The sequence below is a fragment of the Rhizobium sp. CFBP 8752 genome (assembly GCF_014842035.1).
Taxonomy (GTDB): Bacteria; Pseudomonadota; Alphaproteobacteria; order Rhizobiales; family Rhizobiaceae; genus Neorhizobium; species Neorhizobium soli.
The window spans coordinates 283,546-341,216 of sequence record NZ_JACYUZ010000004.1; the positions used below are offsets into that span (position 1 = coordinate 283,546).

Annotated in this window: 47 protein-coding genes and 1 pseudogene (2 of these 48 only partly in view); 31 read left to right on the forward strand and 17 right to left on the reverse strand. The window is 59.9% G+C overall.

The annotated features are described in order from the left end of the window. The 5 genes from IFT59_RS19865 to IFT59_RS19885 form a co-directional block, all read left to right on the forward strand. Nucleotides 1-324, forward strand: the end of a protein-coding gene (locus IFT59_RS19865) for a hypothetical protein (RefSeq protein ID WP_249407662.1). Its footprint begins 591 nt before the window's first position; 324 of the gene's 915 nt are visible here — the last part of the coding sequence; its start codon lies beyond the left edge, outside the window; it ends in the stop codon at nt 322-324. A gap of 240 nt (nt 325-564) precedes the next feature. Beyond that, complete coding sequence (locus tag IFT59_RS19870; RefSeq protein ID WP_062576546.1) at nt 565-1,575, forward strand: HWE histidine kinase domain-containing protein; 1,011 nt, start codon at nt 565-567, stop codon at nt 1,573-1,575. A gap of 142 nt (nt 1,576-1,717) precedes the next feature. Continuing rightward, nucleotides 1,718-2,227 carry a recombination regulator RecX gene (recX, locus tag IFT59_RS19875; protein WP_062576544.1) on the forward strand — a complete coding sequence of 170 codons (510 nt, stop codon included), beginning with the start codon at nt 1,718-1,720 and terminating at the stop codon, nt 2,225-2,227. Between the two features lie 437 nt (nt 2,228-2,664). Beyond that, on the forward strand, nt 2,665-3,612 hold the full coding sequence (locus IFT59_RS19880; RefSeq protein ID WP_192087967.1) for a class I mannose-6-phosphate isomerase: 948 nt from the start codon (nt 2,665-2,667) through the stop codon (nt 3,610-3,612). Continuing rightward, the gene (locus IFT59_RS19885) at nt 3,609-5,897 is read left to right on the forward strand and encodes a glycosyltransferase family 4 protein (RefSeq protein ID WP_192087969.1); all 2,289 of its coding nucleotides are present in this window, start codon (nt 3,609-3,611) and stop codon (nt 5,895-5,897) included. The genes IFT59_RS19880 and IFT59_RS19885 overlap by 4 nt, the downstream gene beginning before the upstream one ends. A gap of 72 nt (nt 5,898-5,969) precedes the next feature. Here the strand turns inward: IFT59_RS19885 and IFT59_RS23450 are convergent, their stop codons facing one another. Next, entirely contained in the window at nt 5,970-6,386 is a 417-nt protein-coding gene (locus tag IFT59_RS23450; RefSeq protein ID WP_371816240.1) for a DUF559 domain-containing protein, read from the reverse strand. A gap of 48 nt (nt 6,387-6,434) precedes the next feature. Here IFT59_RS23450 and IFT59_RS23455 point away from each other — a divergent pair, with 48 nt between their 5' ends. After that, complete coding sequence (locus IFT59_RS23455) at nt 6,435-7,235, forward strand: glycoside hydrolase family 130 protein (RefSeq protein WP_446737852.1); 801 nt, start codon at nt 6,435-6,437, stop codon at nt 7,233-7,235. Nucleotides 7,236-7,284: 49 nt separating this feature from the next. Here IFT59_RS23455 and IFT59_RS19895 read toward each other — a convergent pair whose 3' ends face one another. Next, nucleotides 7,285-8,211, reverse strand: a complete 927-nt coding sequence (locus IFT59_RS19895; protein ID WP_113110092.1) for a manganese catalase family protein — start codon at nt 8,209-8,211, stop codon at nt 7,285-7,287. A 216-nt stretch (nt 8,212-8,427) separates the two neighbouring features. Here IFT59_RS19895 and IFT59_RS19900 point away from each other — a divergent pair, with 216 nt between their 5' ends. Then, nucleotides 8,428-9,339 carry a hypothetical protein gene (locus IFT59_RS19900; protein ID WP_062576535.1) on the forward strand — a complete coding sequence of 304 codons (912 nt, stop codon included), beginning with the start codon at nt 8,428-8,430 and terminating at the stop codon, nt 9,337-9,339. Between the two features lie 144 nt (nt 9,340-9,483). On the opposite strand, the gene IFT59_RS19905 is transcribed toward IFT59_RS19900, so the two are convergent. The 3 genes from IFT59_RS19905 to IFT59_RS19915 form a co-directional block, all read right to left on the reverse strand. Further along, nucleotides 9,484-10,275, reverse strand: coding sequence for a metallophosphoesterase family protein (locus tag IFT59_RS19905; protein WP_192087972.1), 792 nt, complete (start codon nt 10,273-10,275; stop codon nt 9,484-9,486). Between the two features lie 101 nt (nt 10,276-10,376). Beyond that, the gene (locus IFT59_RS19910) at nt 10,377-11,681 is read right to left on the reverse strand and encodes a UDP-glucose dehydrogenase family protein (protein ID WP_192087974.1); all 1,305 of its coding nucleotides are present in this window, start codon (nt 11,679-11,681) and stop codon (nt 10,377-10,379) included. Between the two features lie 232 nt (nt 11,682-11,913). Next, a complete protein-coding gene (locus tag IFT59_RS19915) occupies nt 11,914-12,933 on the reverse strand; it encodes an Ldh family oxidoreductase (RefSeq protein ID WP_192087976.1) in 1,020 nt (339 codons plus the stop codon). 214 nt (nt 12,934-13,147) lie between these two features. Here IFT59_RS19915 and IFT59_RS19920 point away from each other — a divergent pair, with 214 nt between their 5' ends. The 5 genes from IFT59_RS19920 to eutC all read left to right on the forward strand — a co-directional run bounded on the left by IFT59_RS19920 (nt 13,148) and on the right by eutC (nt 18,840). After that, on the forward strand, nt 13,148-15,442 hold the full coding sequence (locus IFT59_RS19920) for an FdhF/YdeP family oxidoreductase (protein ID WP_062458812.1): 2,295 nt from the start codon (nt 13,148-13,150) through the stop codon (nt 15,440-15,442). Further along, nucleotides 15,439-15,729, forward strand: a complete 291-nt coding sequence (locus IFT59_RS19925; protein WP_342366121.1) for a hypothetical protein — start codon at nt 15,439-15,441, stop codon at nt 15,727-15,729. The genes IFT59_RS19920 and IFT59_RS19925 overlap by 4 nt, the downstream gene beginning before the upstream one ends. Nucleotides 15,730-16,370: 641 nt before the next feature. After that, entirely contained in the window at nt 16,371-16,592 is a 222-nt protein-coding gene (locus IFT59_RS19930; protein WP_062460391.1) for a hypothetical protein, read from the forward strand. 74 nt (nt 16,593-16,666) lie between these two features. Continuing rightward, complete coding sequence (locus IFT59_RS19935; protein ID WP_192087977.1) at nt 16,667-18,064, forward strand: ethanolamine ammonia-lyase subunit EutB; 1,398 nt, start codon at nt 16,667-16,669, stop codon at nt 18,062-18,064. After that, nucleotides 18,061-18,840 (forward strand): ethanolamine ammonia-lyase subunit EutC, encoded by a 780-nt coding sequence (gene eutC / locus IFT59_RS19940; RefSeq protein ID WP_192087979.1) that lies wholly within the window; start codon nt 18,061-18,063, stop codon nt 18,838-18,840. The genes IFT59_RS19935 and eutC overlap by 4 nt, the downstream gene beginning before the upstream one ends. A gap of 63 nt (nt 18,841-18,903) precedes the next feature. Here eutC and IFT59_RS19945 read toward each other — a convergent pair whose 3' ends face one another. Continuing rightward, nucleotides 18,904-20,232: a dicarboxylate/amino acid:cation symporter gene (locus tag IFT59_RS19945; protein WP_062458822.1), complete on the reverse strand. Its 1,329-nt coding sequence runs from the start codon at nt 20,230-20,232 to the stop codon at nt 18,904-18,906. A gap of 187 nt (nt 20,233-20,419) precedes the next feature. On the opposite strand from IFT59_RS19945, the gene IFT59_RS19950 reads away from it, so the two are divergent. Together IFT59_RS19950 and IFT59_RS19955 are read left to right on the forward strand one after the other, a co-directional pair. Beyond that, nucleotides 20,420-22,336, forward strand: coding sequence for a sensor histidine kinase (locus tag IFT59_RS19950; protein ID WP_446737850.1), 1,917 nt, complete (start codon nt 20,420-20,422; stop codon nt 22,334-22,336). Further along, nucleotides 22,323-23,690 carry a sigma-54-dependent transcriptional regulator gene (locus IFT59_RS19955; RefSeq protein WP_274598296.1) on the forward strand — a complete coding sequence of 456 codons (1,368 nt, stop codon included), beginning with the start codon at nt 22,323-22,325 and terminating at the stop codon, nt 23,688-23,690. The genes IFT59_RS19950 and IFT59_RS19955 overlap by 14 nt, the downstream gene beginning before the upstream one ends. Nucleotides 23,691-23,726: 36 nt before the next feature. Here the strand turns inward: IFT59_RS19955 and IFT59_RS19960 are convergent, their stop codons facing one another. Both IFT59_RS19960 and alr read right to left on the reverse strand, forming a co-directional pair. After that, a complete protein-coding gene (locus IFT59_RS19960; protein WP_192087983.1) occupies nt 23,727-24,983 on the reverse strand; it encodes a D-amino acid dehydrogenase in 1,257 nt (418 codons plus the stop codon). Nucleotides 24,984-24,992: 9 nt separating this feature from the next. Continuing rightward, a complete protein-coding gene (gene alr / locus IFT59_RS19965) occupies nt 24,993-26,141 on the reverse strand; it encodes an alanine racemase (protein ID WP_446737853.1) in 1,149 nt (382 codons plus the stop codon). A 130-nt stretch (nt 26,142-26,271) separates the two neighbouring features. On the opposite strand from alr, the gene IFT59_RS19970 reads away from it, so the two are divergent. The 10 genes and pseudogenes from IFT59_RS19970 (at nt 26,272) to IFT59_RS20005 (ending at nt 39,311) form a co-directional block, all read left to right on the forward strand. Beyond that, nucleotides 26,272-26,736 carry an Lrp/AsnC family transcriptional regulator gene (locus tag IFT59_RS19970; protein WP_062458837.1) on the forward strand — a complete coding sequence of 155 codons (465 nt, stop codon included), beginning with the start codon at nt 26,272-26,274 and terminating at the stop codon, nt 26,734-26,736. 179 nt (nt 26,737-26,915) lie between these two features. Then, nucleotides 26,916-28,352, forward strand: a complete 1,437-nt coding sequence (locus tag IFT59_RS19975) for an NADH:flavin oxidoreductase (protein ID WP_192087985.1) — start codon at nt 26,916-26,918, stop codon at nt 28,350-28,352. Continuing rightward, nucleotides 28,349-29,401, forward strand: coding sequence for a c-type cytochrome (locus IFT59_RS19980; RefSeq protein WP_249407663.1), 1,053 nt, complete (start codon nt 28,349-28,351; stop codon nt 29,399-29,401). The genes IFT59_RS19975 and IFT59_RS19980 overlap by 4 nt, the downstream gene beginning before the upstream one ends. A gap of 48 nt (nt 29,402-29,449) precedes the next feature. Further along, nucleotides 29,450-29,665, forward strand: a pseudogene (locus IFT59_RS23390) (c-type cytochrome); the annotation flags it as partial. A 27-nt stretch (nt 29,666-29,692) separates the two neighbouring features. Beyond that, a complete protein-coding gene (locus tag IFT59_RS23170; RefSeq protein ID WP_249407664.1) occupies nt 29,693-29,872 on the forward strand; it encodes a hypothetical protein in 180 nt (59 codons plus the stop codon). Continuing rightward, nucleotides 29,869-30,300 carry a hypothetical protein gene (locus tag IFT59_RS19985; RefSeq protein ID WP_062458841.1) on the forward strand — a complete coding sequence of 144 codons (432 nt, stop codon included), beginning with the start codon at nt 29,869-29,871 and terminating at the stop codon, nt 30,298-30,300. Before IFT59_RS23170 ends, IFT59_RS19985 begins: the two co-directional genes overlap by 4 nt. Continuing rightward, a complete protein-coding gene (locus IFT59_RS19990) occupies nt 30,297-31,778 on the forward strand; it encodes a c-type cytochrome (protein WP_192087987.1) in 1,482 nt (493 codons plus the stop codon). Before IFT59_RS19985 ends, IFT59_RS19990 begins: the two co-directional genes overlap by 4 nt. Nucleotides 31,779-31,796: 18 nt before the next feature. Continuing rightward, a complete protein-coding gene (locus IFT59_RS19995; RefSeq protein ID WP_192087989.1) occupies nt 31,797-34,604 on the forward strand; it encodes a c-type cytochrome in 2,808 nt (935 codons plus the stop codon). 1 nt (nt 34,605) lies between these two features. Further along, the gene (locus IFT59_RS20000; protein WP_192087991.1) at nt 34,606-36,438 is read left to right on the forward strand and encodes a GMC family oxidoreductase; all 1,833 of its coding nucleotides are present in this window, start codon (nt 34,606-34,608) and stop codon (nt 36,436-36,438) included. Further along, nucleotides 36,438-39,311: a hypothetical protein gene (locus IFT59_RS20005; RefSeq protein ID WP_192087993.1), complete on the forward strand. Its 2,874-nt coding sequence runs from the start codon at nt 36,438-36,440 to the stop codon at nt 39,309-39,311. The genes IFT59_RS20000 and IFT59_RS20005 overlap by 1 nt, the downstream gene beginning before the upstream one ends. A gap of 15 nt (nt 39,312-39,326) precedes the next feature. Here the strand turns inward: IFT59_RS20005 and IFT59_RS20010 are convergent, their stop codons facing one another. After that, on the reverse strand, nt 39,327-39,794 hold the full coding sequence (locus IFT59_RS20010) for an Lrp/AsnC family transcriptional regulator (protein WP_062458856.1): 468 nt from the start codon (nt 39,792-39,794) through the stop codon (nt 39,327-39,329). Nucleotides 39,795-39,994: 200 nt separating this feature from the next. On the opposite strand from IFT59_RS20010, the gene putA reads away from it, so the two are divergent. Together putA and IFT59_RS20020 are read left to right on the forward strand one after the other, a co-directional pair. Continuing rightward, nucleotides 39,995-43,651, forward strand: a complete 3,657-nt coding sequence (gene putA / locus IFT59_RS20015; RefSeq protein WP_446737851.1) for a trifunctional transcriptional regulator/proline dehydrogenase/L-glutamate gamma-semialdehyde dehydrogenase — start codon at nt 39,995-39,997, stop codon at nt 43,649-43,651. Nucleotides 43,652-43,658: 7 nt separating this feature from the next. Further along, nucleotides 43,659-44,732 (forward strand): lactonase family protein, encoded by a 1,074-nt coding sequence (locus IFT59_RS20020; protein ID WP_192087995.1) that lies wholly within the window; start codon nt 43,659-43,661, stop codon nt 44,730-44,732. A gap of 3 nt (nt 44,733-44,735) precedes the next feature. Here IFT59_RS20020 and copD read toward each other — a convergent pair whose 3' ends face one another. The 8 genes from copD to IFT59_RS20060 all read right to left on the reverse strand — a co-directional run bounded on the left by copD (nt 44,736) and on the right by IFT59_RS20060 (nt 52,123). After that, nucleotides 44,736-45,620 carry a copper homeostasis membrane protein CopD gene (gene copD, locus IFT59_RS20025; protein WP_342366123.1) on the reverse strand — a complete coding sequence of 295 codons (885 nt, stop codon included), beginning with the start codon at nt 45,618-45,620 and terminating at the stop codon, nt 44,736-44,738. After that, entirely contained in the window at nt 45,617-45,979 is a 363-nt protein-coding gene (gene copC / locus IFT59_RS20030) for a copper homeostasis periplasmic binding protein CopC (protein WP_192087999.1), read from the reverse strand. The genes copD and copC overlap by 4 nt, the downstream gene beginning before the upstream one ends. Nucleotides 45,980-45,989: 10 nt before the next feature. Next, nucleotides 45,990-47,354, reverse strand: coding sequence for a PepSY-associated TM helix domain-containing protein (locus tag IFT59_RS20035; protein WP_192088001.1), 1,365 nt, complete (start codon nt 47,352-47,354; stop codon nt 45,990-45,992). Nucleotides 47,355-47,444: 90 nt separating this feature from the next. Continuing rightward, nucleotides 47,445-47,852, reverse strand: coding sequence for a DUF2946 family protein (locus IFT59_RS20040; protein ID WP_192088002.1), 408 nt, complete (start codon nt 47,850-47,852; stop codon nt 47,445-47,447). A 94-nt stretch (nt 47,853-47,946) separates the two neighbouring features. Then, nucleotides 47,947-49,848, reverse strand: a complete 1,902-nt coding sequence (locus tag IFT59_RS20045) for a potassium transporter Kup (protein ID WP_062458874.1) — start codon at nt 49,846-49,848, stop codon at nt 47,947-47,949. 235 nt (nt 49,849-50,083) lie between these two features. Next, nucleotides 50,084-50,800 carry a Bax inhibitor-1/YccA family protein gene (locus tag IFT59_RS20050; RefSeq protein ID WP_062458877.1) on the reverse strand — a complete coding sequence of 239 codons (717 nt, stop codon included), beginning with the start codon at nt 50,798-50,800 and terminating at the stop codon, nt 50,084-50,086. A gap of 17 nt (nt 50,801-50,817) precedes the next feature. Next, nucleotides 50,818-51,588, reverse strand: coding sequence for an anti-sigma factor family protein (locus IFT59_RS20055; RefSeq protein WP_062458880.1), 771 nt, complete (start codon nt 51,586-51,588; stop codon nt 50,818-50,820). After that, nucleotides 51,581-52,123, reverse strand: a complete 543-nt coding sequence (locus tag IFT59_RS20060; RefSeq protein ID WP_192088003.1) for a sigma-70 family RNA polymerase sigma factor — start codon at nt 52,121-52,123, stop codon at nt 51,581-51,583. The genes IFT59_RS20055 and IFT59_RS20060 overlap by 8 nt, the downstream gene beginning before the upstream one ends. Before the next feature lie 449 nt (nt 52,124-52,572). Between IFT59_RS20060 and IFT59_RS20065 the strand changes: the two genes are divergently transcribed. From IFT59_RS20065 to IFT59_RS20085, 5 genes are all read left to right on the forward strand, one after another. Beyond that, nucleotides 52,573-53,370, forward strand: coding sequence for a DeoR/GlpR family DNA-binding transcription regulator (locus IFT59_RS20065; RefSeq protein WP_062458885.1), 798 nt, complete (start codon nt 52,573-52,575; stop codon nt 53,368-53,370). Nucleotides 53,371-53,470: 100 nt separating this feature from the next. Further along, entirely contained in the window at nt 53,471-54,997 is a 1,527-nt protein-coding gene (glpD, locus tag IFT59_RS20070) for a glycerol-3-phosphate dehydrogenase (RefSeq protein ID WP_192088005.1), read from the forward strand. Nucleotides 54,998-55,037: 40 nt separating this feature from the next. Continuing rightward, on the forward strand, nt 55,038-56,111 hold the full coding sequence (locus tag IFT59_RS20075) for an ABC transporter ATP-binding protein (RefSeq protein ID WP_062458891.1): 1,074 nt from the start codon (nt 55,038-55,040) through the stop codon (nt 56,109-56,111). An 11-nt stretch (nt 56,112-56,122) separates the two neighbouring features. Continuing rightward, a complete protein-coding gene (locus tag IFT59_RS20080; RefSeq protein ID WP_192088007.1) occupies nt 56,123-57,193 on the forward strand; it encodes an ABC transporter ATP-binding protein in 1,071 nt (356 codons plus the stop codon). Nucleotides 57,194-57,198: 5 nt separating this feature from the next. Beyond that, nucleotides 57,199-57,671: the 5' portion of a carbohydrate ABC transporter permease gene (locus tag IFT59_RS20085; protein ID WP_192088009.1), read on the forward strand. It continues 394 nt past the right edge of the window; the window shows 473 of its 867 coding nt (coding positions 1-473); it begins with the start codon at nt 57,199-57,201; its stop codon lies beyond the right edge, outside the window.

Here is a 57,671-nt window from a genome sequence, read left to right on the forward strand (position 1 = left end):
GCACCGCCTGCTCCCGGCGTCGATCATACGGTTCCAGACGAGCGCCGGCACATTGCGGTGTTGGAGCTCGCATTCGCCAGCCCGCTTACTCGTCGGCAGTTCTACGCCGGCGATCTGTTCCAGAGCACGCTCTCCGACCAGAAAGCCCAGATCAGCCATGCGACTGCCTTCGCAGTGAGCGGCATCTATACCTATGTCCGCGACAAGCAGCTGACGACCGCGGGATTGAGAGGAAGCCGACAGGCGCAGCTGATCGAGACGCTGGGAGCCGCCAACCAGGTCTCCGACGATGTTCGCACCCTTCTTCATAAGGGCGAATTGTAAGACTGGCTGTCGGTGCTTTCCTCCGCTGTATGGCTCGGGCGGGAGACGCCGACGATGTGAACTGTCGTCTCGCCGCCAGCTTCGAGATCGGGTCGCCTATGGCGGCTCGACGGGAGGCCGATCTTGTGCCACACGATTTCCACGATCCTCTTTGAATAGGGATTGCAGATAGTGCTAAAATTCCCCAGTTGAGCTGGTTCGTGCCACCACGTTGGGACCGATATGGCGAAAGACCAGTTGATGAAGATCGAGATACCCACAGACAAGATTTCCTCAAGAGAGCGGTATCTCGAAGCCATCGTCCAGAGCGCGATCGATTACGCGATCATTTCGATGGATCTCGATGGTCTCGTGACCAGTTGGAACGAGGGTGCTCGGCGTGTTCTCGGCTGGGATGCAGACGAGATGGTGGGCAGGCCGGCCACAGCTTTCTTCACGCTCGAGGATCGCGAGCAGGGCATTCCGCAACGGGAGATGACTGCCGCCCTGAGCCAGGGGCGTGGTAGCGACGAGCGATGGCATCTGCGCGAGGACGGTTCAACCTTCTGGGCGTCCGGCGAGATGATGGCGTTGCGATCCGATGACGATACCGTCATAGGCTTCATCAAAATCCTTCGCGACAGAACGCAGGAAAGAGAACAGGCCGACCAGCAACGCCTGCTCATGCTCGAGCTCGGTCACCGGATGAAAAACACCATCTCGGTGGTGCAGTCGATTGCAACGCAGTCGATCCGCAATGCGGCCTCGCTCGAAGATGCCGGCGAGAAGCTCCAGTCGCGCATGTCGGCCTACGCCTCGGCACACGATATTTTGCTCCAGAAGAACTGGGTGAGCGCGACGCTTGGCCAGATCGTGAACGCCGCAACGATCAACATCGGTCTTGAGGGTTCCGACCGCGTCCGGATCGAGGGACCGGAGATCGAGCTTGATCCCCAGGCTGCCCTGTCGTTCTCGCTGGTGCTGCACGAGCTTTTCACGAATGCCTCCAAGTACGGCGCACTCTCCGAGAGCAATGGCCACATCGAGATTGCATGGACAATCGAAGCCCGGGAGGGAGAGGATTTTCTAATCTCGTCTTGGCGGGAAGTCGGCGGGCCACCCGTCGCTATCCCGACCAGAAAGGGATTTGGCTCTCGGCTCATCGCGTCCAGTCTGAACTCTTACGGAACCGCCACGACCGATTACGAGCCGGACGGTGTCGTCGTGACAACTGCGATGCCCTTGTCCAGGATCCAGTTCGAAAAAACCTGACCGCGGTTGATACAACAAGGTTCTCTGATTGTCAGTTATCGCGTGATACAACTGGAACAAGGACTTGATTTTGGAGCCTTTACCAGACGATAGCAGCAACGAGCTTGCTGAAAAACCCGTATCGGATATCCCGACGACGCGTATGCTGTCATGGGCGCGGAACTCCGCTATCTATCGTCTGTCCAAAAGGATGCACACGGAAAAGCAGCTCCGGCAAGCGATCACGCGCAAGGCGCGGGAAAAGTTCGAAGACATCGGCGATGCGCAGGTCGAGGCGCTTGCGGCGTTTGCCGTGAAGTTCGGATATGACAACAGCGCTCTCGATGATCAGGCTTACGCAGAAGTCGCGACCCGTTCTGCGCAACGAAGCGGCCGGTCGAAACGCGCGATTTCGCAGCGGCTCGTGATCAAGGGAATAGACCGGGAAACCGCCTCCGAGGCAGTCGCTGACGTGAACGATCTGCGTGCCGCGGTCGTGCTCGCGCGAAAGCGGGCATTTGGCCCGTTCAGGAGAGTGGAGCTCGATCAGAAACGCAAGGCCAAGGAGCTCGCATCGTTTGCACGCGCAGGCTTCAGCTCGGAAATCGGGAGGCAGGTTTTCGAGATGCATCGCGACGATGCTGAGGTAGTCCTGAGCGAAGACGTGGTGTGAAGGAGCGCCGAACAGCTCTCCGGTCATTGGGGCGATGCTGGCTAGATGTTGCAGCGTATTCCTAAGTCGTAGAAATGCGTGTCGATAGTACACTTTTGCATTTTTTGCGCTTTTAAAGCGTATCTCATCAGTACCAGCTAAGTAAATTACCAATATACTTATAATTTATAAAATCTCTGATGCGTGAAGAATTTGATTTTGTTGCGGTTGGTGGCTGATTTTATTTAAAAATTGAAATCCGTAGGACATAACCCTATATCAGGTATGCCTGCGCAAAGCCTGACAGGCTGCCGGCGCGAATGCCCCGGCGGGTTCCGATATCCCAGGGCGCGTTTCAAAACCTGACATCGTTGCGATAGCGACCGTTCCACCTGATTTGCTGGCGCAGCTACCGACCTCAGATCGAACTGATCTTAGCGGCATACCCACGAGGTATCATGACGGTAGAACATCTAGGCGTGCAGCCCGCAGCAAAGCCGTGGGGCCGTCGTGAACTGAAGCCGTGGAGCCAGTCGGACGGCACGACTGTCATTGGCGAGCTGCGCTATGCGCGCAACGGTCCAGACCGTGACGCTTCGGCACTGCTTCTCAAGTTGCTGTTCACGTCTCAGGCACTGTCGATCCAGGTCCATCCGGATGACGCGGCGGCGCAGGCCGTCGGCATGAGGAACGGCAAGACAGAGGCTTGGTACGTCCTGTCTGCTGAGGACGGCGCCGAAGTGGGGATCGGGTTGAAAACGCCCGTGTCCACGGAGGAGTTGCGCGACGCCATATCCGACGGTTCGATCGGTTGCCTGCTCAACTGGCAAAAAGCCTATGCGGGCGATGCGTTCTTCGTCCCTGCCGGAACCATCCACGCGATCGGTGCGGGGCTCGTCATTGCCGAAATCCAGCAGGCGAGTGACACGACATACCGTCTCTTCGACCATGGAAGCGCGCGTGAACTCCATATCGAACAGGCAGTTTCAGTGGCGCAGCTGGGACAGGCACCGCGCCAGGAACCGATGCGTCATCTGACGAAAGAGAGAACGCTACTCGTCTCCTGCGACTTCTTCGTGCTTGAGCGGGTGACACTTGCTGCAAACACGCTGTGGCAACTCAGGGCCGAAAGCGAATGCTGGCTCCTTCTCCTTGCGGGCGAAGCGTCGATAGGATCAATGCCGCTGAAGCTTGGTGATGCCGTTTTCCTGGAAGCGGAAGACGCATCGATACGAGCCGGTGCTGCTCCGATCACAGCTTTGCTCGCCTTTGCCGGCAAAGACGCCCGGGAAAACCTGCTGCGGGAGGTCGGTCCGCTCCGGGACATGCCGGATCCCAACACGACGACCATTGTTCAACCCTTAGCGGACGTTCCAGCGTTCCCTTCAACGGAGACGCTGTCATGACCCAGACCAGGAAAATCGCTTTCGTCGGCAACTCACTGCCGCGCCGCTGCGGTATCGCGACCTTCACGACGGATCTTGAGCAAGCGGTATCGAAAACGTCAGCAAACGTCGAAACGGCGATTGTTGCCATGACGGATCATGGCCAGGTGTATGACTATCCGCACAGCGTCCATCTGCAGATCGCGGACGACGACCTTGCGGAATATGTCGCAGCCGCGAAATACCTGAACGCTGAGAAATTCGATATCGTCTGCCTCCAGCACGAGTTCGGCATCTTCGGAGGCAATGACGGAAGTCATATCCTGGCGCTGTTGTCACGGCTGACGATGCCTGTCGTAACGACGTTGCATACGGTCCTTGCCGAACCGACACCATCTCAGCGCCGGGTCTTCAACAATATCGTCGATATCTCGTCGAAGGTGGTGGTGATGGCCGCGCGGGGGCGCGAGCTGCTGCAGGAAGTCTATGATGTGCCGGCGGAGAAAATCGAGTTCGTCCCGCACGGAATCCCGGAAATCGCCTTCAGCGAGCCGGACGAGGCGAAGACGAAACTCGGTTTTGAGGGGCGATCCGTTATCCTGACGTTCGGCCTGTTGTCACCCAACAAGGGCATCGAGGTCATGATCGACGCGATGCCGGTGATCCTGCAGAGCAGGCCGGACGCAGTCTACGTCGTGCTTGGCGCGACCCACCCGAATCTTGTGCGGACCGAGGGCGAGACGTATCGACAGTCGCTCGTAGCGCGTGCGGAGGATCTCGGCATCGAAGACCATGTGGTCTTCCTCGACCGTTTCGTCGACCTGCCGACCCTCCTCGACTTCATTTCGATGTGCGACGTCTACGCGACGCCTTATCTCAACGAAGCCCAGATGACCTCAGGCACGCTTGCTTACAGTTTCGGGCTCGGCAAAGCCGTTGTATCGACCCCGTACTGGCACGCGAGCGAGCTCCTTGCGGATGGCTCCGGCGTTCTCGTACCGTTCGGCGATTCCGAGGCGATCGGTCGGGAAATCGCAGCATTGCTGACCGACGATGACAGTCGCAACGCGATACGCCGTCGGGCCTATGCCGCCAGTCGCTCGATGACCTGGCAGCGCACGGGCCAGCGATACCTCTCGCTGTTTGAGGCGGTCATACAGCCAAAAATCCGGCCCGGTGCTGTCCCGCCCGTTGGCCGCAAGCCGTCGGCCCTCGGCTCGCCCGGTGTGCCCGAGCTCCAGTTCGCGTACCTCTTGTCGATGTGTGACGACACCGGACTATTCCAGCATGCCGTCCATTCTGTCCCGGACCGGTCGCATGGTTACTGCGTCGACGACAATGCCAGGGCGCTGCTGCTTTCAGTCACTCTCATGGCCTCCGGCGAAACCCAGTTGCCCGATATCCTGACCACGCGGTTTGCGTCCTTTGTCCAGCATGCGTGGAACCCGGATCAAAAGCACTTTCGCAATTTCATGGGTTTTGACCGGCGATGGCTGGAAGACAAGGGCTCGGAAGACAGCCATGGCCGCACGCTGTGGGCGCTTGGACAGTGCGCGCTCAACGACACCAGTTCGGCGAGACGCAACTGGGCTGCCAATCTGTTTGCCGAAGCCTTGCCGACAGCAGTCGATTTCACCTCTCCTCGCGCCTGGGCATTCACGTTGCTGGGATTGGACGGATATTGCGCGGCCCGGCGCCACGACATCAATGCGCGACGGATTCGGTCCACTTTTGCAGATCGGCTGATGGCGCTTTTTTCGCATGTGGCCACACCGGATCGGCCGTGGTTTGAAGAGGGGTTGTCCTATGACAACGCCCGTCTTCCGCAAGCTCTGATCCTTGCGGGTCTGGCCGCTGAGAAGCCAACCCATATCTCCGCTGGCCTGCAGAGCCTGCGCTGGCTGATGACGATGCAGACTGCACGGACAGGGCATTTCCGCCCGGTCGGTTCGGATGGTTTCGGTGATGTCGGCTTGCCGCCGCAGCATTTTGACCAGCAGCCGGTCGAGGCGGCCGCAACCATCTCTGCCTGCCTGACGGCCTGGCATGCCGAGAAACGCCCTGAATGGCAAAGCAATGCACGGATGGCGTTGGACTGGTTTACGGGTGCCAATGATCTTTCTGTCCCGCTCGTGGATATCGACACCGGAAGTTGTCGCGATGGGCTGCATCGCGCACGCCCCAACGAGAACAGGGGGGCCGAGTCCGTGCTCGCTTACCTCTTAGGCCTCGTCGAATACCGCAGGATCGTGCGGAGCGGCAGTCAATCGGCAACCTCCTCCCAATTGCACGCCCTGAGTGCCTGATCCCGAATTCCGTTCAAATGAAATGAGATCGCTTTGTCAAAAGCCGTTGTTGTCAACCGCCAATCGCTCTTCCTACGACCCGATTCCTCCCGCGTGGTCGTGCGTCCGTTCAAGCCCGCTACCGAACCCCGGGATCTGAATCCGACGGATAAAACCCGGGCGAACCTTATTGTCGATCGGGTGCTGGCGCTGGAACCGCAGGCCGCCGATCTTCTTCTTGCGGACGTGCTCGAGAATTTTGAGGGCCGCCACCGTAACCTCCTGGCGACGTTCGAAGCACGCGCGAAGGAGATGGAAGAAGCCTTTGCGCCGCACACGGTTTTCAGCCCGACGCAGCGACAGCTGATCGGGGCCTACTTCCTCAACGAATATTCGTTTGAAGCCTCGGCACTGTTCAACCCCAGTATCGTCGCTCATCCGGATCAATCGGGCGTGCCGGAGGGTAGCCGCCGGTTTGTCTTGAGCCTGCGAGCCGTCGGCGAGGGGCATGTCTCCTCGTTGACGTTCCGCACGGGACTGATCGCGCCCGATGGCGGCGTGGAGATAGAACCGACTGCACGGCTTGCATCCACCCCAACGATCCAAACGCCACTGTCAGGCTCACCGGATGAGAGCGTCGAACTCAGTTTCAGCGCCGACCAGCATATCAGCGAACGCGTCATCTTTCCGGTGACACCAGCTCAGTCGAACGGCATCGAAGATGCACGCTTCGTCGAATTCGAGACGGAGGAGAATGAGGAAAAGACGTTCTATGCGACCTATACCGCTTACAGCGGCAAGGCCATCCGGTCGGAATTGCTCCAGACCAGCGACTTCATCTCGTTCAAGATGACGCCGTTGACCGGCACCGCGGCGATGAACAAAGGGATGGCGCTGTTTCCGCGGAAGATTGATGGTCGCTACGCGATGATTGGTCGGCAGGACAACGAAAATCTCTACCTGATCTACTCCGACGACCTGCACGAATGGAACGGCGGCCAAGCGATCCTGCGTCCGAAATTTCCCTGGGAGTTCGTACAGATGGGAAATTGCGGATCCCCCATCGAGCTCGACGAAGGATGGTTGCTTCTCACACACGGTGTGGGCCCGGTCCGTCGGTATGCGATCGGGGCCGCACTTCTCGACAAGAAGGATCCCTCGAAGGTTCTCGCCCGGTCACGCGATCCGCTCGTTCGTCCGGAAAAGTCGGAACGTGAGGGGTACGTCCCGAACGTCGTCTACACATGCGGTGGAATGCGGCACGGCGAGTTGATCATATTGCCATACGCAGTCTGCGATACGGTTTCCAACTTCTCGACGATCAGGATTTCGGAGCTGCTGCAGACCCTGGACGGGTGACACGTCCAACGAAAAACGGCGGGGACCAAAGTCCCCGCCGCCGACTGAATTAACGCGACTTCTTGTAAAGCTTTTCTGCGATCTCGAACATTTCTTCCGGCGCGTAATCCGGCGTGAATGCCGAGGGAACGCCGGTCAACTGGTGGATCTTGCCACCGTCGGGCATGCCATCGATCACTTCGAGTTCGCCCGGAGGGTCGTTCGGAAGAGCGACTTCGCCATTGCCCCAGATGCCCGCCATTTCCTTGTAGTCGTTCGGGCTGAACGTGTAGAGCCGGCGATGCGAACCCTCATCCAGGTATTTCTGGCATTCCGGGATCTTGGAAAGCGGAATGTTCGGCGTCGGCAGGAACTTTTCGATTTCAACGCCGGTGATTTTCTTCAGCGCCAATGCGTAGGCATGGGCGTGAACCGAACCGCGCACGAGAAGATAGCCGCAGACTTCGCGACCCGTCGGGTCCGTCAGCGTTTCGTAGACGCGCAGCTTGTGCAGTCGGGCACCGCATTCCAGATGGAAATTGTGCAAGAGATCGACGACGACATTGCCCGTGCTGGTGATGAAATCGTTATTCCACGATACGCCGTTGCTGTTGATCGGAGCGGCTCCACCGCCACCGGACAGAAAAGCCGCGGCCAACCGCATATCCTTCATATCCTCGAAGGGTGCGCCCGAAATATCGCCGCCGTCGCCTTCGTCGCCCCCTGGAATGTCCGGGCCGTTGTTGAGCATTCCAACGCCATTGCTGACAAGCTCGACATGGCCAAGTTCTTCTGCAGTGATACTGGCAACAAGGCTGTAGAACGGCTTCAGTTTTTCCTTGGACCGAAAGTTGAAGCTCTGAAACATGTAGTTTCCGAGCGTCGACATTTCTCCATATTTCCCGCCAAGCAATTCCTGGAGTGCTGCGGCAGCATTGGGGTCAGCACGTTTCGGTGCCGGCAGATTTGCCTGCAGCTGATCAACTCGCATGAACATTGAGGTATTCCTTTGGTTGTAGGTCTCGTCCCAACCACCGGGCAAGATGCTTGTTCCCCGGAAATATTACTCATGCTCAGAATTAACCGTCGAAGGTGATTATGTTGCTTTTGTTCCAATATTTCGTGTTGTCCGACGATTTTGACGGAACTTGAATGAGGCGAAACTGTTAACGGCGCACTCACGCGTCTGTGAGGCGCTTTAAGGATCACCATCATGGTAACACCAGTCACAACCCATCTACCGCACGAAACCACTCATGGCGTCTCAGTCAATGCGACGTCGGCACTGAACAAAGTATCCTGGGGAGCAATCTTTGCAGGCGTCGTCATCGCGCTTGCAGTGCAGTTCCTGCTCAATCTTCTCGGCGTCGGTCTTGGTGCCGCGGTGCTTGATCCGGTCACCTCCGACAACCCGACTGCCAGCACCTTCTCAATCGCCGGCGGCATCTGGTTTGTCATCGCCGGGATCATTGCGGCCTTCGTCGGCGGCTACGTCTCGAGCCGCCTGTCCGGCCGCCCGAGCAACTCGACGGGCGGTTACCATGGTCTGACGACCTGGGCTGTTACAACGCTCGTGGTCCTCTACATGCTGACAACCTCGATCGGCGCACTCGTCGGCGGCGCATTCAGCGGCCTGTCGAGCGTCATCGGTGGCGTTGGCCAGACGGCAGCAACGGCTGCGTCGACCGCAGCGCCTGCAATTGCCAATTCCGCCAACCCGATGGCCGGTATCGAGCAGCAGATCCGCAGCACAACCGGTAACGATCCGCAGGCTCTCCAGAACGCTGCAGTTGCAGCCGTTCAGGCAGCCGTAACCGGCGACCAGGCAAAGGCAGAAGATGCCCGCAACCGTGCCGCTGAAGCAATCGCTCGCTCGCAGAACATCCCGGTCGAACAGGCTCGCCAGCAGGTTCAGCAGTATGAGGCAACATACCGCGAGAACGTCGAAGCTGCAAAGCAGCAGGCACTTGAAGCCGCAGAAGCCACGGCAACTGCCGTATCTGCTGGTGCAATCCTTGGCTTCATCGCCCTGGCACTCGGTGCAATCGCCGGCTGGGTCGGTGGCAGCTTCGGGACGAAGAAGAACGTGGTCGTAACGGAGACCGTCGGTCGCCGCACGGTCTGATCTGACAAGCAAAACAACGAGCCCGCGCCAACGGTAGATGCCGATGGCGCGGGTTTTTTCATGCGAACAATGTCTGCTTGAAGTCGTGGCGCAGATCGGCCTCGCCAGCGCATCTGATGGTAACGAGTGCAGAAGGCTTGGTCCTCACTGCAGAATCGAGATCTCCTCACCATCGATACGCAGAACTGTCAGTTTTCCGGAATAGACTGCTCCGGTATCGATCCCGATGCGACCGATCCCATAATCAGGATCTTCCTGCGGCGTATGCCCGTGGACGACGATGAGATGTGGAAGTTCAGGCCCTTGCTTGAGGAACGCCCCGCGGATCCACATCATATCCTCATCGCGCTGCTCTTCGATCGGTATGGCCGGTGCCACGCCCGCATGAACGAACAGGACTTGGCCGGCCTTGAGGCTGACAGGCAGATCCATAAGAAATGATCGGTGCGTTTCAGGTACCGCCTCCTGCAAGACGTGCATGAGAGACGCGCCGCTACCTTTGCGGCGGAGGCTCAGATGCTGCAGATCCACGCCGTAGGATGCGAGCGTCTTGTCGCCGCCCATTTCCAGCCAGTGCATATACGCTTCGGGACGCTCCAGAAAGCGCAGGAACAGATCGTCGTGGTTGCCGCAAAGCGTCACGCGTTTCAAACCGAGAGGGCTGGGGCTCGAGAGATGTTCGAGCACCTGCGCCGATGCGGGTCCCCGATCGACGTAATCGCCGAGGAGAACAACGAGCCCGGGGCGTCCCAATCGCCTCATGTCATCCGCGATGACGGCTTCAGCCCTTTTCAGCAGGTCAAGACAGCCGTGAACATCGCCGATCGCGTAAAGCGGGTAGGGTAACGGTTCGCTTCCAAGGTCGAGCCTTCGCCTGCGCTGCTCGCCAAGTTGCGGTGAGGCGCGCAAGGTCAACCAGCGGATCATCTTTCGCATGCGCCGTAATCCCCGTTCGAAATCCGCCAGGGATTACGGTCGCTTTGAAGGTTCTTGCTTGTCCCGCTCAAGGCAACACCGCCATGTGCCGGATCCCGGGTTCAGATGCTCTTGCCCACACCCGTATAGGCAAAGCCGTGTGCTTCAACTTCCTGAGCGCGATAGACATTGCGCAAGTCGACGAGAACCGGCGTTTTCATGATGGACTTCAGGCGGTCGAGGTCGAGGGCTCGGAACGCATTCCACTCGGTCACGAGCACGGCGACATCGGCACCTTCAGCTGCTTCATAGGGTCCCGCTGCGAAATCGATGTCCATCATCTGCCTGGCATTTGCCATGCCTTCGGGGTCATAGCCGGACACAATCGCGCCGGCATCCTGCAAAGCCTGAACGACGGCGATTGCCGGGCTGTCGCGCATGTCGTCGGTATTCGGTTTGAAGGTAAGGCCGAACAGAGCGACTTTCTTGCCGCGCACATCGCCACCGGCAGCGGCGATCACCTTGCGGCCCATGGCACGCTTGCGGCTGTCGTTGACAGCAATCGTGGTCTCGATCAGACGCACGGGTGCGTCAAAGTCCTGTGCCGTCTTGGCAAGCGCCAGCGTGTCCTTCGGGAAGCAGGATCCGCCATAGCCCGGACCCGCGTGCAGGAATTTAGATCCGATGCGACCGTCGAGGCCGATCCCGCGCGAGACGTCCTGAACGTCTGCACCGACTTTCTCACAAAGGTCCGCCATCTCGTTGATGAAGGTGATCTTCATGGCGAGAAAACCATTGGCGGCATATTTGATCAGTTCGGATGTGCGGCGTGATGTAAACAGCAGCGGCGACTGGTTGATGAACAGCGGCCGGTAGACCTCGGTCATCACAGCCTTGGCACGGTCATCCGAGAGGCCGACAACGATGCGGTCCGGACGTTTGAAGTCATCGATCGCTGCCCCTTCGCGCAGGAATTCCGGGTTGGAGACAACGGCGACATCCGCATCCGGATTTGCTTCCCGGATGATCCGCTCGACTTCGTCGCCGGTGCCGACAGGCACGGTGGACTTCGTCACGACGACGGTAAAGCCCTTGATCGAAGCTGCGATCTCTTTTGCGGCAGCATAGACGTAACCGAGGTCGGCATGACCATCGCCACGACGCGAGGGGGTGCCAACAGCGATGAAGATGACGTCGGCTTCGCTGACAGCCGGCGCAAGCTCGGTCGTGAAGGAAAGACGGCCGGACCTGGCATTGCTTTCGACCAAGGAATCAAGGCCGGGCTCGAAGATCGGGATGACGCCATTCTTCAGGGCATCGATCTTTTCCGCGGCCTTGTCGACGCAGATCACGTCATGGCCGAAATCTGCAAAACACGCTCCGGACACAAGCCCGACATAGCCCGATCCAACCATTACGATACGCATGAAATCTCCTGAGAATTGGGTCGCTTATATTTGCGCAAGTTAAAATGTAGTAGGTCAGGCTAAAGATTGTCGATGTAAATTGATTCCAAGCATTCCTTACATGCCTCCTTATGTTTTCTTGCAAGCAAAAGGCAAAGGGTTTGCTGCGTTATAGTTACCCCCGATGACAAGTTTTTTCTCTTCCGCGCGGTGAAGTTCATATTCGCGAAATTGCATCTGCAAATACGAGACATCAGGGTGTAGCGAGAGCCATCAGCATGTCATGGTTTTGGGGCGAGAGCGGTATGCCATGTGCGAGGGCAGCCTTTCGAGTGTTATGTCTCCGCTCCCCGGGAAGACGATCTTGACCGGCATCGAGGACAAGGTCGCAGATCTGCGCAACACGGTCGGCAAAGGCGTGATTGCCGCCCCGCTCGGGATCGATAACCACAAAAAACTGGCCAGTGAATGGCGTCTGCGCACCCTTGTGGCCACTCCAGTCGAACTCACCTGAAAAATAACCGCCGGTCAGGGCCGCACTGAGGATTTCGATCATCAACGCGATCGAATTGCCTTTATGCCCGCCGAATGGCAGCAGAGCACCGCCGTCAAGAATTGCCTTCGGGTCGGTTGTCGGTTCTCCGTTGCGGTCGACACCCATGCCGGGCTTCAGGTCATGCCCGGCGCGTGCCGCGATCTGCACGTCGCCGTGAGCGATCGCTGAAGACGCCTGATCGAAGACGAATGGAGCAGAGCCCGCGCGCGGCGAGGCGAAGGCAATCGGGTTGGTGCCAAACACCGCCTTGTGGCCACCTTGCGGTACAACACACGCCATGCTGTTGACGACGCTCAGGGCGACAAGCCCCTCATCCGCAAACGGTTCGACATCCGGCCAAAGCGCGCTGAAGTGATGCGAGCGACGGATAGCAAGGACCGCAACGCCGTTGGCTTTGACTTTTTCGATCAGGTGGGACCGCGCGGCGAAGAACGCCGGCTGGGTAAATCCGCCCTTGGCATCGACGCGGAGAAAGGCCGGGGCGACGTCCTCCACCTCCGGCACGGCTTTGCCATCGACCCAGCCGCTCTTCAGAGAGGATACATATCCCGGCATGCGGAAAATCCCGTGACTCAAAGAGCCATCCCGCTCACAGCCGGCACAGTTTTCGGCAAGGATCTGGGCATTTGGCTCAGATACGCCGTTGCGAACGAAAATCGTCTTCAGCAAAGCGACCAGATCGTCAAAGCCGATATGGATGGCGGCACTTTCTGTCATGTTCTCTCCTGCGTAGCCGTTCCGCTCGGTATCTAGATGTCGCTTCAGTCGGCGCGAGAATAGCCGCAGACGCCGCGCTTTCAATCCCGGTGATGAGAAGTTCCGCGACGGACCACCATAAATCGGAGCCCCTTATCACGACGATAGATATTTCCTATCAAGCCATGCTGTTCTGCCGCTTGATCAAATCGTCCCCGCGACAAATAGATGCAGCATGGATACAGGATTTATCGGTAAAAAATCGTCGGCCGCAGGCGGCTGGGGCGCATTGAAAAGCTGCGGCAAGCAGCTGCTGAACAGCGGCTCTCCGCTGTCCGGTGCGAGGGCAATGTTGAAGGCCAATCAACCTGACGGTTTCGACTGTCCCGGCTGCGCCTGGGGCGATCCGGAGCATGGCTCCTCGTTCGAATTTTGCGAGAATGGCGTGAAGGCCGTCTCGTGGGAGGCGACCGAAAAGCGCGCCACACCGGCATTTTTCGCAGCACACACCGTTTCCGAGCTGCGCCGTCAGTCCGACTATGAGCTTGAGCTCAACGGTCGTCTCACCCATCCGATGCGTTACGACGCGGCAAGCGATCGCTACCTCCCGGTCACATGGCAGGACGCGTTCGCCGAGATCGGCGACATTCTCAAGGGATTCGACAGCCCAGACCGCGCTGAATTCTACACGTCCGGCCGCGCCAGCAACGAAGCGGCATTCCTCTACCAGCTGTTCGTGCGCGCCTACGGCACCAATAATTTCCCCGACTGTTCCAACATGTGCCATGAGGCGAGCGGCGTGGCTCTTCGCCAGTCGATCGGCGTCGGCAAGGGAACGGTCCTGCTCGAGGATTTCGAGAAGGCCGACGCGATCTTCGTGATTGGCCAGAACCCGGGTACCAACCATCCGCGCATGCTGGGCGACCTGAGGCGCGCGGCGGTCCGCGGTGCCCAGATCGTCGTCTTCAACCCGGTCAAGGAGCGCGGTCTGGAGCGGTTCTCGGACCCGCAGGACAAGCTGCAGATGCTGCGTGGCGGCGCGACCGATATCGCCAGCGACTATCTTCAGCCCCAACTGGGCGGCGATATGGCCGCCGTGCGCGGGATGTCGAAAGCGGTTCTGGCCGCGGAAGCAGCAGCTGTTGCAGCCGGCCGTCCGTCCGTGCTCGATCACGCGTTTATCGCCGAACACTGCGAAGGCTTCGACGCCTATCTGGCCGCGGTCGAGGCAACCAGCTGGGATGAGATCATCTCGCAGTCTGGCCTGACCCGCGAAGCGATCGAACGCGCTGCAGACGTCTACATGCAGGCAGAGCGCGTCATCTGCACCTGGGCCATGGGTATCACCCAGCATCTGCACTCGGTCGCGACCATTCGCGAAATCTCGAACTTCATGTTCCTGCGCGGCAATGTCGGCAAGCCGGGAGCCGGACTGTGCCCTGTGCGCGGTCATTCCAATGTTCAGGGCGACCGGACGGTCGGTATCAACGAAAAGCCTCCGGCTGCCTTCCTCGACGCGCTCGAGAAAGAATTCGGGTTCGCGGTGCCGCGCGCCAATGGTCATAACGTGATCGCCGCAATCGGCGCGATGCTGGATGGTTCCGCACAGGCGTTCATCGGGCTCGGCGGCAATTTTGCCCGTGCCACGCCCGATAGCGCACTGGTCGAGCAGGCGCTTCGCAAGCTCAAACTCACCGTGCATGTCGCGACCAAGCCCAACCATTCGCATCTGATGCCGGGCGATGTCTCATTCATCCTGCCCTGCCTTGGCCGCACCGAGATCGATCTTAACTCTGCCGGCAATTCGCAGCTCGTCAGCGTCGAGGATTCGATGAGCATGGTGCATGGCTCGGCCGGCATCAACAGGCCTGCCTCGCCGCATCTTCTCTCGGAAGTCGCGATCGTTGCCGGCATGGCCGCGTCCACCGTCGGCTCGGACATGATCAACTGGGCGGCTCTGGCCGACGATTACGACCTGATCCGCAAGCATATCGAGGCGACCATTCCGGGCTTTGAGGATTTCAACGCGCGTCTGCGCAAGCCGCGAGGCTTCCACCTGCGCAACACGGCTGCCCATCGTGAGTGGGTCACGCCGACGGGCAAGGCATCCTTCTCCGACATCGCCCTGCCGTCCGAGACCGTCAATCAGGCCGCCCTCAAGCGGCACGATCACTTTGCGCTGCAGACGTTCCGCTCGCATGACCAGTACAACACGACGGTCTACGGTCTCGACGATCGCTATCGTGGCGTTTACGGCGAAAGACAGGTCATCTTCATGCACCCCGAGGACGTGAAGGCGCTGTCCGCAAAGGCTGGGGAACGCGTCGACGTCGTCTGCGAGTACACTGACGGCATCGCCCGCGTTGCATCTGATTTCCGCCTTGTTCCCTACGACATTCCGCGGGGCAGCATCGCCGGCTATTATCCCGAACTGAATGTTCTCGTACCGATCGGAAGCGCGGGCGAAGAGAGCGATACGCCCACATCCAAATCGGTGATGGTCTCCGTTCGCCGTCGCGAGGCGGCGTGACGGGAAACCCGCCGGATCCAGACCGGTTTATGGCGCTCACTGCCAGGCTGCAACAGCAGGATCCCCGCCTCAGCGGCATTCAGGCGGGGATGATCATTGCCCTCGATCTCGATGTTGCCAGGGACAGCCGCAGCTTTTCGCGGCTGTTCGGCATCGAGCATTCGATCGTGCTGCGTGAACTGACGGACATTCCGGGTGCCTGGCTTCAGGTCACCAGCAAGGATGAACGCACGCTCAGGACATTTTACCGCCGGCCTGACGACGGGGCGACTGTTCCCGTCGAATAAAAAGCTTTGGTGGAGGCGGTTGCAACCTCCTTCCCGCGCTGACCTTCGGTGCGGGTATGAAGACGTCATGTCTCACCATGGTCCCATTGCTAATAAGGTGCTGCAATCGAAGTCCGGGTGATCGAGCCCGGGCTTCTGTGCGTCGGTGACTGGTATCCACACGGCAACGTCCGTCGCCTCCATCTCTCGCATCGCTCAATGGCGGGACATTGCCCTGCCGTGCACTTTGAGTTCGTTCGTCTTGTATCCCCCGACGTTCGCCAACCTCGTTGCTGATGCTCTCCCTAAGTGCTGTGCTAGCTGGCGAGTTGTCTCGACCTTGCGACGCTTGTTGTCGCCGCAATGGCACTTTCTGCGTCTAGCTTCGTTTCTGTTGCGATCTTGACTGAGGTTGTGTTCCTGAAAGTCGTGACAGTCAGATCTGTGCATTGCAGCAACGAGTGAAAGGGCTGTCGGCGCTGTCGATGGTGCGTTGCTCGTGACCGCGAGGATTGTGCGTTGCAACTAACTTCTTGCGGTTGCAGAGGTTTTTCCGCAGGGACCTGGAACTTATCTCATTTGTAAGAAAGTGATGACCCGCCTCTTGAAGCTTGCATCGCATCGACCAAATGATGGCCGTCACTGAGAAGTTTGAGTTTGTCATGCCCGCATTTATGGAAAAGACCTTCGGCCCCACGGAACTTGAAGTCCTCGATATCGTACTCGAGAATTGGCGAGCGAAGTATCATCTCGAGAGGAGCGATCCGGACGTCAGTATCGCGGCTGCGGTCATGATCAACCTGTTCCGGGAAGGCAATCACACGATTCCGGAACTGGAAACAGCGCTTGCCGGCCACAAAGCGCTCGCCGATCTCATTTCATGACGCTTGCCGCTTGCATCGGTACGAGCCTGGCGTGATGATGGACGTGATGTTCCTCTGAGCCGGTAAATCGCCTGATGCCCTACCAGACCACGATCGAGCAGACGGTCTTTCGTTTCCGTGATCTGAAGGATCTCTTGGCCAAGGCGACGCCCGAGCGGTCTGGTGACCAGCTTGCGGGGGTGGCGGCAGAGGGTCCGGTGGAGCGGCTTGCGGCGCAGATCACACTCGCAGACCTGCCGCTTAAGGCATTCCTCGCCGAGGAGCTGATCGCGGCCGAGACCGACGAGGTCTCGCAACTGATTGCGGATCAGCACGATCTTTCAGCCTTCGCTCCAATCTCGTCGCTGACGGTCGGCGAGTTCCGCGAGTGGCTGTTGAAGCCCGAGACGGGACAGCGTCAGCTGGAGGCAGTCACCTTCGGCCTGACGCCTGAAATGGTCGCAGCGGTCTCCAAGATCATGCGTGTTCAGGATCTGATCTCGGTCGCCGCCAAGCGCGAGGTCGTCACACGCTTCCGCTCGACGATCGGCCTTACCGGCCGGCTTTCCACGCGCAACCAGCCCAATCATCCAACGGATGACTCGCGCGGCATCGCAGCGTCCGCCGTCGACGGTTTACTGATGGGGTCGGGCGATGCGGTGATCGGCGTCAATCCTGCAACCGATAGCATTGAGGATTACGTCCGGATCGTCTCCCTGCTCGATGAGTTGCGCTCCCGTCTGTCAATCCCTACCCAGACCTGCTGCCTCGGCCATGTCACGACGGCCATCCGGGCAATCGAGCAACAGGCTCCTGTCGATCTGGTATTCCAGTCGATCGCCGGCTCGCAAAAGGCAAACGAAGGTTTCGGTGTCAATCTGGCGATCCTAAAGGAAGCCCATGACGCGGCGCGGGCTCTCAAACGCGGCCCTGTCGATGCGAACCTGATGTATTTCGAAACCGGACAGGGTGCGGCGCTTTCCGCCGATGCGCATTTCGGTGTGGATCAGCAGACGATGGAAGTGCGCGCCTATGCGGTTGCTCGGGCGTTCGATCCGCTTCTTGTCAACACGGTCGTCGGCTTTATCGGCCCCGAATATCTCTTCAACGGCAAGCAGATCATCCGCGCCGGGTTGGAGGACCACTTCTGCGGCAAGCTCATGGGTCTGCCGATGGGGGTCGACGTCTGCTACACAAACCATGCGGATGCCGATCAGGAGGACATGGATACGCTCCTGACGCTTCTCTGTGCCGCCAACGTCAACTTCGTCATCACTGTGCCAGGCGCTGACGATATCATGCTCAATTACCAGTCTCTATCGCACCACGACGCCGTTTACTGCCGCGAGACTCTGAAACGCCCGCCTGCACCGGAATTCGAAGCATGGTTGAACGAGATGGGGCTCACCGATCCGGCAGGCTATTTGAAGGACGATCCGGTGCGGCTGACCCGGCACCTGTCCGAGCTTGCTCTTCTTGGAGCCTCGGCATGACGGATCGCGATCAGCCTGTCCCGGTGGAAGACACCGAAAAGCGCAGCCTCGATCTCAGGTCGATGACCGCGGCCCGGGTATCGCTCGGACGCTTCGGCGCCGGTCAGCCGACAAAGGTGCAACTCGCGTTCCTGATGGATCACGCACGGGCTCGCGAGGCGGTGTGGAGCGGGATGGATCGCCATGGCCTTTCGCAGCGTCTGAAGTCGATGGGCCTTGGCGCAATCGAGGTCACAAGCCTTGCGGAAGATCGCGGAACATACGTCCGTCGCCCGGATCTTGGCCGGCAACTTTCCGGACCGTCTGTCGATTTGCTTCGTTCGGTGAGACCCGAAAGCGGCGACAATTTCGATGGGGTCATCGTTGTCGCCGATGGATTGTCGTCCAATGCGGTGGAAATCAACGCAACGCCGCTGATCGAGGCGCTTCAAACACGCTTGAAGGAATTGAATCTTTCCCTGGCGCCGATCGTTCTGGCTGAAAATGCGCGGGTTGCGCTGGCCGACCCGGTCGGCGAGGCACTGGGTGCCAAGCTATCGATCATTCTGATCGGGGAGCGACCGGGGCTTTCGGCAGCCGACAGTCTCGGCGCCTATGTCACCTACGAACCGAGGTCAGGCACGCCCGATTCCCGACGCAACTGCATATCGAACATCCGCGACGGCGGGATGTCGATTGCCAGCGCGGCCGATGCGATCACGGCTCTGGTCAAGGCGATGATGCAGACCGGTATCAGCGGCGTTGCCCTGCGCGACGCAGCAGCGCTCCTGGGTTAGGGCACATATCAAAAGGGCGGCACCTTAGAAAGGTACCGCCCTTTTGACGCTTGGGAGCGTATCTTATTCCGCCGGCTGCAGGACCGGGGCTACCGGATCGCCGGTCAGCTCACCGGCCATCGCCTTGTCCAGCATGTCCTTGTCCAGCTCGTTTTCCCAGCGTGCGACGACAATGGTCGCAACCGCGTTGCCGACGAGGTTGGTCAGGGCGCGGCACTCCGACATAAAGCGGTCGATGCCGAGGATGAGCGCCATGCCGGCGACCGGGACGGAGGGAACAACCGATAGCGTTGCAGCCAGCGTGATGAAGCCTGCACCGGTGATGCCGGCGGCACCCTTGGAACTCAGCATAGCCACGAGCAGAAGCAGGATCTGATCACCAAGCGACAGGTCAATGCCGGTCGCCTGAGCGATGAAGAGTGCTGCCAGCGTCATGTAGATGTTGGTGCCGTCGAGGTTGAACGAGTAACCGGTCGGGATGACCAGGCCGACAACCGAGCGCTTGCAGCCTGCACGTTCCATCTTCTGCATCAGGCCGGGAAGCGCTGCTTCCGACGACGAGGTGCCGAGAACGAGCAGCAGTTCCTCTTTGATGTAGCGGATCAGCGAGAAGATCGAGAAGCCGTTATACTTCGCCACGGCGCCCAACACCACGATCACGAACAGAAGTGCGGTGATGTAGAATGTCAGGATCAGGTAGGCGAGGTTGGCGACCGAGCCGATGCCGTATTTGCCGATGGTAAATGCCATCGCGCCGAAGGCGCCGATCGGAGCGGCCTTCATCAGGATCGCAACAAGACGGAAGATCGGAGCGGTGAGCGAGATCAGGAAGTCCGTGACCGGCTTGCCCTTTTCGCCGACCATGCCGAGCGAGATACCGAACAGGACCGAGAAGAACAGGACCTGAAGAATGTCACCCTGGGCAAACGCGCCAACGATGGTTTCCGGGATGATGTTCATCAGGAAGCCGGTGATCGTCGTCTCATGCGCCTTGGTTGCGTAGGTCGCCACAGCCTTGCCGTCCAGCGTGGACGGATCGATGTTCATTCCGGCACCCGGATGCAGCAGGTTGCCGACAATCAGGCCGACGATCAGTGCGAGCGTCGAGAAGGTCAGGAAGTAGAGCATCGCCTTGCCGGCGACCCGGCCAACCTTCTTCAGGTCGGACATTCCGGCGATGCCGGTTGCCACGGTGAGGAAGATCACGGGAGCGATGATCATCTTGACCAGCCGGATGAAGGCGTCGCCAAGCGGCTTCAGGCTGGCGCCGAATTCAGGCCAGAAGTGGCCGATCAGCATGCCCGCGATGATCGCGACGATAACCTGGAAATACAGGTGGCGATAGAATGGCAGTGCCGCCGGCTTGCCGGCAGCGGGTGTCGAGATATCCATAAAGTCCTCCAGTCGCCCCGCTCAAGGTTCCCACCCGGGGCATGTTCTTAGAATCGAACTTGAGGCGAGCAAGGGACGTGCCAGATCCGCACGGATCGACTAAGTTATTGAATTAACTTGACGGCGTTATCTTAACCAGGTGTCGGGTAAAGCGATTTGTGCGGAGTACCGCACTCGTCCTTGATGTTTGTGCGAAATTATGCTCATAGGGGCGATGTCCTACACAAACGATCCTCACCCTGCTGAGCACCTGGTTCGGAAGTTTCGGCTGGCCTGGATCGTGTTTGGCGTCGCTGCGATCAGCATCGTGGTCGCCGCAGGGTTTGCGGTCGAGCGCTACGGCCGCGCATCAGCTTTAACGCGACTTAAAGCGCAGGCTCGAACGGATGCGGACTTGAAGGTTGCTCTTCTGCAGGCCGTGCTCGAGCGACCGCGGGCGCTACCGTTGCTTCTGGCCGGTGACCGCGAGGTCCGCGACGCTTTGGTCGACCTGAGCGCCGATGCGGCTATCGCGAAGAGAGAGGCACTGGATGCCAAACTCGAAGACCTGGTCGTCAAGACCAATGCCAGCGTGATCTATGTCGTTGGCCCGGATGGAATTGCGATCTCGTCGAGCAATTGGCGGGAGCCAACAAGCTTCGTCGGCAACGACTATACGTTCCGTGCCTATTTCACGCGGGCGATGCAGGAGGGGGCGGCTGAACATTTCGCACTGGGCAGCGTCAGCAAACGGCCCGGTCTCTACATCTCGCAACGCGTCGGTCCGGCCGAAGCGCCGCTCGGCGTGGTCGTTGCAAAGATGGAGTTCGATCAGCTGGAAGCGGACTGGCGCAACTCGCAGCGCCCTTCGTTTGTTGTTGATTCCAGCAATGTCGTACTGATCACCAGCCTCCCATCCTGGCGGTTCATGACGACGCAGCCGCTGGATCCGGACGATCTCGGCGCCATTCGCCAAAGTCTGCAATTCGGCGATGCGCCGCTTCTTCCCCTGCCATTCATCCGTCAGCAGCCGGTCGGAGACAACGCGCGGACGCTGCAGGCTATCCTTCCGGGAGGCGCGGGAGCAGAAGACTTCCTGGAGATCACGACCCCGATCCCGTCGACCCCCTGGCGCTTCGAATATCTTCTGCCAATCTCCAAGGCTCTGTCCGACGCGCTTCGCGAAACGCGGCTGATGGCGATCCTGGCCGTGACGACACTATTGGCGCTGGCAGCGTTCCTGCTGCGTCGGCGGCAGGTGACCGAGATGGCGATTGCACAGCAGAGGCTTGCGCGGGAAGATCTCGAAAATCGGGTTGCGGCGCGCACGATCGACCTCAGTCTGGCGCGCGACAGGCTGGAGGCGGAGATCATGGATCACAAGCAGACCGAGAGCCGGCTGCAGTCCGTCCAGCAGGATCTGGTACATGCCAACAGGCTTGCCATCCTCGGCCAGGTTGCAGCCGGTGTCGCCCACGAGATCAACCAGCCTGTCGCGACGATCCGCGCCTATGCGGACAATTCCAAGGTACTGCTCGAACGGGGCAGGGCCGAGACTGCGATCGAAAATCTGGATCACATCGCGTCTCTCACGGAACGGATCGGTGCGATTACGGATGATCTGAAGGCACTTGCGCGCAAAGGTCGACCGGCTCCGGAACCGGTCCTGCTGCAGGAAGTCTTCGACGGTGCGACCATGCTGGTTCGCAGCCGCTTCACCGGACGAATGGATACGCTGAAGATCACGCCGCCGCCAAGCGGGCTGGTCGTGATGGGGAGCCGGTTGCGGCTGGAACAGGTGTTTATCAATCTGTTCCAGAATGCGCTGGAGGCTGTTGAGGGCCGGCCGGATGCGCTGATCCAGGTGACGACGGATGTGTCTGCCGATCGGGTGCTGGTGCATGTCTGCGACAACGGTCCCGGCATCGCGCCGCAGATTCTCAAGGCTCTGTTCGAGCCCTTCAACTCGTCGAAGGAAAAAGGGCTGGGGCTCGGCCTCGTCATCTCCAAAGACATCGTCACCGATTACGGCGGGCGCATCGAGGTCGAGAGCCGCGATGGACGGACCTGCTTTACAATATCGCTCGTGAGAGCTGATGAGGAAAACGATCATGACAGAGCCTGACATGGGCGCGGTGCCGGTCATTCTGATAGACGACGACGCCGATCTCCTGCGCGCCACAGGCCAGACGCTGGAGCTTGCCGGTTTCGAGCCGATCGCTTTCACCTCGGCTACGGATGCTCTGTCAAAAATCTCCGCGGATTTCCCGGGTATTGTCGTCTCCGACATCCGCATGCCGGGGCTCGATGGTCTCGAACTTTACGACCGCCTCCGCAGTCTGGACGAAGAGCTGCCGGTCATTCTGATGACCGGCCACGGCGATATTCCAATGGCTGTGAAGGCCATCCAAAGCGGCGTCTACGACTTCCTTGCCAAGCCGTTTGCGACGGACAGGCTTGTGCAATGCGTCCGGCGCGCTGCTGAAAAGCGACGTCTGACACTGGAAAACCGCCGGCTGCGCGCAGCAGCTCAAAGTTCCAGCCAGGAATCCCCGTTGGTCGGCCAGACACCCGTCATGCAGCGACTACGCAACATGCTTCGCCAGATCGCCGATACCGATATCGATGTCCTCGTCACCGGCGAGACCGGAAGCGGCAAGGAAATCGTTGCCGGTCTTCTGCATGGATGGAGCCGCCGTGCCGCCGGGAACTTCGTGGCGCTCAATTGCGGCGCCTTGCCGCAGCAGGTGATCGAAAGCGAGCTGTTCGGTCACGAACCGGGCGCCTTCACCGGCGCGCAAAAAAAGCGCATCGGTCGCATCGAGCACTCGAGCGGCGGCACGCTTTTTCTCGATGAGATCGAGAGCATGCCGATGTCTGCGCAGGTGCAGATGCTGCGCGTGCTGGAGATGCGCGAGGTGATGCCGCTCGGGACAAACGAAGTGCGTCCCGTGGATCTGCGGATCATCGCCGCGTCCAAGGTGGATCTGGGCGATCAGGCTCAGCGCGAGACGTTTCGGGAGGACCTCTATTTCCGGTTGAACGTCGTCACGATCGCCATTCCGCCCCTGCGGGAGCGGCGGGACGATATTCCCCTGTTATTCAGCTATTTCGCGGACCGTGCCGCAACCCGCTTCAATCGGGAAGCGCCCTCGATCACGCCAACAATCGGCCAATACCTGCGCGACCATCACTGGCCCGGCAACGTCCGCGAGTTGTCCCATTTTGCCGAGCGTGTGGTTCTGGGACTTGATCCGACAAGCTCTCCCGCCCGGCAATCATCCGATCCGGAGGCGGGGTCACTGCCTCAGCGGCTCGAACGATACGAGGCAGAGATCATTCGCGAAACGCTGACAGCATGCGACGGCGATGTGCAGCAGACGATTGCGGCGCTCGGCATTCCCCGCAAGACCTTCTACGACAAGCTGCAGCGGCACGGCATCGTCAGAAGCGAATTCGCGGACAAGCGCCTTTCCTGAACTTGCTCGCGGCTCTGCGTTTGCGGGCGACGCCGATCAGCGACGCGCGTATCGCGCATAGGCAAGGTCGGTTGCATCGATGTCGGGCGTTTTGCCGCTGACGAGATCGCTGATTACCCGCGCCGAGCCGCAGCTCATCGTCCAGCCCAGCGTTCCGTGCCCGGTATTGAGGTAGAGACCACCGATCTTGGTTGCTCCGATCACCGGCGTTCCATCGGGTGTCATCGGACGAAGGCCCGACCAGAACGACGCCTTGGTGATATCGCCGCCGGGGAAAAGGTCGGTCACGGAATGTTCGAGCGTGCGCCTGCGCGGCGCACCGAGATCGTTCGTATAGCCGGAAATTTCGGCCATGCCGCCCACCCGGATGCGGTCGCCCAGCCGCGTGATGGCGATCTTGTAGGTCTCGTCCATGATCGTTGATTCCGGCGCGCGGCTGGCATCCTTGATCGGGATGGTCAGCGAATATCCCTTGACCGGATAGACCGGCAGATCGATGCCGTGGTCTTTCACGACCAGTGGCGAGTAGCTGCCGAGAGCAACCACGACCGCATCACCACGTAGCGTTTCGCGGTCCGTCACGACACCCCTCACCTTGCCACCTTCGACATCGAGCCGTTTGATGGTCGTACCATAGGCAAACCGGACGCCGAGCGCTTCGGCCTTGGCGGCGAGAAGATTAGTGAACTTGAAGCAGTCGCCGGTCTCGTCCTTGGGTGTCAGAAGTCCGCCGACGATCTTTTCGCGCACATGGGCGAGCGCCGGTTCTACGCGGATACAGCCTTCGGGATCGAGCACTTCGTAGGGAATGCCATCGGCCGCGAGCGCCTTGACGTCCTTTGCAGAGGCGTCGAGCTGCTGCTGCGTGCGAAACAGCTGCAGCGTTCCCTGCATGCGCGCGTCGTAATCGATCCCGGTTTCATCCCGGACATCTGCAAGGCAGATCCGGCTGTAATCGGAAAGTCGCAGCATCCGGCTTTTGTTGATCGCGTAGCGCTCCGAGGTGCAGTTCGACAGCATCTTAAACATCCACGACAGCATGGCGCGATCAAGCTTCGGGCGCAGGATCAGCGGCGCGTGCTCCATGAAGATCCATTTGAGCGCCTTCCGGGGTATGCCCGGCGCTGCCCATGGAGAGCAGTAACCGAACGAGACTTCGCCGGCATTGGCGAAACTTGTTTCGAGCGCAGGGCCTGTCTGGCGATCAACAACGACGACCTCGTGGCCGGCCTTGGCCAGTTGATAGGCGGTGGTCGTGCCGATGACGCCGGCGCCGAGTACGATGACTTTCATGGCATTCCCCTAGACGTCTTGCAGCTGAACTTGGCGGTATAGTCTTTGGTAACGGTGTCCTAGGCCCGTGAGTATCTCATAGGATATCGTTCCGGCGGCCTCGGCAATCGCTTCCAGCGTCTGGTGTTCCCCGACCACCTCGACGAGACTGCCGAGTGTCAAAGTATCCTTTGGCAGCGCGCTGACATCGATGATGATGCTGTCCATGGAAACCCGCCCGACGATCGGCAGTCGTACGCCAGCGTGATACACTGCACCCGTGCCGCTGAGGGCACGGGGCAGGCCGTCCGCATAACCGGCTGCGATCGTTGCCAGATGCATCTCTCGGTCAGCAATATGCGATCCGCCATAGCCGATCCGGGTTCCGGTCGGCACGGTACGTGTCTGGACCACGGCGACATCGAGTCTGACGACCGGCTCCATCGGGTTTGGAGCTCCGACGGTCGGGTTGCCGCCGTAAAGCGCAATGCCGGGCCGCGCCAGCGTGTGGTGGAAATCGCCTCCTAGAAAGATGCCACCGGAATTGGCGAGGCAAATCCGAATTCCCGGAAACAGACCAGAAAGTCTTTCAAATTCCGCCAGCTGCTCGCCGTTCATAAGGTCTGCGCCTTCGTCGGCGCATGCGAGATGGCTCATGACGAACTGGAATTCCAAGCCGGCATGCTCGTTCATTTCCCGGGACAGGATGCTGCATTCTTCCGGCGACAAACCGAGACGGGACATGCCGCTGTCGACCTGCAGAACTGCGGGGAGCGATCGGCCAACCTGACGGGCGAGCTCAGACCAGCGGCGCAACTGAGGCAAGGAGTTGAGGACAGGGATGATGCCGTCGGCAGCGCAGCGCTCTTCGTTTCCGGGCTGCAGTCCGTTCAGGACATAGAGACGTGCATCGGCAGGGAGAGTATCCTTGATACTGATGGCCTCGACGAACTGGGCCACGAAAAAGTCCCGGCATCCGGCATCGCCGAGCGTTCTTGATACGACCGTTGCCCCAAGTCCATAGGCATCAGCCTTCACGACCGCTGCGCAGCGTGCCGGTCGAAGCATGTCGACGAGCGTTTCGAAATTGCGCCGGAGGGCACCCAGATCGATTGTCAGGTATCCGGATGCACCCTCGGCAAAGAACTGTACTTCGGCGTCACCAAACGAGGACGAAATATCCACGATGCTGCCCTCCCTATGAGAGCAGATTATTTGAATATTCGGTGAGTTTGGTGCTATTTGATGACAGGATGTGCGACAAATATCGATATTCTGGTGAATTCTGTCGTGTTTTGAAAGAATATGCATGGAAGCGATAGATGCGATCGACCGTAACCTTCTCCGGCTCCTTCGTCTGAACGGGCGGATCAGCAATGCGGCACTGGCCGCGGAAGTCGGGTTGTCTGCCTCCGCGTGTCTCAGGCGCGTCAAGCTCCTGGAAGAAGCCGGCGTCATCCGCGGGTATACGGCGCTGATCGACAATGGCCAGATCGAGAGCGCCATCGCCGTGATTATCAACATCACGCTGGAGCGGCAGACCGAGGATTACCTCAACCGGTTCGAAGCTGCTGTGAGGAAACATCCGGAAATTCAGGAATGCTTCCTGATGACCGGCGGCTCGGATTATATCTTGAGGGTGGAAGTTGCGAGCGCCGGCGCGTTCGAGCGCATCCACAAGGAAATCCTGTCGGCACTTCCCGGGGTTTTGCGGATCCATTCCAGCTTTTCCATCCGAAACGTGCTTGCCTCACGTTCGAAAAACCGTCGTTAGAAGATCGCTCCCGACAGTTCACCTTCGCGAATTGAGGCCGGTTTCGAGGTTGCATATTCCCGTTGCAAGCTCGATAAAATTGCAATAACGTGATCGTCAGTCACAAGCATTTTACGCATAGCATCCAAAAATTCTGACCTTTGAATTTGGCGTCCTCTTAACTCAGCGGGCGAACGATGATGCATGACGATCAGCAGTACACTCACGAAGACAATTCCAGACAGATCTTCCAGGAGCTGAAATTCCGCTCTTTGACGGTGAAAAACCGTCTTTTCCGATCGAATGTCTCGGGGCAGTTCGACGATTACAACGGTCACGGCGGCTCTGCGCGTCTGAATTGGGAGGAGAAATTCGCCCGCGGCGGGGTCGGCTGTATCATCTCGTCCTTCACGCCGGTTTCCGTGCGTGGGAGAATCCTCGTGCGCTACGCGATGATCGACAATGACGACAAAATTCCGTTCTGGAGGGCGGTCGGCGAACGGGTTCACGCCCACGACTGTCGGTTCTTGATGCAGCTCAGTCATTCGGGCCGCCAGCAGGACATGGGCGGTGCTGAAAACCTCTACAAAAGGGGACTGAGCTCAACGAACAAAAGCGATTACTTTCACGGCCTGCTCGCCGAAGCGATGAGCAGGGAGGATATTCGCACTGTCGTCGAGCAGTTTGCCCAGGGCGCGCGCCGGGCCAAAGAGGCCGGTCTCGACGGTGTCGAGCTGCATGGCGCCAACGGCTATCTCATCACGCAGTTTCTCAGCAGCGGCATCAATGACCGCACCGACGAATATGGCGGCGACTGGGAAGGGCGGGCGCGGTTCGTGCTGGAGATCGTTCGCGCCATTCGCCGCGAGGTCGGTCAGGACTTTCACCTGCAGATGAAGATCAACGGGGTCGATCACAACGACTGGCTCTATCCCTGGATCAGGAAGGGCAATACGCTCGACGAGACGGTCAAGATCTGTACCCTCCTGCTGGATGGCGGCAAGGGTGTCGATGCCTTCCATATTTCCAGCGGGTCGACCTTTCCGCACCCCCGCAACCCGCCGGGTGATCTGCCCCTGAACGACCTGCGACGCTGGTATGACGGCATGCTTTCGCAAGGCACAAGGGCGCGTTTCAACTATTCGATCTTTTCGAATCCGGTCCTGGGACCTGCATTTGTGGCCTGGTGGCGTTTCCGGCGGGGGAAAGTCATCGAAGGCATCAACCTCGATTATGCCCGCGCTGTCACGGAAGCGGTCAGGGGCATCGATCTCAGCGTCAAGGTTCTCTGTACGGGCGGTTTTCAGCATGCCGATGTGATCGGCGAGGCGATCCGCAGCGGCGCCTGCGATGCCGTCAGCATGGCAAGACCGTTGATTGCCAACAATGATTTGCCAAAGATCCTCAAGACCCAGAATGGCCCGGACAAAGGCCGCGAGTGCACCTATTGCAACAAGTGTCTTCTCAATGATCTGGAGAACCCTCTCGGCTGCTACGAGGTAAAACGGTATCCCGGGTCAACGTTTGAGGCCCGGCATCAGCTCATGATCGACGAGGTCATGTCGGTGTTTACGCCGCCGGCCTTTCCGGGAAGCGTTGCGGCGACACCACCTCAGGCGGTGGAGGCGGAGCCATGAGTGATCTCAACGATCCGCTGACCCCGGTCGAGATCGTCCTCGGGCGCAAGCGGAAAATCGTCGTGGTGATCGCAGTGCTTGTGCTCGCAGCGATCGTCTACTGGCTCGTTTTCGTCAACCAGTATGTCGTCGCGTTCCGAAACCAGGAAGATCATTTCCTCTACGGCTCGATTGGCAGCGAGGCATCGACCGGGCCACCCTATTGGGTCTTCAAGGCGCTGCCGGTGATGTATGCCGACAAGCTTGGGCCGGCCGGATGGGGTCATTTCGGCATGCTTTACGAGAAGCCGGGCGACGACCTGCCGATCGGCGTCTCCAGGCGCATCGTGTCCGGAGTCGATCGCGTCTGGCTGAACTGCTCGGTTTGTCATGTCGGAACCTACACGCTTCCGAACCAGACGGAGCGGCATCTGGTCTACGGTGCACCTTCAAACAATTTGCGGCTTCAGGAATTCATTCTCTTCTTCATCGACCTCGGGTCGGATCCCGGGTTTACCGCCGACCGGCTGATCGCCGCGATCAACAGTCCAGAAGTCGGCGGACATCTCAATGCGTTCGAGCGGGTGGTCTATCGCTATGTGATCTTTCCGCGCCTCCAGGCGGCATTCGCAGATCTTGGCAAACGGCTGACATTTGTTGCGCGGCAAGAGAAATGGGGCCCCGGGCGGGTCGATACATTCAACCCCTACAAAAGCCTGCAGTTCAACTTTCCGATGGGCGCTGCATCGATCAGTGATGCAGCGCTGAACGGAAGCTCCGATTATCCGTCGATCTGGCAGCAACGGCCGCGGGAGGGAATGAACCTTCACTGGGACGGCAATAACAATTCGGTTGCCGAGCGCAACCTGAGCGCAGCACTCGGCGCAGGTGTGACACCGGTAACGGTGGATCGACCGTCGATCCGCCGCATCGAACAATGGATGTGGGATCTTCCTGCGCCACAGTTTCCGGCAAAGGTTGATGTCGACGCTGCCGAGCGCGGCAGGGAAGTGTTCTCGGATACCTGCGCCGGTTGCCATGGCATGAAGACAGGCGGAACCTATTCCTAAAATACCGATCATTTCAAGCGGCTCGGCCAGACGGTCGCACTGGCCGATATCGGGACGGATCGCGGCCGCTGGGCCTCCTACACACCGGATTTTGCGGCCGCACAGAACCAGCTCTATGCGGGCTATCCGTGGCGTTTCAAGCGGTTCCACAAGACCAACGGCTATGCGAACCATCCCCTCGACGGGATCTGGGCCCGCTCGCCCTATCTGCACAATGGGTCCGTACCGACGCTGCGGGATCTGCTCGAACCCTCGTCGCAGCGGCCGGCCCGGTGGTATCGCGGCAGCGAGGTGCTCGACCTGGCACGGGTCGGATATCGATCCGACGATGCGGCACCGGGCGATCAGTTGTTTCTCTATGACACCTCGAAAACCGGCAATTCCAACCGCGGACACGAGGGCAAAGCTTACGGCACGGAGCTTTCCGGAGCCGATAAGGATGCCCTCGTCGAATACATGAAGACGCTATGATCAGGACCCGCTCGCTCAGCACCTGGAAGGCCCGTCACGCCATCGTCGTATGGATCGGCGTGATCCTGAACCTATGTTTCGTGCTGCCTCTGATCTTCTGCCCGGAATGGCTGCTTTCCCTGTTCGGCATCGTCGTCAACCAGGTGATCTGGGCGCAGTTCGCGGGCCTCCTGCTTGGTATTCTCTCCGTCTTCTATATTCCCGCGTCGATCGATATCGACCGCTACCGGATCTTTGCCTGGCTGCAGGTCTTTCCATCGCGCACAGCCGGCGTCGTGTTCTTCCTGCTTGCCGTGACGGTGTTCGACCAGCCTATCGGCTATATCACCGGTGTCCTTCTCGATGGTTCGGTGGCGATCCCGACGCTGATCTGCCTCCTCAACATCAGCCGCCTTGAACAGGAACTCGCCGACGGGGGCCGCTCATGAGTGTGCGCAAAACCCGGCTGTTCTGGAAAGGGCTTCTGGCGCTGCTGGTCGTCGTCGTGGCGGGTGCGCTTTCCGTTTATCTTCTTCTTTTCCGCCCGGTTGCCGCCCCTCGTACGGAGGATCTCGCCCGGCTTTTCAATCACGGCTCGATCGGCAATGAAGAGGTTCAGGGCCTGCCCTACTGGATCTGGCGCGTGCTGCCGCAGATCTTTCCGGAGCATGTGCCGAACGGCAAGGATGGCTACGGTGCCTTCGGCATGTACTGGCGTGCCGGAGACAAGGTGCCGATCGGCTTTTCGGTGACGACACTGGGTGTCATCGATCGCGTCTCGCCCAACTGTGCCTTCTGCCATCAGGGCAGCTACAGGCTGAAACCCGATGAGCCTCGCGTGCTGGTCTCTGCCGGTGCCGGAACGCGCGTGGACCCGCAGGCCTATATCCGCTTCCTGATCAAGGTCGGTGCCGATGCCCGCTTCACCGCGGACCGGGTGATGCGGGAAATCACCACGATCTACGACATGCCGCTTTATGAGAGGTTGCTCTACCGTTTCGTTCTGATCCCGGCAACGCGCAAGGCATTTCAGGATCAGGCGCGGCGGTTCGCTTGGCAGGACACTCGACCCGACTGGGGCCCGGGCCGCATCGATCCTTTCAACCCCGTCAAATTCCAGAACCTCGAGCTCCCGGACGACGGCACGATCGGCAATTCCGACATGATGCCGCTGTGGAACATGAGCGAGCTTGCCCCGACGAACATTCGCACCTTCTCGCTTCATTGGGACGGGTTGCAAACGGATGTGCGCGAAACCGCGGTATCGGGCGCCATCGGCGATGGCATGAGTTCCAAAACCTTTCTGCGGACCCAGGAAAACCTCGACCGGATGATCGCCTTCACCTCGGTGCAGCGGCCGCCGCCTTCGCCGTTCAAGAGTAGTCGTGAGACGAACGATCCCCTTCGGGTTGACGCCTCCGCCGTCGATGCGGGGCAGGGGATCTACCAGGCGCAGTGTGCCGTTTGCCATGACACGAACGGTGCGCGCTACCGATCTTCGATCCCGATTGTCGAACTCGGAACGGATCGGCATCGCATCGACATGTGGAGCCCCGCGGCGAAGTCCCGATATGCCGATTACGAGACTGGCTACCGGTGGGGGTTCACGCATTTTCAGAAGGCGGAAGGCTACGTGGCCGTCGATATGGCGGGCCTGTGGTTGCGCGGGCCATATCTCCACAATGGCAGCGTTCCGACGCTTGCCGATCTCCTCAAATCTCCGGAACAGAGGCCGAAGCAGTTTTATCGCGGCTCCGATCTCGTGGACACGGTGAACGGGGGTTTCGTCAGCGCCGAGCAACCGGAAACGGGCGGGTTTCTCTATGACACGAGCCTGCCGGGCAACGGCAATGGCGGCCATCTCTGGGGCACGGACCTGCCGCAGGCCGAAAAGGACAATTTGCTCGCCTATCTGAAGACACTTTGAAACCGGGGAGGGGGACGCATGCACGGTTGGACCAAGAAAGCGAAGCGTTTCCTCTTCTGGCTGGTCACGACCGCTGCCGCTTTGGTGGTGATCGTTCTGTTCGTGGCCGGCTTCGTCGTCTGGTCGCTCATCCAGCCGCCATCCGATCAGTTCGGCAAGGTCGAGGACGAGGCCAAGTTTGCGCGGCGCGACGTTTCCAGTCTGCCAGCCGCAACCGAGCCCTATTTCGCCGAGATGGACAAGGGTCTCCTCAAGGGGATTGAGGGAGGGGAGTACCCGCAGAAAATCCGCCAGATTGCAGGCGCGACGGGGCTTGACCCCGAGGCGATCCGACAGGCGGCAATCCGCGGTCAGAATGCCTGGATTGTCTGGACCGGCGGCAATGATCGCTTCTGGGATTTTGCCGCGCGCAACACGATCGGAGCATTTGATCTTCTGAAGACGGTTTCCTCGCATCCGAGCCAGGCCTATGGCCGCGACAATCGCTTTCGGTATCTCGGGCTCGTCAATGAGCCGGGCTTCGATGAGGCGACGGGACCGGACCCGAAACACTTCGGATTGTGGCTCGACCAGCGCCGGACTGACACGCCTCCCGATCCGTTCGGCGGCAATCCGGACGCGGACAGGCGATACCCAGGCGTGGAAGTGGGTGCGCGGGGTAAACCGGTTGAGTTTGAAGCCCGGGAGGTGACCCTGCCGGTCGGCTCCTATTACGGGGAACCGACCGGCGTCATGGGGCTGCGCCTGTTTCCCAACCCGGATTTCGACTTGAAGGCCTCGAAAAAGTGGGACCCCGACCGCTACTATAACGACCCTTCCTACTACAACGACAAGGATCTGGTGCGTCCGTACCGCGTCGGCATGTCCTGCGCGTTCTGCCATGTCGGACCGAACCCGATCACGCCGCCGGCGGATGTGGAAAGGCCGCAGTTTTCGCAGATCACCTCGAACCCGGGAGCGCAGTACTTCTGGGTGGACCGGATCTTCTTCTGGAACACGCAACCGCGCGGCGAGGACGATAAGCCGACCTCCAACGAAGGCAATTTCCTTTTCCAGCTGTTCCACACCAATCCGCCGGGGTCGCTGGATACCTCGCTCGTTTCGAGCGATTACATCAACAACCCTCGCACGATGAATGCGGTCTATGAGACAGTAGCGCGCCTTGGAGTTGCATCCGGTACGGGCTGGGAAAATTTGACCGGCGACGAGCTGGCGAACAAGCAGTTTCAGGATTACTCGCAGACCGCGGCACTGCATGCCTTCTTCAACAAGCGGGACGGCAAGTCTGCTTCGATGCGGGTGCTGAAGGATGGGTCTGACTCCGTCGGCACGCTTGGGGCGCTCAACCGTGTTTACTTGAACATCGGGCTGTTCAGCGAAGAGTGGCTTCTGCACTTCCGCCCCTTCCTGGGTGGCCAGAAGATATCGCCAATCCGCGTTCCGGATGCGCAGAAGAACTCCGTCTATTGGCAGGCGACCGAGACGATGACGGCCGACATGGCGATCTTTTTTCTCGTCACCGGTCGCTCCGATCTCCTCAAGGACGCGCCGGGCGGAAAGGAGCTGCTGGCCGCGCTGGATCAGCAGCAGGTAGCCCGTGGTCGTGATGTCTTCGCTGAAAACTGCGCGGCGTGCCATTCGAGCAAACAACCCAAGGCTCCGGCCGAATTCGGCGTTGGCGAGGGGATCTGCGAGGGCGGCGGCGCGGGGCCGCAGTACCGTGAATGCTGGGACCGCTACTGGGCCTGGGCACAATCGGCACAGTTCAAACAATTGATGCGTGCGCAGGCCGAGAAACCGGACTTTCTCGTCGACAACTATCTGTCAAGTGAACGAAGGGTGCCGATCGATCTGGTGCGCACCAATGCGTGCAGTGCCATCGCCACCAATGGCCTGGCCGGCGATATCTGGGATAACTTCACCTCGTCGACATACAAAACCCTGCCTGCACCGAAGGAAGTGACGGTGCATCATCCGGTTTCGGGTGCAGCAACGCCGATGCAATCACCGGGTAACGGACGCGGCTATTTGCGACCGCCTTCGCTGATCAGCCTCTGGTCGACGGCGCCCTATCTCCTCAACAATTCCGTCGGGCACGAGATCCCCTATTCCTATCCGCGTTATGGCAAGGATACGGAAAGCGGGCCGGTTGGGACGTCCGGTACGCAGGCGAACTCCGGAATCGGAAGCTACCCACGATCTCCCAGCGCCTGCCCGGCTGCGGATCCCAAAGACCCCTACATGCCCTGTATCGAAAACCGGCTTTCGGCCTTCGACACGTCGATCCGGCAGATGCTTTCACCGGAAACGCGGCGGATGGACAAAGCGACCGAAGAGGCCGTGCCGGGCTATATCTATCGTACCAGCGCCCCTTCCTGCCTGATCATCCCAAAAGGCTTCGTGCCGGATCAGGTCCGCCCCTTTAGCGGCTTGCTCAGCCGCATTGCGCCCTGGGCGTTCAAGGATGACGGATCGATTGCACTCGGGCCCTTCCCGTCGGGATTTCCGGTCAATGCGCTGGTCAATACCAAGCTTTTGCCGGATCATGACGAAGACGCCTGGCCCGTTTACAAGCGGCTGATCACCAATGGTCCCGGCCTGGTTTCGGCCTTCGCAGAGCTGGGCGGGCAATGCTCCGCGCAGGAACTGGCCGACCCGGCGGTGCGGAGCCATTCCGAGACGGTCGTGCGCGAGACCGGCCTGATCGATCGGCTCGTGACCCTCAGCAAGTGCCCCGATTACGTCGTCAATGCGGGACATGCCTTCGGCTCGGATCTGTCGCAGGCGGACAAGGACGCATTGATTTCATTCCTGAAGCAGCTGTGACATGGCAGGGAGCGAAGCGACCCACGACTACATCGTGATTGGCGCCGGTGCGGGTGGGGCGGTCGTGGCTGCGCGGCTTGTGGAGGCGGGGTGCACCGTTCTGGTGATCGAAGCTGGTGGTGATCCGCTCGCCGAACGGCCTTGCAGCGATGCGGTTGCAGATGACGACCCCGATATGCCTCTGGCCGATGCTTATAAAGTGCCGGCGTTCCATGCTTTCGCGTCCGAACACGAGGGTTTGGCGCGTGATTACTATGTCAGGCATTATGAGGATACGGCCGTGCAGAAACGCGACTGGCGGTACTGCGATGAAAAGGGCGGAATTCTCTATCCCCGTGCACAGGGGCTGGGTGGCTGCAGTGCCCATCATGCGATGATCATCGTCAAACCGAATGCCTGCGACTGGAACCATATCCGCGACCTCACAGGCGACGAGAGCTGGCGGGCTGCGCATATGCAGACCTATTTCGAACGGATCGAACGCTGCCGCTACCGCATCTTTTTCTGGCGCTGGCTTTCCTTCCTCACTGGTCTCAATCCGACCGGACACGGCTGGTGGGGCTGGATGCAAACGGAACTGGTTTTTCCGCTGAGACCAATCCGCGACCGCCTGCTGTTGAGCTCGCTTCTGCGCTGTGTGCGCGCGGCAGCTGATGCCTTCGGTCATTCCGGGACGCAATGGGAGACGGCGGAAACCGATCCGAATGCGCACCGGGTCTGGAACCCCTTCGCAAGCGGCATCCGCATCGCGCCCCTTTCCACCCGCAGGCATGTGCGGCATGGGCCGCGCGAACGGTTGCTCGACGTCAAGGCGAGGTATCCCGACAGGCTCGATATCCGGCTGAGAACAGCGGTGGCGCGTATTGCGATTGAGGATAGGCGCGCCGTGGGCGTCCACGCGATCGATGCGAACGGCAACGAACTCTTCGTTGAGGCGCGGCGAGAGGTCATCCTCGCAGCCGGCGCTTTCGCATCGCCGAAGATCCTGATGCTGTCGGGAATTGGCGATGCCGCTCATCTCGCTCGACACGAGATCGCCGTCGTCGAAGATCTGCCGAGCGTTGGCCGCAATCTGCAGGACCGATATGAGATCGGCGTCGTCAGCCGCATGAACAAGCCCTGGGCGACGCTTAAAAACGCAGCCTATTCGATCCGTGACGCAGAATACCGCAAGTGGCGGCGCTTTCGTCTTGGCAACTACGCAAGCAACGGCCTGTTGTTTTCCATGGCGCTCAAATCGCGCGACAGCCTGAACGAGCCTGATCTCCACTGCTTTTCGCTGCTGGGTGATTTCCGCGGCTACTACAAAGGCTATTCGCAGCGGATCAGAAAGAAAGACTATCTGAGCTGGGTCGTGCTCAAGGCCTATACGGAAAACCGAGCCGGTACGGTGAGGCTGCGATCTTCGGACTGGAGGACAGACCCGGACATCCAGTTCCATTCCTTTGCCGAAGGCAGCGGCGATTACCGTCACGATCTCGATGCGATGGTAAAGGGCGTCCGTTTCGTGCGCAAAGTGGCCGAAGGGATGGACGACCTCGTTGCCGAAGAGGAAGAGCCCGGCCGCTGGCGCGACAGCGACGAAGCACTGCGCAACTACGTGGCCGAAAACGCATGGGGTCACCACGCCTGCGGGACCTGCGCCATCGGGCCGCGGGACAGCGGCGGCGTGACGGACAGCCGGTTCAAGGTGCATGGCGTCGATGGGTTGCGGATCGTGGATGCGTCGGTCTTTCCCCGCATTCCCGGCTATTTCCTCGCCTGCGCGGTCTACATGATCGCCGAGAAGGCGGCCGACGTTTTGCTTTCGCCACCACAGGGGGAGATGGCGTGATGACGCAGGTTCAACCACGCGGCCGGTCTCTCGTTCGGCAAGCCTATCCCTGGCTGAACGACAGGGTTGCGGATTTCGTTCGCGGCTGGCGACGTCTGGATGCGTGGGCCAACCGGCCGCTTCCGACAAGGCGACGCGCCTACTGGAAACTGCTCGCCCCGGACCGTTATCCCTGGTACGCGCCGGCGCTGTTTCTGGTTCTGACCGTCATGCTGGCACTTGGCCCCACCATGGAAACCGATTGGCCGAACCTCATTCTGCTGGTGATCGGACTTGTGCTTTTTCTGGGTCTCAACGCTCTTGCCGAGCGTCGCCAAGTCGCCAACAACTATCTGCTGACCGGGCAACTGACATGTCTGGTTGCGATGCTGGCATTGCTGTTGTGGAGTTCTCTGCCCGAGGTCTACGGAGAGATGGTCGCCGCACCCCGACTGCACGTGGGCGTGGCCGTCGTTCTTGCGATGACCGTCGCGCTTGCTGCTGCATTCGGTTTTGCCGCAGCGCTATTCAGGTCGACAGCCGATGGAGGATTGGCCGATGCCCTGCCAGAGGTGGAGCTGTTTCTTCCCAAGGATCGCTACAGTTTCGTGGGGGGCGGGGCGAAAGCTGCCTTCTTTTCCGCCTTGGCAATCGCTCCGGTTCGCTATCCGGTAGAACTCCTTCTGCCCGGGTCGCTGCTGACCCTGTTCGTACCCGACCATCTTCTTGCCCCAACTTTCCTTTTCGTCGGCGGGATCATGTGGATCTTGCTTTTCCTCGGCATTCTCTTCGAGCGGCTGATGGAAATCCTGAAGACGCTGGGCCGGATGTTTTTCATCGGTCCGCAGCGCGTGATTTCCATTCTCGTCATTGCCGTCGCCGGGGCACGGCTCGCGGAAATACATTTCATCACGTACCTCTTCAATGGCGGCAGCACGGGTTATGGCAACCCGGTCCTGATGCTTTACATCCTGCTTTCTTATGCGTGCGCTTGGTATTACGGTTTCTGGACCGACCAGTTTGTGGCCCGCAGGCTCATGCGCATGCTCACACTCAAGCCCGACTGGCGCACCGCCATATCGGTCGGTTATCCCTACCACGGTGATCCGACACTCAGCCGCGTCGAAAGCGAAGGTCGCACGATCAGTTTGCATGGCGCCGGCCGCTTGAAGCTGCGGGGTCACTACGAAGACGGGTATGCCGGCGGCGGCACGGCTCTTCAGTTCATGACGCCCGCGGAGCTGATCGGTCAATTCCGGCGCCAGATAGAGCTTCGCTCACGCGACATGATAAAGGCAGACGATCTGCTGGCGAGCCTGCGCAATTTCGAGCGGGCGGCGGTGATCTATCCGGTCATCGTCGGAACGTTGGCCTTTGGCCTGATTGTCGGGCCGATTGTCCTGACGTTCTATTACGCGGTGCAACCGCCGGAGCTCACAGTCCATGCCGAGGGTGGGGGCGGTCGCGATGCTCTCGCGTTCATGAAGAACCAGGATTATGAAAATGGCGACTGCTCACCTCTGAAAGCGGGCATGCCTCGCATCGCCATCGCGGCTTCCGGAGGTGGTACACGCGCTGCAATCTATACCGCCTCGTTGCTGAGGGGCTTGGCGGAGGCGGGACATGTCTGCGACGTGGTGATGGCGAGCGGCGTTTCCGGCGGGAGCGCTGCGCTTGCGTATTTTGGCTTGCACGAGGCGGAACTACGCTCCCGCGGTGGCGTCGGCTTCATGGCGTGGGAGCGCTATTCGCGGGAAATGGCGCATCCTTATATTGAAGATGTCATCAATCGCGCCAGCGACCTGCGGATCACATTCGGTCGCTTTCAGTGGAGACGTTTTACATGCGGCGAGCCGGCGGTGCCGGATGGTTCTGTGAGCGGCATTGCACCAGCCCGCTCCAAACTCGGACATATCCTGGCGGAATCCTTCGCCTGCCGAATGGGGGCGGGAAAGATGGGCGACGTCTCGTTTGGATTGATGCTGAATTCGTCGATCGTCGGATCCTATCCCGATCCTGGAAATCCGTGCCGCCGAGGCGACGGGTATTCGCTGCCGGAACAGGCCAGCCGGTGCCAGGGGCTGCTGGATGGCGCAAGCGCGGGCGGGCGGCTTGTGCTGACCAACATCGGATCGACCCAGACGATGCAGGCAAGTACGTCGCCCGGGATGGAAATCGTCACCATCGACGAACCTGACGTCTCTGTGTCACGCGCTGCAGCATTGAGCGCCAATTTCCCCCCTGTGTTTCCGGATGCCGCCGTGGATATCATGCCGAGCAGCGGCACTGCCAAACGCTATTGGGTAACGGACGGCGGGACGGTCGAGAACCGCGGTACCGTGACCATGTATCGTGCCTTGCGCGATGCGGCGAGACGAGAACCCAAATCTTGCGGGTGCGGCAATTCGGCAAAGTTCGCCCCGCTCCACGTCATCGTCGCGGATGTTTCCGCCCTCGCGGGGCCCTATAGCGAAAGTTTCGGTTTCGACTCTGTCCTTGGAGCCGGTGGACAGCTCGGGCTCGGCATGGAAGCGGAACTGCGCGCCGACCTCAAAACGCTCTACGAAACGACCCACTGCAGCAAGATCTACTTTCATGACATCGTGATACCGCCCGTTTTTTCGAGCAATGGAGGCATCGGAACGCATTGGTTGCTGCCTGGCTCGATGACGTTTCGCGATCCCAACCATTCGGGCGAACAGGTTACGCTCCATGCCGAGGACGTCGAAAAACTCGTGTTGTCTCTGCACAGCAGCCGGGCCTTCACCTATCAGGACAACGCGGGCGTCAAGAGGGTCTTGGGTTGGGCGCAGGATGGTCCCGGTAACCGGCATCGTGCCAATTGGGTCAGGCTGCTCGACATGTTGAACGGAAAGCTGCCGCCTCAACTCTGACCAGTGGTCTTGGACCTATCGTTCCTTCACCGCCTCCATGGCAACCGAGGTTGAGGTGCTTGCCACAAATGGCAGACTGGAGATTTTTTCGCCAAGCACTTCGCGATAGCGGCGGATGTTGGGTGTGCGGATCTTCAGGAGGTAATCGAAACGTCCGGCTATCATGTGGCACTCCTCGACCTCGGGAATTCGCCATACTGCTGCGTTAAACGCGTTGAGTGCCGTTTCGCGCGTATCGGACAGTTTCACCTCTGCGAAAGCCACATGGTCGAGGCCGAGTTTCTTCGGGTTGAGAACGGCGCGAAAGCCGAGAATGAAGCCATCCTGCATCAGCCGCTTCAGGCGCGCATTCACCGGGGTCTTGGACAAGCCGACTTTGTCGGCAAGATCCGTCACCGAGACCCGGCCATCGCCGACAAGGACATCCATGATCTTCCGGTCGAAGTGGTCGATATCCCCAGGTGTATCGCTCTTCCTCTCCATTTTCTCTGTCCTCCTCCCGAAACGTGGTGAATTTCTCCAAATTCTACCCATTTTCAGAGAAGCTATATAGAGCAGATTCGATTATTTTTCTCGCATCGCGGGATCGTCGCTGATCCGCTAGATTGGCTTGATATTCGGGAGGCGGAACAATGGCATCTGCGATGGAACACAACACATTCTTGCCTGGCTCTTTGGAGACCATGCCCTTTGAAGATTTCGCCCCGCCGATCCGGCCGCAGTCCGATTTGCGCAAGGCCATCACAGCGGCCTATCGCAGACCTGAAATCGACAGTGTGCTGCCGCTTCTCGAGCAGGCAACACTGCCCGCCGACCTCGCTGACAAAGTCCGTTCGACAGCGCGCGATCTGATTGTCGCGCTGCGCCGCAAGGCCAAGGGGTCGGGCGTCGAAGCGCTTGTGCAGGAATACTCGCTTTCCAGCCAGGAAGGCATTGCCCTGATGTGCCTGGCTGAGGCGCTGCTGCGCATTCCGGATATGGCGACGCGTGATGCGCTGATCCGCGACAAGATTTCCGGCGGAAATTGGAAGTCGCATGTGGGCGAGGGCCGTTCGCTCTTCGTCAACGCGGCGACCTGGGGACTTGTCGTGACCGGCAAACTGACCTCGACCGTCAGCGATCGCAGCCTTTCAGCGGCCTTGACGCGTCTGATCGCCCGCTGTGGCGAACCGGTCATCCGCCGCGGCGTCGATATGGCGATGAGGATGATGGGCGAGCAGTTCGTCACCGGTGAGACGATCGAGGAAGCACTGCGCCGCTCGCGGACCATGGAGCAGAAGGGCTTTCGCTATTCCTACGACATGCTTGGCGAGGCAGCGACGACAGGGGAAGACGCGGAGCGCTATTACAAGGACTACGAGAAGGCGATCCATGCGATCGGCAAGGCCTCTGCCGGACGCGGGATCTACAACGGCCCGGGCATTTCCATCAAGCTCTCGGCACTTCATCCGCGCTATACCCGCGCCCAGGCCGGCCGCGTCATGGAAGAACTTCTGCCGCGCGTGAAGGCGCTGGCCGCCATTGCCAAGTCCTACAATATTGGTCTGAACATCGATGCGGAGGAGGCCGATCGCCTCGAACTGTCGCTCGATCTTCTGGAGGACCTCTGCTTCGACCCTGCTCTTTCCGGCTGGGACGGCATCGGCTTCGTGGTGCAGGCCTATGGCAAGCGATGCCCGTTCGTGCTTGATTTCATCATCGACCTCGCACGCCGTTCCAACCGCCGCATCATGCTGCGTCTGGTCAAGGGCGCCTACTGGGATGCGGAAATCAAGAAGGCGCAGATCGACGGGCTCGAAGACTTCCCGGTCTTTACCCGCAAGGTGCACACGGATGTCTCCTACATCGCCTGCGCCCGGAAACTGCTCGACGCTCGCGACGCCGTCTTTCCGCAATTTGCCTCGCACAACGCCCAGACTCTCGCCACGATCTATCAACTGGCCGGACCTGATTTCAAGGTCGGCGATTACGAGTTTCAGTGCCTGCACGGCATGGGCGAGCCGCTCTATGAAGAGGTCGTCGGTCAGTCAAAGCTCGACCGGCCAGCCCGCATCTATGCCCCGGTCGGGACGCACGAAACGCTTCTCGCCTATCTCGTCCGCCGTCTCCTGGAAAACGGCGCGAATTCGTCCTTCGTGAACCGGATCGGCGATGACCAGGTGTCCGTCGACGAGCTGATTGCCGATCCGACCGCCGTCGTTCGCGGCATGTCCGTTTCCGGCGGAAAACACGATCAGATCGCTCTGCCTGCCGACCTGTTCGGCAAGGACCGACAGAACTCCCTGGGGTTCGATCTCGCCAACGAAACGACGCTTGCCTCCCTCGCGTCCGTGTTTCAGGAAGGCGCCCGGGCTCCCTTCACAGCCGCTCCAGAACTTGGCGATGGAACTTCATCAGGTGAAACGCGGCCCGTGCTCAATCCGGCTGACCATCAGGATGTGGTCGGCTCAGTCACGGAAGCAAGCGTGGAGGATGCGCAAACGGCGGCCGCTCTCGCGCAAGAGGCTTTTGCCGATTGGCAGTCCGTTGCGCCGCAGGAACGGGCTGCCTGCCTCGAAAGGGCTGCCGATGCCATGCAGGAAAGCATGCCGTCCCTTCTCGGCCTGATCATGCGCGAGGCTGGAAAATCCCTGCCGAACGCGATTGCCGAAGTGCGCGAAGCGATCGATTTCCTGCGCTATTATGCGGAACAGGCCAAGCGCACGCTGGGGCCGGGGCATAAGGCGCTCGGGCCGGTGGTCTGCATCAGCCCGTGGAACTTCCCGCTGGCAATCTTCACCGGTCAGATCGCGGCCGCTCTCGTCGCCGGCAACAGCGTGCTGGCAAAGCCTGCCGAAGAAACGCCGTTGATCGCAGCGGCAGGCGTGAAACTTCTCTATCAGGCCGGCGTACCACGCGGCGCGCTTCAGCTTTTGCCGGGTGATGGAAAGATCGGCGCAGCACTCGTGGCCGCCCCCGAAACACAAGGCGTGATGTTTACCGGTTCGACAGACGTTGCTCGCCTGATCCAGGCCGAGCTTGCCGGCAGGCTGTCGAGTTCCGGAAAGCCGATCCCGCTGATTGCCGAAACCGGCGGCCAGAACGCAATGATCGTCGATTCCTCGGCTCTGGCCGAACAGGTGGTCGGCGATGTCATCGCGTCCGCCTTCGACAGCGCCGGTCAGCGTTGCTCGGCCCTCCGTGTCCTGTGCCTGCAGGAAGACATAGCGGACCGCGTGATGACCATGCTCCGCGGCGCCCTGGCCGAACTGACCGTCGGGCGCACCGACCAGCTGAAGATCGATATCGGGCCGGTCATCACAGCCGAAGCGAAGGGTGTTATCGACGGCCACATCGATGCGATGCGCGCCAAGGGCCGGCGCATTGAGCAGGTCGCCATCCCCGCTGCAACGGCTGCCGGAACCTTCGTCGCGCCGACGATCATCGAACTGAACAACCTCTCGGACCTCGAGAGGGAAGTGTTCGGACCTGTCCTTCACGTCATCCGCTATCGTCGTGAGGATCTCGACAGGCTGATCGACGATATCAACGCCACCGGCTACGGTCTCACATTCGGCCTCCACACGCGTCTCGACGAAACGATTGCGCATGTGACGAGCCGTGTCCGGGCCGGCAATATATACGTCAACCGCAACGTCATCGGTGCCGTCGTCGGCGTGCAGCCGTTCGGCGGGCGAGGTCTCTCAGGCACGGGGCCTAAGGCCGGCGGTCCGCTCTATCTCGGTCGCCTCCTGCAGCAGCCGCCGGTTCCGCCGCGCCACAGTTCCGTTCATGTCGATCCGGCGATCTCGTTGCTGGCCGAATGGCTGCGCGCCAAGGGCAAAACCGAGGACGCCGAAGCGATCCGCGAACTGGGTGGCGAATCCGCTCTCGGCATGTCGCAGGAACTTCCGGGGCCCGTCGGTGAGCGCAACACCTATAGTCTGCATCCGCGCGGTCGCATCCTGCTCGTACCGCAGACAGAGGCGGGTCTCGTTTCCCAACTGGGTGCCGCGCTCGCAACCGGCAACAGCGTCACCATCGACACGGACTCCGGCCTTCAGAGTAAGTTCTCCGATCTGCCGGCCGAAATCGCTGCCCGGATCATCTGGTCTTCCGATTGGGCAAACCATGGACCCTATGCCGGTGCCTTGGTGGAAGGCGACGGCAATAGCCTGATCTCCGTCTCGCGCCGTATTGCCAGCCTTCCCGGCCCGCTGGTGCTGACGCAGGCGGCTTCCTCAGCTGACATCGCCGGCATGGATGAGCCCTATTGCCTGAACTGGCTGCTTGAAGAAGTGTCGGTCTCCGTGAATACGGCGGCCGCTGGCGGCAACGCGAGCCTGATGGCGATAGGGTGAGGACAGCATGGACGATCTTCAGACGGCGCGCGTCATCATAGGCAGCTACACGGAATCGATGCCGCATGTGGAGGGCAAGGGAAAAGGCGTCAGCCTGCTTTCCCTTGATTTCCAGACGGGCCGGTTCGAAGAGGTCGCGGCGTTCGAAGCGATCCGCAACCCCACCTATCTGGCGCTCGGGCAGGATGGAAACGTCCTCTATGCCGTCGAGGAACTCGACGACGAGGCGCAGGCGGGCGTGGTTGTCCTGCAGATCGATGTGGACGGCGGTCTAAACTTGGCGAAGCGCATCTCGGCGAGAGGTTCAGCGCCGTGTCATGTTTCGCTCGACAGTTCAGGGAAACGGCTGTTCGTTGCCAATTACGGCAGCGGAAGTGCGGTCGCTTACGGTCTTGATCATCAGGGTCTTCCCGATGACGACGACGTCATGGTGATCCAGCGGACAGGATCCGGCCCCGTCACCGACAGGCAGGAAGGCCCGCATGTGCACCAGGTTTTGGTCATGCCTGGCGATCGGCATGTTCTCGTTTGCGATCTCGGGACCGACGAGATCGCCAGATATGCATTCGGCGATCGGGGAATAGGCTCAGAGCCGGATGTCGTGCTGCACGTGCCCGGCGGTTCACTGCCGCGCCATATCGTCTGCTCGCGGGATGGTCGTAGGCTCTACGTCGCGCATGAGGCCGCGTGCTCTGTCGGCTCCTATGCCATCGTGGGAGACAATTTCACGCTCCTCGCCGAAACCAGCACAGTGCCGGCGGATTTTACCGGCACGTCGTCCTGCGCGGCGATCAAAATTCATCCGAACGGCAGGTTTCTTTATGTCTCCAACCGCGGCCATGACACGATCGTCGCCTGTGAAATTCTGGCCGATGGCGGGTTGAGAACCCTCGGCTGGTATCCCACCATGGGCAGAACCCCGCGGGATTTCGCCATCGATCCCACCGGTCGCTATCTCATCGTCGCCAACCAGGACAGCCACTCGCTGGTCTTCTTTGAGATCGATGGGGAACACGGGACGCTGACGACCATCGGCGAGCCGTTCGAGATCGGCAGTCCCGTCTGCGTCCTGTTCGCCTGACGTCTAGACCGGCTGCAAACGACCGAAATAGGCGACGAGGGCGAGCACTCCGAGGCTTAGCCCGATTTCCGTGACCGTCGCGCAGACGAGGCTTCGATACATCAGCGGGCTGCGGTCGAGCAGCCGCACGAAGACGTAACGGTTGACGATCGCCAGCGCGACCATGGTTGCAACGATCAGGATCTTGGCCGAAAGCAGCAGCTGATAGGGCAAGGACCAGTTAAGCGGCAGGCCGCCGACGATGAGCCATGTGCTGAACAGCCCTGTCACGATCACAAGTGCCACGGCAACATGACCTGCCCGGGAAAAGCCGATCAAAGCGGTCGTGGCATCGTGTCGCGTCGACTGGTCCCTGAGCGCGGGGAGAAGCAGAGCGACCGGTAACAGCGCCCCGAACCAGAACCCGCCCGAGAGAAGGTGCAGCAGATCGTTCGCCCGGTGCAGCAGGCGCAACGGTCCATCGTGGATAGCGGCGTGTCCGGAAATCGGAAGGCTGGCGAGAGCGACCAAAGCCGCCAGCGCCGTCGGCAGGATTTTCGAGCGCGAGGAGGGCGTAAGGGCCGCGAACAACAGGCCTGCAGCAATCGCCTGCACTATCCAGACGGTGCCGATACTGGTCTGGGTTATGACCGCCCACAGTATACCGAGATCCGCCGCATCCTGCCAGCCGTCGCCGAGAAGGGCGGCGCTGAGCGGCAGAGATGCAACCGTCGCACCCGCTATCACAAGCACCGACAGGCCGCGGATCGGTGTGAGCTTCGCCCACACCGATTGCCGTAGACCGTCCGGCACAAAACCGGCGATATAGGTTGCGGCGCCCCAGAGGAACAGGGCGCCTGCGTAGAAGCCGAAACGGCAGACTACAATGAGGGTCTCAGCCGTTGTCACGGCTTCACGGTGAACGTGTAAGTGCCGTTGGTCTTGTGGCCATCGACCGAAAGCACATTCCATCTGACCGTATATGTGCCGGGCTTGAGCGGCCCGGTGACCGGCGCAGTCAGCGTCTTGTCAGCGTCTTTCAGCGCGCCTTTGCCGATCTCGATCTCCTTGCCGTCGGGGCCGAGAAGGTGAAGCTTGCTGAACGGCAGGTTCAGGGCTTCGGAAAACGTCAGGTCCAGTTCTTCCGGCGATGCAACGGATGCCTTGTCGGTTGGGGTCGTCGATTTGACGCTGGCATGGGCAGCAGCCTGGCCAGCGGCGGCAACAAAAGCCGCGAATGCAAGCGAAGCGATGAGTGTGTTACGCATGTGTTTTCCTTTAAGCGAAGGCGCGTTTGAGCGGCGGAACGAAGCGGACGACGATCTGGTCGAAGGCGATCATCGCGACGATCGCAATCCCGCTCATCGGAAACGCGATGGCAAAAACCAGCGTGATCAGCCACAGACCGAAATAGACGGAACGGCTCGGCGGCATCGGCGGGACGCCAATGCGGCCGGATGGACGGCGTTTCCACCACATGACGACAGCGGTGACGCAGGTAAAGACGATCGCAAGGCAGGTGGCGAGCATCAGCATCTGGTTAAACCGACCCCATTCCTGGCCCATATGAACATTGACACCCCACGCGACGGCCTTTCCAGGCGCCGGATAGAGCGGATAACCCATGTCGACCAGCGGTGTTCCGGAATACTGATCAATATGGACCGTCCTTTCCTTCGAAAGGTCGTCAGGAAAGATGGAGGCGGTATAGACGCCCGTTTCCGTGCGGGGGATCGCCGTATCAAAACCGGAGGCCATACCAAGATCCTTTGCGATCGAGACGGCCTTTTCGAGCCCGATCGGTTCGCCGCTGATCGTACCCGACATCGGCACCGGCGCTTTCTCGACACTCCAGCCGCTATTGGGCGCGACATCGCCCGTCACCTTCTTCGACACCGGCACGTTGTCCCAAAGCTCTGCGGGATAGCCGAGGCCCTTGTTGGTGAGCCAGGCCTGGACATTGCTGCCCCAGGTGTTCGACCAGAACATGCCTGTGGCGGCGAGAAAGAAGATCAGCAACCCTGCGAAAGCGCCGGTGACCGCGTGCATGTCGCGCCAGAACACCCGCCGCGAAGGATTTCCGCGCACCGTCACCACACCGCCGGTCTGCCGCCGCGGCCACCAGAGATAGATCCCGGTCGCGACCAGAACCATGGCAAAGCCGCCGGCGATCTCTGTCAGGATGTTGGGAAATGTACCGAAATAGGCGAGGCTGTGGATGCTTCTGACCACCTGATTGAACTCTTCGGCGGACGCGACCGTATCCAGCACGTCGCCATCGTAGGGATTGACGAAGACGAGCGTGGAGCCGGCTTTGGACGACACGGTGACGATGGCGCTCCGTGTTGCCGAAGCAGGGTCCTTGTAAGAGCGCGCCACCGAACCCGGGACGGCTGATGCGGCGATTTCGACGATCCGGTCCGGCGAAAGCGGCGAACCGGCGGCTTCCACCTGGTAGCGATATGCAAAAAACGTATCGTTGATTTCGTCCTTGAACAGGTAGAGCCCACCAGTGATGGCGAGGTTGAGCATGAAGGGAATGGCGAGAAGACCCGCAAAGAAATGCCAGCGCCATAGGGCGCGGTAAAGCGAAACGCCCGAGGCGTCGCTTTCCGCGGGTGAGGCGGAAGTTAAGATGATCATTCGGTATTATCCTGATGGCAGGCGGGACTGTGCCGATCTGCAACATTGAACAAGCCGCGGGCAAAGCCGCAGCGGAGGCTCAAATAATCATCAGGCGAAGGGGGGTGCTCGGGGACCGGTATTCGGCGGATATAACTGGCGGGTGATCTCGCCCACCGGGAACGGATACTTGGCCAGTTCTCGGGCGAGGAATACCCGTTCTGCGTGGATCGGCGCGGGTGGCACCATCGCCACGGCGCTGATACGGCAGGCTTCGCAGTCGGTCTTGCCGCCTTGGCTATGGTGGTGTTGTCCGTCCCGGTCATGCCGATTGCTGTTTGACGTGACGCAGAGCGTCGGTAGCGTGCCGTCCGGCAGCACATACTCGGCATAGTCAGCCGGATCGAAACCGGTGGCTGCAAGGGCAGGCGGCTGATGCGAGAGGCCGAGAACAACAAGCGCGATGGCGCATAGAATGCGCACCGCCCATTGTTCCGATTTACCGACCAGCCTTCCCATCGCGTCCTCGTGCACGGGGTTCGATCTTTCGATAGCACACCCCGGCGCTAGTACAATGCGGCATACTGTACGCGTGATGGCGAACGGTATCAGGTCAGATCGCTACCTGCTCTCCCAGCTCGACGACACGGTTGGGTGGTAGCTTGAAATAGGCGGATGGGTCGATCGCGAAATCGGCCAGCGCCATGTAGATCTGCTCCTGCCAGGCCGGCAACCCGGTATTGGGTGTGCTGACCAGGTTGCGCCGTCCCAGATAGAACGAGGTCTGCATGATCTCGAACTTGAAGCCCGCCTTCCGACAGAGCGTCAGTGCTCTGGTGACATTTGGCTCGTCCATGTAGCCGAAGGTGATGTCGAGGCGGATAAAACGCTTGGAGATGCGTTTCATTTCCACCCGTTCGCGATCGGGAACGTAGGGTTTGTCCTGCGTCCAGATTGTCAGGATGACGTTTTGTTCGTGCAGGACATGATTGTGCTTGATGTTGTGCAGCAGGACTGCCGGCGTCCGGTTGGGGACGCTGGTGAGGAAGATCGCAGTGCCGGGAACCACGACCGGCGAATGATCGGATTCCTTCTCGATCATCGGAATGAAGACTTCCAGCGGGATGTCGTTCCTGGCGGTCTTGTCCTTGATGTATTTCGAACCCTTCGTCCACGTCCACATTAGGATCATGATGAAGAAGGCGAGCGCCACGGGCACCCAGCCACCGTCGTGGATTTTGAGAAGGTTTGCGGCAAGGAACACCGCTTCGATCAAGAGCAGCGGCAGCAGAAGTGCGCCGGCGATGAGGGCCGAGTATCCGCGCACCGCCCGCAAGAACTGGAACGACATCAGCGTTGTCACGACCATCGCGCCGGTGACCGAGATACCGTAGGCGGTTGCCAGCGATTCCGAATCGCCGAAGGAGAAGATCAGCACCAGGACGCCGATGAACAGAATCATGTTCACGGCCGGAACATAGATCTGGCCGGTATTGGTTTCCGAGGTGAACTTGATCATCAGCCGCGGCAGGAAGCCGAGATGCACGGCCTGCCGGGCAAGCGAAAACGCGCCCGTAATGACAGCCTGGCTGGCGATGACGGTTGCCATCGTCGCCAGAATGACCATCGGCAGCAACGCCCAGTCCGGATAAAGGAGATAGAACGGGTTCTCGATGGCGGCCGGGTTGCTCAGGACCAACGCGCCCTGCCCAAGGTAATTCAAGGCCAGCGCGGGAAATACGAGGATGAACCAGGCGACACTGATTGGCTTGCGACCGAAATGGCCGAGATCGGCGTAAAGCGCTTCCGCGCCCGTCACGGTCAGAAATACCGCGCCGAGCACGATGAGACCCGCCCAGCCGGCGTGGGTGATAAACCAGAGCGCATTGATGGGGTTGAGGGCCTCGAGGATGGTCCAATCGTCGCCGATATGGATCATGCCACCCCATGCCATCGCCAGAAACCAGACGACCGTGATCGGGCCGAAGAATTTGGCAACTGCCTCCGTCCCCTTGGACTGGATTGCAAACAGGCCGACCATGATTGCGGCTGAGAGCGGCAAAACATAGTCGGAAAAGGCGGGCGTCACAAGCTTCATACCTTCAAGCGCCGACATGACCGACAGTGCGGGTGTGATCATCGCATCGCCGATGAACAACGCCGAACCGATCAGGCCTGCAAAGAACAGGACAGGCATGTAGCCGCCTGTCTTCTTCATCAACAGGGCAAGCAGCGACAGCGTGCCGCCTTCGCCGTCATTATCGGCGCGAAGCAGGAACAGGACGTATTTGAACGTGACGATGATCGTCAGTGTCCAAACCATCAGAGAGATCAGTCCGATGACATGTTCGGGCTGGACGCCATTCTCTGAAAATGGTCGCAGAGCCTCCCGGAACGCGTAGAGCGGACTGGTGCCAATATCACCGTAGACGACGCCGATCGAGCCCAAGAGCAGGACAAGAAATTTCCGGTGGCCTGCGGCTTTGTCGGCCGAACCGGCGGTCGAGGATGTCATGCGGACTCCAGTCTGAGGGTTTTCCAACCGAACAAGCTTGAACGGTTTACTGCCGGAATAGACGCGTAAACACGTGTTGAACGAATTCGATCCACGCATTCCTATTTCATCTGAAGTCGCAGGTCGATATCCTTCAGCAGGCCGTCATTCGCGTGGTCACAGAAAAGCAGGGCGGAGTGATCCGCCCTGCTGGTCAAGGTCCGAAAGGTGTCTCGGAACCGGTTGTTCTTGTCGTCTATTCTTCGCGCTGGCCGGTGAAATTGAGCAGCAGCTGGAAGATGTTGACGAAGTTCAGGTAGAGGGACAGCGCGCCCATCACGGCCATTTTCTGCTGGCTTTCCTGATCGTAGTTTTCTGCATACTGCTGCTTGATGTTCTGGGTATCCCAAGCGGTCAGGCCGACGAACACGACGATACCGATCACCGACACGGCAAACTGCAGGGCGCTGGAGCCGAGGAAGATGTTGACGATCGAAGCGATCATCACACCGATCAGACCCATGATCATGAACGAGCCGAACTTGGCGAGGTCACGCTTGGTGACGTAGCCGTAAAGGCTGGTCGCGCCGAACATGGTGGCGGCGATAAAGAAGGTGCGGGCGATGCTTGCGCCGGTAAATACAAGGAACACCGAAGCAAGGGACAGACCCATGACGGCGCAGAACGCCCAGAAGGTCATCTGCGCGGAGGCAGCCGACATGGACTGAATCTTGAACGAGAAGAAGAAGACGAAGGCGAGCGGCGCCAGCATCACCACCCACTTCAGCGGGCTGGAGAAGATCGGCACGTAAAGCGCCGGCGTGGTGCCGACGATGAAGGCGACGATACCGGTGATGACGAGGCCAAGCCCCATGTAATTGTAGATGCGCAGCATGTGCTGGCGAAGGCCTTCATCGAAGACTGCGCCGGATTGTGCTGTCGTGGCGCCCCAGCGCCGGTCGTTTTCATACATTCGGAATCTCCTGTTGATCAGTAAAGGGAATTCTTGAGAAGCTCGGCCTCGTCTGCGAGGCCGATATCGGTCGTGCTCGACACCACGGCGTAAGCCACGTCGCCGATCTGCCACCAGGCCGCTTCGGCCTTCGGCATATTCATGTCCTTGATAGGCTCGACCGCGAAATGGCCAGGTCGCACGGCATAGAGAGATACCCTGATGCCATCAGCGGTGCGCATACTTGCCTCGACGCTCGGGCCGTAATCCGAGGGAAAGATCTGCACGTCGGTCACCTGCCAGCCCTTTGGCAATTCGGGCATGACGATTGCCGTTGCGGCGCGGATGTCCTCCCGGTCGTAGGTCCTTGCTTCCGGCTGGGATGGCATCTTTTCGCGAACGAGCGACGTCTCGTGCGCCCGCACCGCGTTTTCGATCAGTGCTGGCGGCTGGACCGAAGCATTGACTTCGCTCGGACCAAACGGACCGATCGAGGAATTGGCAAACCATCCTGCCGAAACAAGCATGGCAATCGCCGCGACGCGTCTGAGCGCGGTAAAAGTACGCCGGCTTTCAAGACTCGCGGAAAGTCGTCTCGCCGCCTCGCGGGTCTCCGTCCTGCCATGCACGGCGTCATCGGTGAGAGCGAGCTTCAGCGTCGTCCGCATTCCGAGATCGGCCATGACGCGTGCGGCGTCTTCCGGGTGGCTGGACAGATAGTTCTCGACACGCAGGCGTCCCGCCGCGTCGAGCTGGTTGTCCACGTAGGCGTCGAGGTCATTCAGGACGACCGTTCCGGTCTCATTCATCTTTGCCTCCTACGATTTTCAGGTGGCCGCCACGCCCTTTGTCATCTTCCATGCTGCGCAGCCGAGCCCGCGCCCTCGATATCCGCGACATCAGCGTGCCGACTGGAATACCCAACGTGTCGGCGGCTTCCTGATAGGACAGGTCTTCCACCGCAACGAGGTGCAACGCTTCGCGCTGATCCTCCGGCAAGGTCATGAAAGCCTCGCGAACCTGCTGCAGGCGAACCGAATGTTCCTGCGCTGCCGGATAGGACGGCTCGGTTGCGGTCGAGCCATCATCGGCAAACAGGTCGTCGCGGCGACGACGGGCAAGGGCGCTGCGGCGACCGTCCATATGCGTGTTGTGGACGATCGAGAGCAGCCAGTTCCGCAGATTTCCACCCGAGTGGAAGGTTGAACGCTTCTCATACGCTTTGACCAGCGCGTCATGCACCAGGTCTTCGGCGTCGACAGAGTTGCGCGCAAGCGAGCGTGCGTAGCGTCTCAACGCGGCAAGCTGTGCGATCACGTCGAATGAGCGTTTGTTCGGGTCCATACCTGCTTATACGAACGCCGGCCGGATTTTATTCCATTAGTCAGAAATTATTTTCGTGATTTTTTGCCCTTCAAAGACACAGGGCAAACCCTCGTTTTGACGGCCAAGGTAGGTATGCGTCCGGTGCATGTCTGCCCTGACAATTCCTGCCTAGAAAATGAGCGGGTTTAGCGTATCTTCCATCTTGTCGAAACGATTTACCTCCTCCCAAATCGTCAGACACGCAGAACCCTCCCTCCTCCTCCCAGAGGTTTCTGCAGCAGAGCACCGGCACTCCTCCTCCCAGCCGTTGCTCTCGTCTTTTGAAGAGCCTGCCGCACCTCCTCCCGCGGCGGGCTCTTTTCGTTTTCACCCTATGGCAACGTCCTTAAGCGACCTCCTTCGTAAAGGCTGTTGCCTGCGCGCGGCTTTTGTCTCAAAGTGAAAGAAAACGAAAGCACGGGGACGAGATGCATCTGACGGACAGGCAGGCAAGGATCGTCGAGGTGGCGAGGATGACCGGGCGGGTCCTGGTGGAGGATCTGGCCACTCAGTTCTCCGTCACGCCGCAGACGATCCGCAAGGACTTGAATGATCTCTGTGAGGCGGACGTCCTCAACCGCATCCATGGTGGAGCCACGTTTCCGCGCAGCATCGAGAACATGCGCTATGAAGCGCGCCGCCAGATCGCTGCCGTCGAGAAGCAGGCGATCGGCGAGGCTGCGGCAGCCCTCATTCCGGACGGAGCGTCCCTGTTCATCAATATCGGGACCACGACGGAGGCCGTCGGTGAAGCGCTGGCCGCCCACAAGGACCTTATGGTCATTACAAATAATATCAACGTTGCCAACAGGTTGAGAGTAGTCGACGATATCGAGGTCGTCATTGCCGGGGGTGTCGTTCGCCAGTCTGATGGCGGCATCGTCGGCGAGGCGGCCGTCGACTTTATCCGGCAGTTCAAGGTTGACTATGCGGTCATCGGTGCATCGGCCATCGACCACGACGGCGCTCTGCTCGACTACGATTTTCGCGAAGTGAAAGTGGCACAGGCGATTATCGCCAACGCGCGGCATGTGATCCTTGTGGCCGACTCGACAAAATTCGAACGAACGGCGCCGGTTCGTATCGCCCAGATCTCCCAGGTTCATACGTTCATCACCGACGCCTGCCAGTCCGAACTGATCCGTGATCTTTGCCATCAGACGAATGTTGCGCTGATCGAAACAGCCACCGCGGATGCTGCAACGCACGCGTCTTCTTTCGTTTGACATTCGAGATATTTTCACTCTAATGGGGTTAGCTTTCGATTTGCCGCTGCCGGCATGTCGAGCCGGGCTCTGTGAGGGGACAGGGCTTAGCGAGGGGATAATGAGTCAGGCAATTCACGACGTCTTTGTGATCGGTGGAGGGATCAACGGTTGCGGTATCGCGCGCGATGCTGTGGGTCGCGGCTATTCGGTCGCCTTGGCAGAAATGAACGATTTTGCCTCAGGCACGTCGTCAGGCGCCACCAAGCTTATCCATGGCGGGCTGCGCTATCTCGAACATTATGAATTTCGGCTGGTGCGCGAGTCTCTCATGGAGCGCGAAGTGCTCTGGGCAATGGCACCGCATATCATCTGGCCAATGCGCTTCGTTCTCCCCTATCACAAGGGTGGCGTCCGACCCGCCTGGCTGATCCGGCTGGGGTTGTTTCTCTATGATCACCTGGGTGGCCGCAAGCTCCTGCCGCCGACGGCAACGCTTGATATGCGCAAGGATCCGGCCGGAAAGCCTTTGAAATCGCTGTTTACGAAGGCCTTCGAATACTCCGATGGCTGGGTGGACGACGCGCGGATGGTGGTGCTGAACGCCCGTGACGCTGCCGACAAGGGGGCCCTGATCCTTCCGCGCACGAAAGTCGTTTCGGCGCGGCGCGAAGAGGGCATTTGGACGATTGTTACCCGAAGCACGGTCACCGGCTCCAGTCAGACCCACAAGTCTCGTATGCTGGTCAATGCCGCCGGCCCGTGGGTGGACCAGGTGATCCGCTCCGCCTTCGGCGAAAACGAAGCGCACCATGTCCGGCTGGTTCAGGGCAGCCATATCGTCGTCAAGAAGAAGTTCGACGACCCTCGCGCCTATTTCTTCCAGAACCCGGACAACCGGATCATTTTTGCTATCCCTTACGAAGAGGATTTCACGCTGATCGGCACGACCGATCGCGACTTCAATGAGGATCCGAAGGACGTTCGGATCTCCGAAGAGGAAACCAACTATCTCTGCAAGGCGGCGAGCGAGTATTTCAAGGAGCCGGTGCGCAAGGAAGATATCGTCTGGACCTATTCGGCCGTGCGGCCGCTGTTCGACGACGGCGCCTCGAAAGCGCAGGAGGCAACCCGCGACTATGTACTGAAGCTGGATACGGTCGGCCTCGGGGAGGGCGGAGCGCCACTTCTCAATGTGTTCGGTGGCAAGCTCACCACTTATCGTCGTCTTTCGGAACATGCGCTCGAAAAGATCGGCGAAGCCATCGGCGTCAAAGGCAAGCCCTGGACCGCTGACAGCCACCTCCCGGGTGGCGATTTCCCTGCCCGCGGCTACGAAAGCGAAGTCGCTGGGCTGAAGGCGCGATATCCCTTCCTGACCGATCGCCATGCGCGTAGGCTGGTCCGGCGTTACGGTACGAGGGCTGCTAAATTGCTCGGCAACGCTGCTAGAGCAGAGGATCTTGGGCATAATTTCGGCGGCGAACTCTATGAGGTGGAGGTTCGCTATCTTGCCGATCAGGAATGGGCGTTAAGCGCCGAGGACGTCCTTTGGAGGAGAACCAAGGACGGGCTACGGCTCGACGCTGACGAGAAGAGGGTTTTGGAGGAGTACATGGCCGCAATACCGGAAAGGATCGCCGGATAAGCGGCATGTGTTCCCGCTGTGAGGAGGCAGGGGAACAAGCATGTTGGAATTGCGAAAAGCTGCGAAAATGGTGGCGGGCGAATATCATATTCACCCGAGCGACCTTACGCTCGAGCGTGGCAGTCTGAATGTGCTGCTCGGCCCGACGCTTTCGGGCAAGACATCGCTGATGCGGCTGATGGCTGGATTGGACCGGCCGACGGAGGGTGCTGTCTATTTCGATGGAATAGACGTGACCGGCATGCCGGTACAAAAGCGCAATATCGCGATGGTGTACCAGCAGTTCATCAACTATCCGCTCCTGACCGTCTATGAAAACATTGCCTCGCCGATGCGCATTTCCGGCAAGGACAAGGCGACCGTCGACCGCGAGGTGCGCAAGGCTGCGGAACTCTTGCGGTTGACTCCCTATCTCGATCGCACGCCTCTGCATCTCTCCGGCGGCCAGCAGCAGCGCACCGCGCTCGCCCGTGCGTTGGTCAAGAATGCCAGCCTCGTGCTGATGGACGAGCCACTCGCCAACCTCGATTACAAGCTGCGTGAAGAACTGCGCGAAGAGCTTCCCAAGATCTTTGCGCAGTCCGGCGCAATCTTTGTCTATGCCACGACCGAACCTTCGGAAGCGCTGATGCTGGGCGGCAATACGGCAACCCTTTCCGAGGGCCGCATCACCCAGTTCGGGCCGACGATCGACATTTATAGAAGGCCGGCCGACCTCACGACCGCAAAGACCTTCGCCGATCCGCCGCTGAATTTCATCGAGGTGGTCAAGTCGGGTGGCGGGCTCCGCCACCGCGAAGGCGACGTTCTCCCCTTGCCTGCGCATCTCGGAACCATACCGGATGGTCCCCTGACGGTTGCGTTTCATCCACATCATCTGGGCTTCACGCAGCAGACCGAGAATTCGGCGCGCCTTGCCGCCCGCACGCAGATCTCGGAAATCACCGGTTCGGAAAGCTTCGTGCATCTCGAATATGACGGCGTGAAATGGGTGATGCTGGCACCCGGCATTCACAACATTGATCCAGATACCGGCATCGAAGTCTTTCTCGATACGCGACATCTGATGGCGTTCGGCAGCGATGGCCGGGCAATCGCTGCGGCTGCGGCTTAGGGGGAAACATCATGGCACGCATCACCCTCGACCATATCCGCCACGCCTACGGCGCCAACCCTGTCGCCGACAGCGACTATGCGCTTCGCGAAGTTCATCACGAGTGGAACGATGGTGGCGCCTACGCGCTGCTTGGCCCCTCCGGCTGCGGCAAGACCACGTTGCTCAACATCATCTCCGGTCTGCTGCAGCCGTCGCACGGACGCATCCTGTTTGATGGCAACGACGTGACGGAAGTCTCGACACAGGGTCGCAATATCGCGCAGGTCTTCCAGTTCCCGGTCATCTACGACACGATGACGGTCTACGACAATCTGGCCTTCCCGCTGCGCAACCGCAAAGTACCCGAGGCCGAAGTCGACAGACGCGTTCGCGACATGCTGGGGATCATCGATCTTGCCGATTGGGCCGACCGCAAGGCGCGGGGCCTGACCGCTGACCAGAAGCAGAAGATATCACTCGGCCGCGGCCTCGTGCGCAACGACGTCAACGCCATCCTGTTCGATGAACCGCTGACCGTGATCGATCCCCATATGAAATGGGTGCTGCGCTCGCAGTTGAAGCGGATCCACAAGCAGTTCGGCTTTACCATGGTCTATGTCACCCACGACCAGACCGAAGCCCTGACCTTCGCAGACAAGGTCGTCGTGATGTACGAGGGCGAGATTGTGCAGATCGGCACCCCTGCGGAATTGTTCGAGAAGCCCAGCCATACATTCGTCGGCTATTTCATCGGTTCGCCCGGCATGAACGTCCTGCCGGCGCAGCTGAATGAGCGGTCCGTCGTGGTCGGCAGTCAGCGGATGGACCTCAATGTGCCGCCGAAGACGAGGCTGGGCGACCGGATCGAACTCGGCATCCGTCCGGAGTTCATCCATCTCGGCCGCGAGGGAATGCCGGTTAAGATCAGCCGGATCGAGGATATTGGCCGCCGCCGCATCGTTCGCGCCGAATTCGAGGGAAAGCCGCTTGCGATCGTTGCCGACGAGAATACGGAAATTCCGGCGGAAGCCCGCGTGAGCTTTGATCCTGCAGGTATCAATATCTACGCCAATTCCTGGCGCGTCGGCGGGGAGGCGTGAACGGCATGGAAAAGACCTATAACAACAAGGCCTGGTTCTTCGTTCTTCCGGTGCTGCTGCTGGTCCTGTTTTCAGCGGCGATACCGTTGATGACCGTCGTGAACTACTCGGTGCAGGACACGTTCGGCAACAACGAGTTCTTCTGGGCCGGCACGGACTGGTTTACCGAAATCCTGAACTCCGATCGGTTCTGGGAGGCACTGCAGCGCAACCTGCTGTTCTCGGTCATCATTCTTGCGCTGGAAATTCCGCTTGGCATCTTCATCGCGCTGAACATGCCGAAAAAGGGTCTCGGCGTCCCGGTGTGCCTCGTATTGATGTCGCTGCCGCTGTTGATCCCGTGGAACGTGGTCGGCACCATCTGGCAGGTGTTCGGTCGCGTCGATATCGGCCTTCTCGGCCGTACGCTCGCCATCCTCGGCATCGATTACAACTACGTTCGCGATCCGATCGATGCCTGGGTCACCGTCATCGTGAT

Bases quoted from the DNA above. Each gene is read 5' to 3' on its own strand.
- IFT59_RS19870 (WP_062576546.1), top strand. From the start codon at position 565: ATGAAGATCGAGATACCCACAGACAAGATTTCCTCAAGAGAGCGGTAT.
- recX (WP_062576544.1), top strand. From the start codon at position 1,718: ATGCTGTCATGGGCGCGGAACTCCGCTATCTATCGTCTGTCCAAAAGG.
- IFT59_RS19880 (WP_192087967.1), top strand. From the start codon at position 2,665: ATGACGGTAGAACATCTAGGCGTGCAGCCCGCAGCAAAGCCGTGGGGC.
- IFT59_RS19885 (WP_192087969.1), top strand. From the start codon at position 3,609: ATGACCCAGACCAGGAAAATCGCTTTCGTCGGCAACTCACTGCCGCGC.
- IFT59_RS23450 (WP_371816240.1), bottom strand. From the start codon at position 6,386: ATGCCCCTCGCCGACGGCTCGCAGGCTCAAGACAAACCGGCGGCTACC.
- IFT59_RS19895 (WP_113110092.1), bottom strand. From the start codon at position 8,211: ATGTTCATGCGAGTTGATCAGCTGCAGGCAAATCTGCCGGCACCGAAA.
- IFT59_RS19900 (WP_062576535.1), top strand. From the start codon at position 8,428: ATGGTAACACCAGTCACAACCCATCTACCGCACGAAACCACTCATGGC.
- IFT59_RS19905 (WP_192087972.1), bottom strand. From the start codon at position 10,275: ATGCGAAAGATGATCCGCTGGTTGACCTTGCGCGCCTCACCGCAACTT.
- IFT59_RS19910 (WP_192087974.1), bottom strand. From the start codon at position 11,681: ATGCGTATCGTAATGGTTGGATCGGGCTATGTCGGGCTTGTGTCCGGA.
- IFT59_RS19915 (WP_192087976.1), bottom strand. From the start codon at position 12,933: ATGACAGAAAGTGCCGCCATCCATATCGGCTTTGACGATCTGGTCGCT.
- IFT59_RS19920 (WP_062458812.1), top strand. From the start codon at position 13,148: ATGGATACAGGATTTATCGGTAAAAAATCGTCGGCCGCAGGCGGCTGG.
- IFT59_RS19930 (WP_062460391.1), top strand. From the start codon at position 16,371: ATGCCCGCATTTATGGAAAAGACCTTCGGCCCCACGGAACTTGAAGTC.
- IFT59_RS19935 (WP_192087977.1), top strand. From the start codon at position 16,667: ATGCCCTACCAGACCACGATCGAGCAGACGGTCTTTCGTTTCCGTGAT.
- eutC (WP_192087979.1), top strand. From the start codon at position 18,061: ATGACGGATCGCGATCAGCCTGTCCCGGTGGAAGACACCGAAAAGCGC.
- IFT59_RS19945 (WP_062458822.1), bottom strand. From the start codon at position 20,232: ATGGATATCTCGACACCCGCTGCCGGCAAGCCGGCGGCACTGCCATTC.
- IFT59_RS19955 (WP_274598296.1), top strand. From the start codon at position 22,323: ATGACAGAGCCTGACATGGGCGCGGTGCCGGTCATTCTGATAGACGAC.
- IFT59_RS19960 (WP_192087983.1), bottom strand. From the start codon at position 24,983: ATGAAAGTCATCGTACTCGGCGCCGGCGTCATCGGCACGACCACCGCC.
- IFT59_RS19970 (WP_062458837.1), top strand. From the start codon at position 26,272: ATGGAAGCGATAGATGCGATCGACCGTAACCTTCTCCGGCTCCTTCGT.
- IFT59_RS19975 (WP_192087985.1), top strand. From the start codon at position 26,916: ATGCATGACGATCAGCAGTACACTCACGAAGACAATTCCAGACAGATC.
- IFT59_RS19980 (WP_249407663.1), top strand. From the start codon at position 28,349: ATGAGTGATCTCAACGATCCGCTGACCCCGGTCGAGATCGTCCTCGGG.
- IFT59_RS19985 (WP_062458841.1), top strand. From the start codon at position 29,869: ATGATCAGGACCCGCTCGCTCAGCACCTGGAAGGCCCGTCACGCCATC.
- IFT59_RS19990 (WP_192087987.1), top strand. From the start codon at position 30,297: ATGAGTGTGCGCAAAACCCGGCTGTTCTGGAAAGGGCTTCTGGCGCTG.
- IFT59_RS19995 (WP_192087989.1), top strand. From the start codon at position 31,797: ATGCACGGTTGGACCAAGAAAGCGAAGCGTTTCCTCTTCTGGCTGGTC.
- IFT59_RS20000 (WP_192087991.1), top strand. From the start codon at position 34,606: ATGGCAGGGAGCGAAGCGACCCACGACTACATCGTGATTGGCGCCGGT.
- IFT59_RS20005 (WP_192087993.1), top strand. From the start codon at position 36,438: ATGACGCAGGTTCAACCACGCGGCCGGTCTCTCGTTCGGCAAGCCTAT.
- IFT59_RS20010 (WP_062458856.1), bottom strand. From the start codon at position 39,794: ATGGAGAGGAAGAGCGATACACCTGGGGATATCGACCACTTCGACCGG.
- putA (WP_446737851.1), top strand. From the start codon at position 39,995: ATGCCCTTTGAAGATTTCGCCCCGCCGATCCGGCCGCAGTCCGATTTG.
- IFT59_RS20020 (WP_192087995.1), top strand. From the start codon at position 43,659: ATGGACGATCTTCAGACGGCGCGCGTCATCATAGGCAGCTACACGGAA.
- copC (WP_192087999.1), bottom strand. From the start codon at position 45,979: ATGCGTAACACACTCATCGCTTCGCTTGCATTCGCGGCTTTTGTTGCC.
- IFT59_RS20035 (WP_192088001.1), bottom strand. From the start codon at position 47,354: ATGATCATCTTAACTTCCGCCTCACCCGCGGAAAGCGACGCCTCGGGC.
- IFT59_RS20040 (WP_192088002.1), bottom strand. From the start codon at position 47,852: ATGGGAAGGCTGGTCGGTAAATCGGAACAATGGGCGGTGCGCATTCTA.
- IFT59_RS20045 (WP_062458874.1), bottom strand. From the start codon at position 49,848: ATGACATCCTCGACCGCCGGTTCGGCCGACAAAGCCGCAGGCCACCGG.
- IFT59_RS20050 (WP_062458877.1), bottom strand. From the start codon at position 50,800: ATGTATGAAAACGACCGGCGCTGGGGCGCCACGACAGCACAATCCGGC.
- IFT59_RS20055 (WP_062458880.1), bottom strand. From the start codon at position 51,588: ATGAATGAGACCGGAACGGTCGTCCTGAATGACCTCGACGCCTACGTG.
- IFT59_RS20060 (WP_192088003.1), bottom strand. From the start codon at position 52,123: ATGGACCCGAACAAACGCTCATTCGACGTGATCGCACAGCTTGCCGCG.
- IFT59_RS20065 (WP_062458885.1), top strand. From the start codon at position 52,573: ATGCATCTGACGGACAGGCAGGCAAGGATCGTCGAGGTGGCGAGGATG.
- glpD (WP_192088005.1), top strand. From the start codon at position 53,471: ATGAGTCAGGCAATTCACGACGTCTTTGTGATCGGTGGAGGGATCAAC.
- IFT59_RS20075 (WP_062458891.1), top strand. From the start codon at position 55,038: ATGTTGGAATTGCGAAAAGCTGCGAAAATGGTGGCGGGCGAATATCAT.
- IFT59_RS20080 (WP_192088007.1), top strand. From the start codon at position 56,123: ATGGCACGCATCACCCTCGACCATATCCGCCACGCCTACGGCGCCAAC.